This is a genomic window from Allobosea sp. CRIB-10, from assembly GCF_900112185.1.
Taxonomy (GTDB): Bacteria; Pseudomonadota; Alphaproteobacteria; order Rhizobiales; family Beijerinckiaceae; genus Allobosea.
Genome location: NZ_FOKP01000006.1, coordinates 1 through 55,218, shown reverse-complemented (window position 1 = coordinate 55,218; position 55,218 = coordinate 1). Strand labels below are relative to the sequence as shown.

Below are 55,218 nucleotides of genomic sequence, written 5' to 3'. Positions count from 1 at the left end.
ACCGTGCCGAGGGCGATGATCGAACTGTTCAGGAAGAACTCGACGAAGCGGCGCTCGACCCAGATCTCGTAATGGAAGCGGAAGGTCGGCTCGAAGAACAGCTTTGGCGGGATCGCAAAGGCATCGGCCGGCTGCTTGATCGAGATCAGCACCGCCCAGATGATCGGCGTCAGGCTGAACAGCGCAAACAGCGACAGAAGGAAGACGACCAGCGGCTGGCCGAGCAGGCGACGCATCAGAACGCTCCCCGCTCGCGCCGATACATCAGCGAGATGATCATCAGCGTCAGCCCGGTGACGATCAGCATGGTCAGCACGCCCAGCGTCGAGGCGCGGCCGAGGTCGAGCTGCTTGAAGGCCATGGCGTAGGTGTACATCGTCAGCGTTTCGGTCGCGGTGCCGGGGCCGCCGCCGGTCAGCACATAGATGCTGTCGAAGGTGCGGAAGGAATCCATCAGCCGGATCGCCAGCACGAACAGAATCTGCGGCCGTAGGCACGGCAGGATGATGTGCCAGACCAGGCGCGGGCCCGAGGCGCCGTCGATCTTGCCGGCTTCGAGCAGCGCCTCGTCCATGCCCTGCAGCCCGGCATAGAGGATCAGCATGACGAAGGGCGTGAACTGCCAGACATCGGCGACGATGATCGTGACGAAGGCCCAGACCGGCGAGCCCAGCCAGTCCGGCGGGAAGATGTCGAAGGAGGCGATGACGGCGTCGGCCAACCCCCAGCGCGCCGCGAATATCCAGCGCAGGAACAGCGCGGCGACCACCGGCGTGATCAGGTAAGGCACGAAGATCAGGGTCGAGAAGAGGCGCGCGCCGCGTGTCAGCTTGTAGAGCCCGAGCGCGAGCAGGAGGCCGAGCACGAACTCGACCGCGAGCGATGAGGCGACAAGGATCAGTGTCGTCCTGAGCGAAGCCCAGACACGGTCCTGGCCGAGCAAGGCGAGATAGTTCTCGGCGCCGACGAAACGGGGCTGAGACTGGCCGATATGGTAGTCGAAAAAGCTGAGATAGACGGCGTAGAGCACCGGGTAGAGCTGTATGCCGAGCACGACGAGCGCGCTCGGCACGACGAACAGCCAAAGCGATATTTCGCGGGGATAGGCCCGCGCCGAGGACGACGCCATAAATCTCTGCCTTGTTGGAGCGGCCCGGTTCAGGCCTGGACCGTTCCGGGAGCGAGTTCGCTCACTTGTAGACGCCGCGGCGCGTCAGGAAGTCCTCGGCCTCCTTGGCACCGGTGTGGAGCGCCTCCTTGACCGGCATCTCGCCGGTGACCGCCTGCAGGATGCGCCGCGTCACCGTCTCGCTGACTTCCTTGAACTCGGCGAATTTCGGGAAGATCGCGCCCTTGTCGAGCGCCGGCACCAGCACGTTGTAGTAGCGGAAGCGCTGGCGCAGCTCCGGATCCTCCAGCACCGAGACACGCGTCGGGCAGGCGAGGCTCGCGCCCTCGCGCTGGTTCGCTGGCGACAGCGTCGCAGCGAGCAGGCGAAACAGCGTGTCCTTGTTGCGCGACGAGAACTTGGAGATGGCGAAGCTGTCGGCGACGACGACCTGGCCGCCGCGCGGCGGCGGCGCCCAATTGATCTTGCCGATCACCTTGGACTGGTCCTGGCGATCCATGGCGGCGGTGCGCGTCAGCCACTGCATGCCCATGGCCGCGGCGCCCTGCTGAAACAGGATGGTCGACTCGTCATTGCCGTTGGCGGTGTAGCCGCGCGGTGCGAAATGCGTCAGCGACTTCATCGTCTCGATCGCGGCGATGCCCTTTGCGCTGTTGAAGACCGGCTTCTTGCTGGCGTCGAACCAGCCGTCGCCGAGCGCATTCAGGTACCAGTGGCCCTCATTCAGGACGCCGTCGCCCTTGAGCGTCATCACCGTGCCGGCGACGGAAGGCGAGTTCAACGCGCCGGCAGCAGCGATGTATTCCTCGAACGAGGTTGGCGGCTTCAGGCCCTTGGCCTCGAACAGATCCTGCCGATAGGCCATGAGCTGGGTGTTGGTCAGCACCGGGAGGCCATAGACCTTGCCGCCGAACGAGGCCGAGCTCATCGCCATCTTGGCGAAGTCGTCGAGCTTGTACTCGTCCTTGTGCTTGGCGATGTACTCGTCGAGCGGCTCGAGCCAGCCGTTCTGGGCGAAGTTGGCGATCGTCAGGTCGTTGCCGAGCATGATGTCGATCGAGTCGGCGCCGGACGACAGCGTGATCGTCTGCAGCTCCTTCAGCGGCGCATTGGGCATCAGGTCGGCGGTGACCTTCACGTTCGGCAGCGCGCCCTGGAGCTTCTTCACGTAGAATTCCAGCGCCGGATAGCGCTCGCCGACGAAGCGGACATTCATCTCCTGCGCCTGCGCGCCGAAGCCATAGGCGCTCGCCGCCATCGTGCCGGCCGCGCCCAGAACCGTCCGGCGGGACAAGCCTGTCTTGGATCCGCCCTGCTGCGTCATGGTCTGCTCCCGCTGTGTCCGGGTGGTCTTTCGTTGCCGCCCGATTTATTCCAATGAAGTGATTTAATCAGAGAGCACTTCGGCTGGCAAGCGCCCGGGTGTAGGCAGGAGCGATGACTCAGAGGCGGAAATGAAGCTGTTCGGCGCCAACATGGATCATGCCCGCCGGTTCAACCGGCGGGTCGTGCTGGAGACGGTGCGGTTGCAGGCGCCGCTCTCGCGCGCCGAGATCACCCGTGCCACCGGCCTGGCGCCACAGACGATCTCCAACATCATCGGCGAGCTCACCGAGGCGGGCCTGGTGCGCAGCGTCAGCCGGCGCAGCGGCGCCCGAGGCCAGCCGGCCGTCGATCTCGACATCAACCCCGATGGCGGCTTCACCTTCGGCGTGTCCTTCGGCCACGGCGTCCTGCTGGTCATCCTCACCGATGTCGCCGGAACGGTGCGCGATCGCGTCGAGCTCGATCTTGCGTCCGATGCGCCCCACGCGGTGCTCGACCAGATCGCGGCGACGATCGCGACGATGCTCGAGCGCCAGCAGGTGGCGCGCCAGCGCGTCTGGGGCGTCGGCCTCGTCATCCCCGCTTTGTTCCAGGACGACCGGCTCGTGGTGCTCGGCGAGGTCGCGCTGCCCGGCTGGAGGGATTTCCCGCTGCGCCAGTCGCTGCAGGACAAGCTTGGCCTGCCGGTGCTGCTCGAGAACGACGCCACGGCGGCGGCGATCGGCGAGCGGCTCTACGGCGCCGGCCGTACGCTCACCGACTTCGCCTATGTCTATATCGGCGCCGGCATCGGCGGCGGGCTCTTCCTGCGCGGCCAGCCCTATCGCGGCGGCTACGGCAAGTCGGGCGAGATCGGCCATCTCGTCGTCGACACCAACGGGCGGCCTTGCCCATGCGGCAATCGCGGCTGCCTCGAACGCTACGCCTCGGTCTCGCTCGCGCTGAAGGCGCTCGGCGACGTGAAGCCGGCGACCGTTCGGCACGGCGATCTCGACCGCATCGCCGCGGCGCTCGAAGACGGCGACCCGCGCCTGCTCGCCTGGCTGGACGAAGCCGCTTCCAGCCTGCGCCAGGCCGTGGTGATGATCGAGAACATGCTCGATCCGCAGACGGTGATCCTTGGCGGCGTGCTGCCCCGGCCGGTCCTGGAAGCGCTCGTCGCCCGGATCGAGCCGCTGCCACGCAGCGTCAGCCTCGACAAGGCGGCCGACACGCCGCGCCTGATCGTCGCCGAGATGGGGCCGGATACACCAGCTCTCGGCGCTGCGACATTGCCGGTTTTCGACGGCATGACGCCGGAGCTGTCGCTTCTGTTCAAGCAAGATGTCGTGGAACGGATCTGACGAACCGCCGCCATGGCGCCTTCCGTGACCTCCTCGGTCCTTTTGGACTCTGCCCTATCCGCCCCCCGGCTCTGCCGACCCTCCCTGCCTTCGCTCTTTGCCCCCTACTTTCGCTCGTTCTGGCGGCATTCCAGGGCAGGTTGCCGGCAAACCGGTTGTTGCCCGACAGTCGCCTGACCAACCTCGCGGCACTTGCTCGTCCGATGCCCAGGAGCGCCGCGCACAGCTGGCTGGTGCTGATCGTTTCAGGCGCCTGTCTCGGCGCCCTCTTCGCCATCGCCTGGTGGGAGAGCGGCGGGCCGGCGCGCGCGACGGGCGGCCGCCGGCCTAGTGGTGGGGAGCGTTCGCCTATGCCCTGACGCTCACGATCCACAACACCTCGTGGAGCTTCTACGGCTCGGTCGGCCGAGCCGCCACGAGAAGGGGGGATTTCCTGCCGATGTATATCGGTCCCACGCTTCTGCTCGTCTTCGGCCACCCGTTCTCGCCAGGTGATCGCCATCGCCAAGGCGCAGAACGTCTCGTCGATCTCGGAGTTCATCGCCGCGGGCTATGGCAAGAGCCAGGCCGTCGCCACGCTCTTGGCACTCGCCGCCCTGGTCGGTGTCCTGCCCGATATCGCGCTGCAGCTGACGGCCGTCGGCGCCAGCTTCGACATCCTGACCACCACCCATCCGGATCATCCCGGGACGGCAGATGCCATCTGGCGGGACAGCGCATTTGCGGTGGCAGCGGCCATGGCGGTCTTCAGCATCGTCTTCGGCGTTCGCCACATCAATGCCGGCGAGCACCATCGCGGCCTGATGCTCGCCATCGCCTGCGAGAGCCTGGTCAAGCTCGCGGCCTTCGTCGGCGGCCTGTCGGCGGCGACGGGCATGATCATCGTCGCGGCGGTGTCGCTGAGCACGATGCTCTGCAACGACGTCGCCATGCCGCTCCTGCTCCGCATGGGCTCACTGGCGCCCTGGACTTCCAGCGGCGACGTCTCGCGGGTCCTGTTGCGCATCCGGCGCGGCGCCGTGATCGGCGTCCTTCTGCTCGCCTACCTGATGCATCGCGTCGTCGACCGCGACTATTCGCTCACCCGGATCGGCCTTGGCTCCTTCGTCGAAACACCCTCATCCCAGGCATTGCGCCGAGACCGGGGGACGGAGTGGAGCATCGGCTCTGCGGCTCGGCCAAAAGCCCGTCCCGGCGAGGAAGCCGCTGCGGCAGCGCGAAGCGGCGCATGCAGGACGGCTGCGGCTCATGGCCGGCGTCGCCTTGGGAAAGATGTCGGGACGCGATCACCTGCCTCGCAGCGCCGTGCCCGCGCGCGGCGCTGGTAATCAGTACGTACAACTGAAGGGATCGCCTATCCAAAGGTGTGAGGACGGCGTCTTCCTCGCGGCGATGGGCTCTCCCGATCCTTATGTCCGCCAGCTCGACGGCATGGGCGGCGGCGTCTCGTCCCTGTCGAAGGTCTGCGTCGTCGGCCCGGCCAGCGTGCCCGGCGCCGATATCGACTACACCTTCGCCCAGGTCTCGGTGGTGGACCGGACGGTCGACTACGCCGGCAATTGCGGGAAGATATCGCCGGCGATGGGCCGTTCGCGATCGACGAGGGACTGGTTCCGAAGCCTCCCGATGGCGAGACGATCGTCCGCATCCACAACACCAATACCGGCAAGATCATCGCGGCGCATGTCCAGATGCGCGATGGCGAGGCGGAGGTCGACGGCGATCTCGAGCTCGATGGCGTCGCGGGGCGCGGAGCACCGATCCGCCTCGACTTCCTGGAGCCGGGCGGCGCCAAGACCGGCCGCCTCCTGCCGACCGCAAAGGCGATCGACCTGATCCAAGTGCCCGGCCTCGGTGTCGTCGAGGCCAGCATCGTCGATGCCGCCAACCCGTTTGCCTTCGTGCTGGCGGACGCGCTGGGTGCAAGCGGAATCGCGCTGCCCAGGGCAATCGCCGTCGCCGCTCGCACGCCCGGCACCGTCGCCAACCGCATCGTGGGGGATGGCGGCGGAGCCGCGATCCGGATCGGCCATCCCTCCGGCACGATCACGGTCGATGCCGATGTCGTGGTCGAGGCCGGCCAGGCTCACGCACGCAGCGCCTGCGTCTATGGTTCGGCACGCCGCCTGTTCGCCGGCGAGGTCTACGTCAGTCAGTCGACATAGCGAAGGGTCAGATCGCCATCGACGCGGACGGGCTGAAAACAACGTCCGCGACCATCGCCCCGTGGCGCTGGTGTCGCTCGTTCAGCGCTCGGAAAAGCGCCTTGCTGACTCCTCTTGACCCGCGCCGGACAAAGGCGTGTCGCGCGTTCCGCGCAACGTCCCGGCCGATTGCCGCACCATTTCCGCGATCTCCAGCAGTTGCTTTGCCAACGGGCTGGTCTTGCGCCAGACCATGCCGATCGTACGGGAAGGCTCCGGCGTCCTGAAATGCGAGATCGCGACCGAGGCCGAGCGCGTCTCGACCGCCACGGCCATTTCAGGGATCAAGGTGACCCCGAGGCCCGCATCGACCATCTGCACCAGCGTCGACAACGAGCTGGCATCGAGCAGGTCTCGCGATTGCACCGTGCGCGGCTGCGTGTTGCAGAACGACAGCGCCTGCTCGCGGAAGCAATGTCCTTCCTCCAGCAGCAGCAGCCGCATCTCGCGCAGGGCGTCGCGATCGGGAGCCGGCTTGCCCTCGTCCACACGCGGCCGCACGAGGACGAAACGCTCGGTGAACAACGCGATTTCCGTCAGCGACGGCTCGGACACCGGCAGGGCGACGATCGCCATGTCGAGCCGTCCCTCGTGCAGCTCTTGGACCAGCTTCGGCGTCAGCGTCTCCCGCACATTGAGGTCGAGCCCGCCATGCTGGCGCGTAAGGTCGCCGATCAGTCCGGGCAGTAGGTAAGGTGCCACCGTCGGTATCACGCCGATGCGCAGCCGCGTGACCAGTCCGTCGCGCGAGGCATAGGCATAGCCTTCCAGCTCGTCGAGCGAGCGCAGCACATCTCTGGCGCGCGCCGCGATCTCCTCGCCGAAGCGCGTCAGCCGGACCTGGCGCCGGTCGCGCTCGAACAGCCTGCCGCCGAGCTCCTCCTCCAGCGCCTTGATCTGTTGCGACAAAGCCGGTTGCGAGATCGCGCAGGTTTCGGCCGCGCGGCCGAAATGGCCGTGCCGTGCCAGCGCCTCGAAATAGCGAAGCTGCTTGAAAGTCAGGTTTGTCATAATTGCAGCTTATCGTCACGATCGGAAAATCGGAATTAAAATAATGAAACGGCCCTGCTAAGACCCTCGCAGCAGCCAGCCCAGCTCGGAGACAGACATGAACGCGAAGACTGAGGACAGCACGGGCAAATGCCCCGTTGCCCATGGCGGCGGCGGCCGGCAGAATCACGACTGGTGGCCGAATCGGCTACCCGTCGAGCTGCTGAGCCAGCATTCGGCCAAGTCCAATCCGCTGGATCAGGCCTTCGACTATCGCGAAGCCTTCGCCAAGCTCGACTACGCCGCGCTGAAGAACGACCTGCGCAAGCTGATGACCGACTCGCAGGATTGGTGGCCCGCGGACTTCGGCCATTACGGCCCGCTGTTCATCCGCATGGCCTGGCATAGCGCCGGCACCTATCGCCTCGCCGACGGGCGTGGCGGCGGCGGCCGCGGCCAGCAGCGCTTCGCGCCGCTCAACAGCTGGCCGGACAATGTCAGCCTCGACAAGGCGCGCCGCCTGCTCTGGCCGATCAAGCAGAAATACGGCCAGGCGATCTCCTGGGCCGACCTGATGATCCTGACCGGCAATGTCGCGCTGGAGACGATGGGCTTCCGCACCTTCGGCTTCGCCGCCGGCCGCGCCGACACCTGGGAGCCGGACCAGGACGTGTACTGGGGCCGCGAGACCACCTGGCTGGGCGGCGACCTGCGCTACGCCGATGGTTCGGAAGGCGTCGAGAAGCCTGCCGGCGAGGCCGTCCTCGTCGCCGATGACGACGCCGACGGCAAAGTGCATTCGCGCAATCTGGAAAGCCCGCTCGCCGCGACGCAGATGGGCCTGATCTACGTCAATCCCGAAGGGCCCGACGGCAATCCCGACCCGCTGCTCGCCGCCAGGGACATCCGCGACACCTTCGCCCGCATGGCGATGGACGACGAGGAGACCGTCGCGCTGATCGCCGGCGGCCATACCTTCGGCAAGACCCACGGCGCCGGCCCGACCGACAATGTCGGCGTTGATCCCGAGGCCGACGGCCTCGAAGCGCAGGGCCTCGGCTGGCACAACGGCTTCGGCTCCGGCAGGGGCAGCGACACCATCACCAGCGGCCTCGAGGTCACCTGGACCCAGACGCCGGCGCAGTGGAGCAACTTCTTCTTCGAGAACCTCTTCGGTTTCGAATGGGAGCTGGAGAAGTCTCCGGCCGGTGCCCATCAATGGGTCGCCAAGAATGCCGAGGCGATCATACCGGACGCGCACGACCGCTCGAAGAAGCGCAAGCCGACCATGCTGACGACCGACATCTCGCTGCGGGTCGACCCGGCCTATGAGAAGATCTCGCGCCGCTTCCTCGAGAATCCGCAGGCCTTCGCCGAGGCCTTCGCCCGCGCCTGGTTCAAGCTGACCCATCGCGATCTCGGCCCCCGCTCGCGCTATCTCGGTCCGGAAGTGCCGAAGGAAGAGCTGATCTGGCAGGACGTCGTGCCGGCGGCCGACCATCCGCTGGTCAACGCCGCCGACGTCGCGGCGCTCAAGGAGAAGATCAGGGCCTCAGACCTCTCCGTCTCCGAGCTGGTCGGCACCGCCTGGGCCTCGGCCGCGACCTTCCGTGGCGGCGATAAGCGCGGCGGCGCCAATGGCGCCCGCGTTCGCCTTAGCCCCCAGAAGGACTGGGAGGTCAACCGGCCGGCCCAGCTCGCCAGGGTGATCGAGGTGCTCGACGGCATCCGCCGCCAGTTCAACAAGGAGGCCGATGGCGACCAGAAGGTCTCGCTGGCCGACCTGATCGTGCTGGCCGGCAATGTCGGCGTCGAGCAGGCGGCGAAGGCCGCCGGTCACGACGTCGAGGTGCCTTTCACCGCGGGCCGTACCGACGCGAAGCAGGAGCAGACCGACGTCCATTCCTTCGCGGTGATGGAGCCGGCGCTGGACGGTTTCCGCAACTACCAAAAGCCGGGCGCCAAAGTGCCCGCCGAGGTGGCGCTGATCGACCGCGCCCAGCTGCTGACGCTGACCGCGCCGGAGCTGACCGTGCTGATCGGTGGCTTGCGCGCCATCGACATCAATGCTGACGGCTCCAAGCACGGCATCCTGACCAACCGGCCGGGCGCGCTGACGAACGACTTCTTCGTCAACCTGCTCGACATGGGCACGCAGTGGAAGGCGATCTCGGAGGCCAAGGACGTGTTCGAGGGCACCGACCGCAAGACCGGCGCCGCCAAGTGGACCGGCACCCGCGTCGACCTCGTCTTCGGCTCGAACTCGATCCTGCGCGCCCTCGCCGAGGTCTATGCCAGCACCGACGCCAAGGAAAAGTTCGTCAAGGACTTCGTCGCGGCCTGGACCAAGGTGATGAACCTCGACCGCTTCGACGTCGCCTGACGCGGAGGAAACGGGCAGCCCGGCGTGATCGCCACGCCGGGCGCAAAAGGGTGGCCGCGCCCGCAAAGGGCGCGGCACATTCCTCAATGTAAGTGGAGAAGAGATTCAAGAGCAGAATTCATAAGATCTCTCGAAACGGCAGATCGACCGAGATGCCTGTCAGTATCGCTAAGCTCGATCTTCATCGCCGAATACAGCGCAGTCGCCTGCTATAGCGAGCAAGCCATAGCTTCAAAATTCGTTCATGTTTCCTGTGGTCAGCTCTACGAAGGGCGACACCAAGGAGAGAAACCATGAACCGACGTTCATTCATCGTCGCACTGTGTGGTGGACTCGCCGCGAGCGCCGCGGGTGTGAGTCTGGCGAGCGCGCCGGTCGCCGCCGCCTCGCTTGCACCGGAGAACGCGGCCCGGCTCGACGCGGCTCCCGCCGAGTTCAGCCAGTACTGGCGCCGTCCGCGCCGTCGCCGGACGGTCTGCTCGGTCCGACGCAACCGCTACGGCCGTCGCGTGCGCGTTTGCCGGACCGTCTATTACTGACGACATCGCCCCGGCCATAAGGGCCGGGGCGCTCCCCCGTCTGACCCAACCGCACCAGGGTAGGATCTATGTCGCGGCGGCGACATCCGCCCTATCATGACCATGGGTCATGATAGGAGCCGCGAGCATGAACCATATTGCAGGGATTGCCGCCTTCGCCGGATTTGCGATCATCGCACTGCCGGCGCAGGCGACCGAATGGATCGGGCGCTGGGGCGCGCCGGGCTGCAGCGCCGACGACACGGTGATCGGCCTCGGCTCCAAGGAGCTTGACTTCTCGACATTCGAGGCGAGTTGCCGAACGCTGCGCGCTGAGCGCCGGCGGGATGTCTACGAAATCGCCGGGGAATGTCATGGCGAAGGCCGGCCGATGCGGGTCGTCTTCACCGTCCGTGTCGATGGCGACACGCTCTCCTTCATCCGCCAGCGCGGCTTCGATTTCAGCCCAAAGCGTTTCCGTCGCTGCCGCTGACACCACCTCGCGGCCCGGCCTGCGCATCGTCATCCTGCAGCACACGCCAGGCTGCGCCGTCGAGATCGGCGTATTGGCCGCTGCGCATGCACCAGAAGAAGGCACCGAGCCCGGCAAGGCCGAGGCCGAGCGCCAGCGGGAAGAGGATCACGATGATGTTCATGATTGCGCCTCCCCCGCTGCACGGGCGCGCAGGGCGTTGAGCGTCACCACCAGCGAGGAGCCGGACATGGCGACGGCGGCGACCAAGGGCGTCGCCAGCCCGGCGATGGCGATCGGCACCGCGACCGCATTGTAGAGCACGGCGAACCAGAGGTTCTGCAGCATCAGCCGACGCGCCCTGCGGGCGATCGTCAGCGCCGCAGCCACCGGCGCCAGGCTCTCGCCGAGGAAGACGATGTCGGCTGCCGCCTGCGCCAGATGCGTGGCGCTGACCGGCGAGAGCGAGACATGCGCGCCCGCCAGCGCCGGCGCGTCGTTGAGCCCGTCGCCGACCATCAGCACCTTATGGCCATCAGCCGCCATCTTTTCGAGCAAAGCGAGCTTGTCGCCCGGCAGCAGGCCGGCATGCAGCTCGGTCACGCCGAGCTCGGCAGCGATCGGCGCCACCGCCTCGAAGCGGTCGCCGGAGAGGATCGCGACCGGAAGCCCGGCCTTGCGCAGAGCCGCGATCGTCTCGCGCGCCTGCGGGCGCAGCGCCTGCCCGAGCGCCAGCACGGTGCGGAAGGAGCCATGGCGATAGGCGATCAGCGAGGCGCCGGGATGCAGCGCCGCGACCATGGCCGCCTCGGACTGCGCGCCGCAGAAGGCGACGCTGCCGAGACGGCATTCATTCTCGCCCTTTCCCACGCAAAGACCTTGCCCTTTCTCCTCGTGCACATTCTCCGCCGCACGCGAAACGCCGAGCGCGCGTGCGAGTGCCTGCGCCAACGGATGCCCGCTCGCCGCCGCGAGCGCGCCGATCTCGGCTCGCCGCTCGGCCGGCAGGGCCTCGGGATTGAGGATCTCCGGCTCCGGCAGGGTCAACGTCCCGGTCTTGTCGAAGACGGCGATATCGGCCTCGGCCAGGCGCTCCAGCGCATCGCCCTGCTTCAGCATGATCTTGCGCCTGAACAGGGCGGAGGCCGCGACGACCTGCACGGCGGGGATGGCAAGGCCGAGCGCACAGGGGCAGGTGATGATCAGCACGGTGACGGCGATCATCAGCGCTTCCGGCCAGGACAGGCCGAAGGCCAGCCAGCCGAGGAAGGTCGAGGCCGCCAGCGTGTGCACCACCGGGGCATAGAGCCGCGCGGCGCGGTCGGAGAGGCGGACATAGCGCGAGCGGTTGCCGACCGCCTGGTCCATCAGCCGGTCGATCTCGTCGAGCAGAGTGCCCTGCCCGGCCGCCTTGACCCGCACGGTCAGAGTGCCGGTGAGGTTCAGCGTGCCGGCATGGACGCGCTCGCCCTGCCCGATGGCGACCGGTGCGGTCTCGCCGGTGACGAGGCTCTGGTCGAGCTCGGAGCGACCGGTCTCGACAATGCCGTCGACGCAGACGCGCTCGCCCGGCCGCACCAGCACGACATCGCCGGGCGCGATCGCGGCGATCGGCATCACCGTGGTGCTGCCGTCGGCGGCGAGCCTCGTCGCAGTCTCGGCTTTCAGCGCAGCGAGATTGCCGGCGAGATCGCGGGTGCGCCGGCGCATCAGCTGGTCGAGATAGCGCCCGATCAGCAGGAAGAAGAGCAGCATGACCACGCCGTCGAAATAGGCGTGGCGGCCATGGTTCCAGGTCTCGGCGACCGACATGACCAGCGCGAGGACGACGCCGATGGTGATCGGCACGTCCATGTTGACGGCTCCGGCCTTGAGCGCCCGAAGCGCGCTCTCGAAGAAGGGCCGGCCGGCATAGGCCGCGGTCGGCAGCGCGATCAGGGCGGAGAGCCAGTGGAAGAAGTCGCGCGTCGTCGGGTCGATATCACCCGCATTGCCGGACCAGACCGCGACCGAGAGCAGCATGATGTTCATCGAGGCGAAGCCGGCGACGCCGAGCGCGCGTAGGAGATAGCGCTCCTCGCTCGCGGCTCCCTCCTCCTCCCGCTCCGGCGCGAAGGGATAGGCCTTGAAGCCGAGCGCGGCGAGCTTCTCGAGCACCGCTTCGGGCCGCAGCATTGCCTCGCGCCATTCGACCGAGACGCGCTTCAGCGCCAGGTTGACGCGGGCGCCGAGAATAGCCGGCTCGCGGGCGAGCCCGCCCTCGATCGCCTGCATGCAGCCGGCGCAGCGTATTCCGTCGACCGCCAGCTCCATGCTCGCAATGCCATCGTCGCGATGGCGCACGAAGACCGAGAGATCCTGCGCCGCCATCTCAGCGCTCCAAGGTGACGCGGCTGCGCGAGACGAAGACGACCTCCTCGCCGCGCCTGGCCTGCAGTTCGAGGATCCAGGAGCCGGCTTCGATCGTCTTGAAACCGGCTTCGTAGCGCCCCGGCCGGCTTTCGCTCAGCGCAAGATCATGGTCGCGCGCGGAGGTCGCAGGGTGGCGCAGGCGTGCGCTGGCGGCGAGGCCAACGAGCGGCCCGCCGCTGCGATCGGCCAGGGTGACGGTGAGCGTTGCGCCCTCGCTTTGCCGGGCCAGCGTCGTGGAGGCGGACCAGCCGCGCGCATCGCGCTCGTGCTGGCGGGCGATCTCTTCGTTGAAGCGCTGGCTCGCCTCATAGGCGCTGCGGGTCTCGACGCCCGGCATGGTCCGCAGCGCCATCGTCAGGATAGTCGCATTGACCGAGACGATAACGCCGAAGAACAGGATCAGCATGGCGGCGACCATGCCGCCGGTCAGCTGGAAAGGTTGGCGCGGAGCAGCCGGAGCCGGATTCTCATAGGGCATGATGATGACTCCGCAGCAGCTCATCGATGGGTCTCCGGCGCCATGAAATGGTCGTCGGCTCGCACCGTCTCGCCGGCAAAGAGATCGGAAGCGGTGATGGTGATCACCTGCGAGGCCACGAGCGGCACGCCGACCGGGACGGTGACGAGCACGCGCACCTCGCGCGAGGAATCGGGATCGACGGTGACGACTGGCCGAAGATCGGCACTCGGCGGGGCTCCGATCGCCTCGATCCTGATGCCGGGCAGGCCGGAGACGGTCAGGGCGAAGGGCCGATGCTCCGGACGCTTGTTGAGCAGGCGCACCGCATAGGCGTTGCGGATCGACCCGTCGCTCAGGGTGACGAACAGCGGGGAGCGCTCGTGCAGTACGGAGATGCCGGCGGTGCTGCGGGTCGCGAGCTGCCAGAGCATGGCGCCGCCGACGACGGCGATCAGCGCCGCATAGACGAGTGTGCGCAGGCGCACCGGCCGGTAGATCGTAGAATGCCCGGCGAGCCGGCGCTGGACATTGCCGTCCGTGTCATAGGCGATCAGCCGCGTCGGTCGGCCGATCTTGGTCATCACCGTATCGCAGGCGTCGATGCACAGGCCGCACTGGATGCAATCGACCTGGGCGCCGTCGCGAATGTCGATCCCGGTCGGGCAGACCGCGACGCATTGGAAGCAGTCGATACAGTCGCCCGCCGGCGCGCCCTGCGCCTTGAGCTTCGCTGCCTGTTTCACCGAGACCCGCGGCTCGCCGCGATCATAGCGATAGGTGACGTTGAGCGCTTCGTCGTCGGTCAGGGCCGCCTGGATGCGCGGCCACGGGCACATATACTTGCAGACCTGCTCGCGCATGATCCCGGCGAGCGTGTAAGTGGTGAAGGTCAGGATCGCGATCCAGACATAGGCCGAGAGCGGGGCGGTGAAGGTCGCAAGCTCGCGCACCAGGGTCGGCGCATCGGCGAAGTAGAGCACCCAGGCGCCGCCGGTCCACCAGGCGATGATCAGCCAGACCGCATGCTTGGCGGTCTTGCGCCAGAGCGTGTCGAAGCTCCAGGGCTCGGCGTCGCGGCGCATGCGCTCGCGCCGGTCGCCCTCGAAGAAGCGCTCGACCGCAAGGAAGAGATCGGTCCACACCGTCTGCGGGCAGAGGTAGCCGCACCAGACCCGGCCGGCGACCGCATTCATCAGGAAGAGGACGAAGGCAGCCAGGATCAATAGGCCGGTGAAGTAGTAGACCTCCTGCGGCCAGATCTCGATGAAGAAGAAGTAGAAGCGGTTGTTGGCGATGTCGGCCAGCACCGCCTGATCGGGCAGATAGGGGCCGCGATCCCAGCGCAGGAAGGGCAGGAGGTAGTAGATGCCCAGGCACAGGAGGAGGATCAGCCACTTCGCGCGCCGGAACGGCCCCGACACGCTTTGCGGATAGACCTTCCGCGACGCCGCGAAGAGCGGGATGTCGTCCTGGTCGGTCTCGGCGGTGCTCACGCTACTGCCCTCCCCCGAGGGAGTGGACGTAGACGGTCAGCGCCTTGATCGTGGTCTCGTCGAGACGTCCGGCCCAGGCCGGCATCACCCCGTTTCGGCTGTTGGCGATGGTCTCGGTCAGCGAGGCCATGTCCATGCCATAGAGGCTGATCGCGTCGGTGAGGTTGGGCGCACCCAGCTCCTGATTGCCCTTGCCCGCAGCGCCATGGCAGGCGGCGCAGTTGTCGGCGAAGACCTTGCGCCCGAGCGGCAGATCCGCCTTCGGCTCGGTCGGCAAGCCAGCGAGCTCGCGGACATGGCTGGCGACGGCTGCGATCTCCTCGCGCTTCAGCACGCCATCGCGCCCGAAGGCCGGCATCTGGCTGACGCGGGTGTCGTTGTCGCCGGCAACGCGAATGCCATGGCGGATCGTCTGCTGGATCGCTGCGGGCGAGCCGCCCCAGAGCCAGTCGTCGTCGTTGAGATTGGGATAGCCCTTGGCTCCGGCGCCGCCGACGCCATGGCACGCCGCGCAATTGTCGCCGAAGGCGGCCTTGCCCTGCGCCATCGCGATCTGGAACAGGGTCGGATCGGCCTTGATCTGCGCAGGCGTGGCGTCGGCCATGCCGGCGGCCTGCGCCGCACGCTGCGCCTTGAGCCTGGCCATGTCCGCGCTGATGTCGGTGCGACTGGCGTAGCCGATCACGCCTTTGGTCGCGTCGGTCAGCAGCGGCCAGGCCGGATAGACGATCCAGTAGCCGATGGACCAGACGATGGTGGCGTAGAAGATGCCGAGCCACCAGCGCGGCAGCGGCGTGTTCAGCTCGCGGATGCCATCCCATTCATGCCCGGTCGTGCTGTAGCCGGTGGCGGCATCGACATTGGGATCGTCGTGCTTCTGGTCCATCGGTCAGTCCTCGCGCAGCGGGTTGAGCGCGGCTTCTTCGAAACGGGCGCGGTTCTTCGGCCAGAAGGCGTAGACACAGACCCCGAGGAAGACGGCGACGAAGTAGAGGAGCCCGGCGGATTGGGCGAAGCCGGCGAGCCAGTGATAGGTGGTTTGCATAGGTTGGCTCAGCGGATGTTGGCTTTGTCGTCGTAGAGCTTGAAGTCGACCATCGTGCCGAGCGCCTGCAGATAGGCGATCAGGGCGTCGGCTTCGGTGATGCGCTGCGGATTGCCGTCGAAATCGCGCGACTGCGCCTTGGCATAGCGCTTCTCAAGATCGGCCTGGCCGGGGTGATCCGGCGTCGCCTGCGCCTTCAGATCGGCCTGCGCCTGCGCGATCATCTCGTCGCTATAGGGCACGCCGCCGGCGCGGTTGGCGCGCAATTCGTCGGCGATGTCGCCGAACGCCAGCTCGGTCTTCTCCAGGAAGGGATAGCCCGGCATGATCGACTGCGGCACGATCGCGCGCGGCTCGGCCAGATGCGCCCGCTGCCATTCGTCGGAGTACTTGCCGCCGACGCGGGCGAGATCCGGCCCGGTCCGCTTCGAGCCCCATTGGAACGGCTTGTCGTACATGCTCTCGGCCGCGAGCGAATAATGCCCGTAGCGCTCGACCTCGTCGCGCAGCGGCCGGATCATCTGGCTGTGGCAGTTGTAGCAGCCCTCGCGCACATAGATGCCGCGGCCGGCGAGCTCGAGCGGCGTATAGGGCCGCATGCCCTGCACCGTCTCGATCGTGTTCCGGAGGTAGAAGAGCGGCGCGATCTCGACCAGGCCGCCGATGGAGATCACCAGCAGGACGCCGATGACCAGGATGATCGAATTGGTCTCGAAGATCTTGTGCTTGGCCCAGAGCGAACGCCGCGGAGCCTTGTGTTCGATGCTCGTCATGACGGTCCTCAGGCGGTAGCGAACTGGCCGGACGGCAGCGCCGGGGCTTCCGGCATCTCGGAGGCGGCCTCCGAGCGCACGGTCATCCAAAGATTGAAGGCCATGATCAGCGCGCCGAGCAGGAAGAGCGCGCCGCCAAGCGCCCGGATCACGTAGAACGGGTGCATCGCCGCGACGGTCTCGATGAACGAGTATTCGAGGAAGCCGAGCGAGGTGTAGGCCCGCCACATCAGGCCCTGCAGGATGCCCGAGACCCACATCGCCGTGATGTAGAAGACGATGCCGAGCGTCGAGACCCAGAAATGCCAGCTCACCAGCGTGAGCGAGTAGAGCCCCTTGCGGTTCCACAGCCAGGGCACGAGGCAGTAGATCGCACCGAAGGAGATGTAGGCGACCCAGCCGAGCGCACCGGAATGGACGTGGCCGATGGTCCAGTCGGTATAGTGCGAGAGCCCGTTCACCGCCTTGATCGACATCAGCGGCCCCTCGAAGGTCGACATGCCGTAGAAGGCGAGCGAGACGACCATCATCCGCAGCACGGGATCGGTGCGCAGGCGGTCCCAGGCCCCCGACAGCGTCATGATGCCGTTGATCATGCCGCCCCAGGAGGGCATCCACAGCATGATCGAGAAGGTCATGCCGAGCGTCTGCGCCCAGTCGGGCAGCGCGGTGTAGTGGAGATGGTGCGGGCCGGCCCAGATGTAGATGAAGATCAGGGCCCAGAAGTGGATGATCGAGAGCCGGTAGCTGTAGATCGGCCGCTCGGCCCGCTTGGGCACGAAATAGTACATGATCGCGAGGAAGCCGGCGGTCAGGAAGAAGCCGACCGCGTTGTGGCCGTACCACCACTGGAACATCGCATCCTGCACGCCCGACCACAGGCCGTATGACTTAGGCGACAGGATCGATACCGGCACGGCGACATTGTTGCCGATGTGCAGGACCGCGATGGTCACGATGAAGCCGAGATAGAACCAGTTCGCCACATAGATGTGCGGCTCCTTGCGCTTCCTGAGCGTGGCCAGGAAGACCAGGAGATAAGCGACCCAGACGAAGGTCAGCCAGAGATCGGCGTACCATTCCGGCTCGGCGTATTCCTTGCTCTGGGTGATGCCGAGCAGGTAGCCGGTGCCGGCGATGACGATGAACAGGTTGTAGCCGAGCACCACGAACCAGGGCGAGAGATCGCCGGCGAGCCGCGCCCGGCAGGTGCGCTGCACGACATAGAACGAGGTGCCGATCAGGACGTTGCCGCCGAAGGCGAAGATCACCGCCGAGGTGTGCAGCGGACGCAGCCGGCCGAAATTGGTCCAGGGCAGGTCGAAATTCAGCCCGGGGAAGGCGAGCTGCAGCGCGATGATCAGCCCGACGGCGAAGCCGGCGATGCCCCAGACCATCGCCGCGACGGTCGCGAACTTGACCGGCCCCATATTGTAGTTGGGCTTGCCATCGATCTCCTGCGGCGGAGCCGCCGGAGAGCCGTCGAAGCAGCGATTGCCGATCACGATGATGCTGGCCACAGCCGCAGCCGCGCCGAGCAGGGCGTGGAAGGCGTAGCCGGAGTTCTCGGTCAGCGCGCCGATCAGGATCAGCGGCAGCACGCAGGCTCCCGCGATCAGCATCCCGATCATCTCGCCGACCGTCATTGCCCGGACAGGGCTCGTCGTCGCCGTCACCGCTGACTCCTGCTTCGTAGCAGGCGCTGGGATGCGCCCTCAGCAGGAGGCTTAGCGGCCGGTCCGACGGGAGGCTTTGATCCAGGTCAAGGGCAGGAACGGGACGGACTGCGGCCGGGCGGCGCAGCTCAAGCCGCGACCGCGTGCATCCGTTCGGGGTTCATCACGCGTACGCCGCCGGGCACGATCAGGATCGTCTTGTCCTTGGCGAGGCGGGTGAAGGTGCGGCTGACCGTCTCGATCGTCAGGCCGAGGAAATCGGCGATGTCCTGCCGCGTCATCGGCAGCTGTACCGTCACCGAGGGCTTGCCGAGCCTGGCCCAGCGCTGCTGCATGCCGAGCAGGAAGCAGATCAGCTTCTCCTCGGCGGTGCGGCGGCCAAGCAGCATCATCTGTTCATGGGCGAGCGTCAGCTCATGCGTCGCGAACTCGTGCAGGCGCTTGAGCAGATGCGGCTTGGCGTCCACCAGCGCCGTATAGGCCGCGCGCGAGAAGGCGCAGACCGCGACGTCGCCGATCGCATCGGCCGAGAAACCATAGGCGTCGCGCATGGCGAGCCCGAGGAAATCGCCCGGCAGCGCGAAGCCGACGACCTGGCGGCGCCCGTCGGACAGGAGCTTGTAGAGACGCACGACACCGGCAGTGACGTTGTAGACGCAATGCGCCTCGGAGCCTTGCGTGAACAGCGTGTCACCGGAGGCAAAATGCGTCGGCATCGCCAGTTGCTCCAGCAAGGCGAGCTCGTCGTCGGTCAGGGAGGCGCAGACGCTGACGAGACGGACCATGCAGGTGCGGCATCCGCTCTCGCCATGGGCGGCGGCGCTGCACGCCGAGGGCTGACAGTTCACGATCGCACCTTCCTGCTCATGCGCGGAGCTTACCGCATGCGCGAAAGCCGACAAAGCGCGCGCGCCGCCGCAGGGCTTCGGATTTGATCCAGATCAATGCGGCAACAGGCCCTGCGCAACGAGGTTGCTGCCTGGAAACTCGGGAGAGCCGCACGTGATGGGCGATGACATCTTCGAAGTCGCGCGCATCCTGCCTGATAGCGCCGACACGGTCTACGGGCTCGTCACCCTGCTGCATCCAGAGCTCACGCCGGATGGCTGGGCCGCCTTTGTGCGTGACCATTCGCAGGACGGGGCGCAGCCATCCGGCGTCTTCGCCCTGCGTGACGCGCGCGGCATGCCGCATGCCCTGTTCGGCTTTCGCATCGCGCGCAGGATCACAGGCGGCACGACACTGGAGATCTCCGAGATCGCGATGATGCGGCTGCCGGGAACCTGCCTCGTCGAGGCATTGCTGCGCTTCGCCAATCAACTCGCCGCGCAGCTCGACCTGCCGCGCATCGCGATCTCGCTGGAGCGCTCGGCCGCCTGGCCGCAGGATCACGACGCCCTGCAGCGCTGCGGCTTCCAGATCGATCGCGTGATGGTCCTCGGCCGCGCCCGGCTCGAGCCGGCGGCATGATCTGCGGGCGGCCGCGTCAGAGCCGCCATCGATTGGTCGCCCACCATGCAGCCGCCGCGAGGGCGACCATGCCGAGCGCGACAAGAAGCGCCTCGCCTATCGGGCCGGCTCCTTCCGTGCGTCCATGAAAGTCGCGAACCATGCGCCGTCGACGGCCTCCGTGGAGCTCTCGCGCTGTTCCGCCGTGATCCGGCACAGCAGCTCGATCTCTTCAAAGGAGAGATCGAAGAACGGCAGCAGCATCGGGTTGCCGACGATCGAACGATCGCTCTCGGCCGCAGCTTCGCCGCCCATGAACATCTCCCCCTTATGGCCACGCTCGACTCAAGTCCTCCGCGAGGCCGGCCGAGGCAACAGCAATCATGTCCCCTCCGCCACACCCAAATGGGGGCATGGCAGATATTATTGTTCCTCATGGTACTGATTTCGGCGAATTCGCATAGACCTTTCGGCACCGGCGCATCTTGAACCGCGCCGATCCCAGCGCCAGATGGCGCGGACGCCGGCCGTGCGGCGTGCCGTACCAGCCTGGAACTCGCATGCCTGCTTCTCTCGAACTCGGCCTCGACACCTTCGGCGACGTCACCGCCGGCCCGGACGGGGCCCTGCTCTCACATGCGCAGGTGATCCGCGACCTCGTCGAACAGGCGGTGCTTGCCGACGAGATCGGCATCGACTTCTTCGGCATCGGCGAGCATCACCGCGGCGACTTCGCGGTCTCCTCGCCCGAGACCGTGCTTGCCGGCATCGCCACCCGCACCAGCCGCATCCGCCTCGGCTCTGCCGTCACCGTGCTGAGCTCGGACGATCCGATCCGCGTCTTCCAGCGCTTCTCGACGGTCGATGCGCTCTCGAATGGCCGTGCCGAAGTCATCCTCGGCCGCGGCTCCTTCACCGAATCCTTCCCGCTCTTCGGTTTCGACCTCAGACAATACGAGGTGCTGTTCGAGGAGAAGCTCGACCTCTTCGTCGAGCTGATCCGCAAGAAGAGCGTGACCTGGGAAGGCAGCCTTCGCCCGCCGCTTCGCGACCAGCAAGTCTTCCCGCCGATCGAGAAGGGGGAGCTGACGACCTGGATCGGTGTCGGCGGCAGCCCGGAATCGGTGGTGCGAGCCGCGCGCTACGACCTGCCATTGATGCTCGCCATCATCGGCGGCCCGGCCCAGCGCTTTGCGCCCTATGTCCAGCTTTACCGCGACGCTATGGGACGGCTCGGCCATGCCGAGCGGCCGATCGGCGTGCATTCGCCGGGCTATGTCGCGGCGAGCGATGCGCAGGCAGCCGAGGAATTCTTCCCGGCTTACAAGGAGATGCGCGACCGAATCGGCGCCGAGCGCGGCTGGGGTCCGCTATCACGCGAGGAGTTCGAGCGGGAGGTTTCGGGCGGCGCGCTCTATCTCGGCTCGCCGCAAACCGTCGCGCGCAAGATCGTCGCGACGGTCAAGGCGCTCGGCCTCCAACGCTTCCAGCTCAAGATCAGCGCCGGCCCGTTGACGCAGGACAAGCTGCTGCGCTGCATCGAGCTCTATGGCCGCGAGGTCATCCCGATGGTACGCGAGCTGTTGGCGACCTGAAGCAGCCAGCAGCTCCTGTCACTTCCAGTCCGGTCGCCATTTGGCGAAGTCGGCCTTGGTCTCGGCATTGGCCGGGTAGAGGCCGAAGATGCCGCGCCCTTCCCGCACCCTCATCTCCACGAAATCCTCATAGGCGGTCTGCTCATAGGCTTCGGCCGCGACCTCGTTGGCGAGATGGGCCGGAATCACGCAGACGCCCTCGCCATCGCCAACGACGATGTCGCCGGGATAGACCGGCACGTCGCCGCAGCCGATCGGCGCGTTGATGTCGAGCGCGTGGTGGCGGATCAGATTGGTCGGCGCGCTCGGCCGGCTGTGATAGGCGGCAAAACCCAGCGCCGCTATCTCGGGACTGTCGCGGAAGCCGCCATCCGTGACGATGCCGGCGGCGCCGCGCTGCATCAGGCGCGTCACCAGGATGCCGCCGGCGGACGCCGCGCGCGCATCCTTGCGGCTGTCAATCACCATGACATGGCCGGGCGGACAGGTCTCGACCGCGACGCGCTGCGGATGCTGGGTGCCCTCGAACACGCTGAGATGGTCGAGATCCTCGCGCGCCGGGATATAGCGCAAGGTGAAGGCCTCGCCGACCATACGCGGCGCGTTGGCCGAGAGCGGGCGCACATCCTGGATGAACTGGTTGCGCAGGCCGCGCTTGAACAGCGCCGTGGTCAGGGTCGCGGTCGAGACGCGCTTCAGCTTCTCGCGATTCTCGGGGGTGAGCGCAGTAGCGGTCATGTCAAAGTCATCCTCTCGCGGCCGATAGTTGGCGCGCCATTCCAGAACCCGTCATCCCGGGCTTGACCCGGGATGACGGCGTACTTGTCACACAGCTCGGCATATCATTCGATCTTCACATTGGCCTTCTGCGCCACCTCGGCCCAGCGCTTGGTCTCGCTGGCGATATGGGCGGTGAATTCGGCCTGGCTCGAGCCGACCGGATCGACGCCGAGCTTCTTGAGCTGCTCGACCACCGCCGGCTCGCGCATGATCGCCTGCGTCTCGGTCGAGAGCCTGGCGACGATCTCCGGGGGCACCTTCGCCGGCGCGAAGAAGCCGTGCCAGGAGCTGGCGTCGTAGCCGGGAATGAACTCGGACAGCGCCGGCAGATCCGGCGCGACCGCGAGCCGTTTCGGCGTCGCCGTCGCCAGCGCCCGGATCTTGCCGGCTTCGACATGCGGCCAGGCGATCGTGATGTTGTCGAAGGTCAGCTGGATCTGGCCGGAGAGCAGGTCCTGCGTCACCTGCCCGCTTGAGCGGTAGGGCACATGGACCATGTCGGTGCCGGTCGAGACCTTGAACAGCTCGGCCGCCATATGGGTCGAGGTGCCGGCGCCCGAGGAACCAAAGGAGTATTTGCCGGGGTTCTTCTTCAAGAGCTCGATCAGCTCCGGCACGGTCTTGGCCGGCAGGTCGAGATTGACCATCAGCAGGTTCGGCACGCTCGCTACCTGCGATATCGGCGCGAAGTCCTTGATGTGGTCATAAGGCATCTTGGTGTAGACGCCGGGATTGATGGCATGGCTGGAGACCGTGCCCATGGTCAGCATGTAACCGTCGGGATCGGCCTTCGCGACCGCAGCGGCGCCGGTGTTGCCACCAGCTCCCACCCGGTTCTCGACGATGAACTTGCCGCCGAGGCGCGCGCTCAGCCGGTCGGCCAAGATGCGGCCGAGCAGGTCGGTGGTGCCACCGGCGGCAAAGGGCACCACGATGGTCGCCACCCTGCTTCCCGGATAGCCGCTCTGCGCCCAGGCAGGCGTCAAAGCAGGTGCCGCTAGCATGGCGCCGGCTCCGCCGAGCAGGCTGCGGCGCGTGATCGATGTCATCCAATCCTCCCTCATCACGACCATCCGGCCGTTGCCGTTCCGGCGTCTTGCGGCCATCTTGTCCTCTTCATAACATGCAATTTCAGATTTGAAATCTGAAATTTCAGACTTGATGTCGCTTGCGCTTTATGATGTCTGGTGAGGCAATGGCAACGGGCCAGCTCGGACATCGAATCGTCCCGCGGCCCGCCAGGGGAATGGAATGTCACACGCGCTCGCCATCGAACCGGTCTCGCCGCATTTGCTGCGCTCCCTGCGCGAGCATGTGCACGAGCGCCTGCGCCGGGCGATCGTCGCGGGCAGTTTCCGCGAGGGCGAGCGGCTGAACGAGCGCCAGCTCGCCGACATGCTGGGAGTCTCGACTACGCCGGTGAAGGACGCGATCCGCATGCTGGAGAGCGAGGGGCTGGTCCGGACCGAGGCGCGCCGCGGCGTCTTCGTCGAGTTCTCGGCGCGTCAGGCGCTGGAAATGGCGCTCGGCCGTGCCGCGCTCGAAAGCGTCATGACGCACATCGCCGCCAACCGGATCAGCACCGGCGAAATCGCCGACATGGCCCGCCTGATCGACGAGATGGCGCAGGCGACCGAGCACGGTGACCTCGAAGACCTCGTCAATCTGAACGAGGCCTATCACGGCATGATCCACCGCATTTCCGGCTGCGGCTATCTGGAACGCCGGCTCGACGGCCAGCGCATGTACGACCACGCCCAGCGCATCGCCCTGCTGGGCGAGCCCAGCGAGCGCGCCCGCGGCTTCGAGGAGCATCGCGGCATCTTCGAGGCGTTGCGCGCGCATGAGCCGGCCAGGGCCGAGCAGCGCATGCGCAGCCATATCGTGCGCTCCGCCAAGAGCCATGTGCGCCAGGTCTTCGGCGCCGACGCGGAAGGATTGGATTACGATGAGTGACAGGGTTCGCAGCGCGCTGCGTGGCATTTCCGGCGTTCACGTCACCGCCTGGAAGGGCGATGGCGAGGCCGACTGGGCACTGACCGGCACGATCGTCGCGCGTATCGCGCAGGCAGGCATCCACAACATCGTCTCGGCCGGCAATACCGGCGAGTTCTACCCGATGACCACGGACGAGGTGGTGCGCAGCCATGCCGTCGCCGCCGAAGCCGCTGCCGGCAAGGCGCTGGTCACCGCCGGCATCGGCCGGTCGCTGCGGGAAGCCGTCGCCACCGGCAAGCTCGCCGCCAGGGCCGGCTGCGATGCGGTGATGGTGCATCACCCGCTCGATCCCTTCGCCGCCCCGCAAAGCCAGGCCGACTACATCCTCGCCATCGCCGAGGCGCTGGATATCCCGCTTGTCGCCTATATCCGTTCGGACGCGATCGGCGTGAAGGACCTCGCCCGCGTCGCGACGCATCCCAATGTCGCAGGCGTCAAGTTCGCCTCGTCGAACATGATGCTGCTCGCCGAATGCGTCCGCGCCACGCAAGGTTCGAGCGCCAACTGGATTTGCGGCCTCGCCGAAGGCTGGGCCGCGCCCTTCCATGCGCTCGGCGCCCGCGGCTTCACCTCGGGCCTGGTCAATGTCGCGCCCGAGCGCTCGCTGGCGATCTGGCAGGCGCTGGAAGCCACCGACTACGACCGCGCCCGCAGCCTGGTCGACGAGATCGCCGGCTTCGAGACGCTGCGGACCAAATACGGCAACGGCGCGAATGTGACGGTGGTCAAGGAGGCGCTTGGCCTGCTCGGCACCAATGTCGGCCCGGTCCGCCTGCCCGGCCTGCCCGAGTTGAGCGAGGCCGAGCGCGCCGAACTGCGCAGGATCGTCGGAAGCTGGGGCAGCCAGCGCGCAGCGGCGGAGTAACCTCTGTCATTCCGGGGCATCGCGCAGCGATGAACCCGGAACCCACGACCGGGTGAGCCCCTCATTGAGCGGAAGTCGTTTCACCCAGTCGTGGGTTCCGGGTTCGACCCTGCGGGCCGCCCTGGAATGACAAGCCGTTGAATTGACAAAGAACACACCGAGGAAACGCCGATGTCCCATCCCCGCAAGACGCCCGACACGCTGCGCTCGAAGCGCTGGTTCGGCGCCAGCGACCTGCGCTCCTTCGGGCATCGCTCGCGGGCGCTGCAGATGGGCCTCAACCATGACGAGTTCATGGGCAAGCCGGTGATCGGCATCCTCAACACCTGGTCCGAGATCAACCCCTGCCACACCCATCTGCGCGACCGCGCCGAGGCGGTGAAGCGCGCGGTCTGGGCCGCCGGCGGCTTCCCGGTCGAGATCCCCGTGATGTCGGCCTCCGAGCAGTACCAGAAGCCGACGACCATGCTCTACCGCAACTTCCTGGCGATGGAGGCGGAGGAATCGATCCGCTCGCACCCGCTCGACGGCGCCGTGCTGCTGGGCGGCTGCGACAAGTCCACCCCGGCGCTGATCATGGGCGCCTGCAGCGCCGGCCTGCCCTTCATCTTCGTGCCGGCCGGGCCGATGCTCCGCGGCAACTGGGCCGGCAAGACGCTCGGCTCCGGCGCCGATGTCTGGAAGTACTGGGCCGAGAAGGAGGCCGGCAACATCTCCGACGCCGACTGGCGCGACATGGAGAGCGGCATCGCCCGCTCGCACGGCACCTGCATGGTGATGGGCACCGCCGCCACGATGATGAGCCATGCCGAGGTATTGGGGCTCACCTTGCCGGGTGCCTCCGCCATTCCTGCCGCCGACGCCGCCCATCCGCGCATGGCAGCCGCCGCCGGCAAGCGCATCGTCGAGATGGTCTGGGAAGACCTGACGCCCGACCGCATCCTCACCCGCGAGAGCTTCGAGAACGCGCTGACCGTCCATATGGCGGTCGCCGGCTCGACCAACGCCATCATCCATCTCGTCGCCATGGCCGGCCGTGCCGGAGTGCCGCTGACGCCCGATGATTTCGACGCCTTCTCGCGCAAGGTCCCGGTGATCGCCAACCTGCGTCCTTCCGGCGATTTCCTGATGGAGGATTTCTTCTATGCCGGTGGCCTCCCTGCTCTGCTGAAGCAGCTCGAAAGCAAGCTCCACACCGGCGCGATGACCGTGACCGGCAAGCCGATCTCCGAGACGATCGCGCTCGCCAAGGTCTATGACGACAACGTCATCCGCCCGCTCGACCGACCGGTCTCGACCGCCAACGGCCTTGCCGTGCTGAAGGGCAACCTCGCGCCGGGCGGCTGCGTCATCAAGCCTTCCGCCGCCGAGGAGCGCCTGCTCAAGCATTCCGGCCCGGCACTGGTGTTTGAGGACTATGATGCGATGATGAGGGCCGTGAACGACGAGAATCTCGACGTCACCGCCGACCACGTCATGGTGCTGAAGAACTGCGGGCCCGTGGGCGGCCCCGGCATGCCGGAATGGGGCATGCTGCCGATCCCGAAGAAGCTCTTGAAGCAGGGCGTGCGCGACATGCTGCGCCTCTCCGACGCCCGCATGTCCGGCACCAGCTACGGCGCCTGCGTCCTCCACATCGCGCCCGAGGCTTACATCAAAGGCCCGCTCGCCGCGGTGAAGACCGGCGACATCATCAGCGTCGACGTCGAGGCACGCAGCATCTCGGTGAACCTGTCGGACGCCGAGATCGCCGAGCGCCTGAAGAGCTGGACGCCGCCGGACCGCGACTACCCGCGCGGCTGGGGCAAGATGTCGGCGGCCCATATCCAGCAGGCCGACAAGGGCTGCGATTTCGATTACCTCGCCGGCGCGGCCAAGGTTGCGGAACCGGAGATCCATTGATCGGCCCGCCCTGGCTTCACCTTGCCGCCTCGGGCCTCTAGGCTCGTTCGGCGGCAATGATGGGGCGAGCGATGGCAGGTTCAGGACCGGAACGCTTCGATCCGGCGATCGCCTATGACATGCCGACCAATTCGCAGATCGAGCAGGAACGCTGGGTGTTCGCCATGTGTAATGGCCGGCGCGACGGCCGTTTCGCCGAGATCGGCGCCTTCGACGGCGTGCTGCACAGCAACAGCTATTTCCTCGAAAGCGAGCATGGCTGGAAGGGTGTCTGCGTCGAGCCGAACCCCTCCCTGTTCGCACGCTTGACCGAAAGCCGCAGCGCGATCTGCCTGGAGCGGGCGGTCTATCGCGAGACTGGCCAGATCCTGTCCTTCATCCCCTCCCAGGAAATCGGGACACTGGCGGAATTCGCGGGCAATGACCGCTATGCCGACGACCGTGCTCGCGCCGTCGCGACGCATGGACTGATCCAGGTCGAAACGATCAGCTTCGCCGCGATCGCAGCGATGGGAGACTTCGCCGAAACCGGCTTCGACTATGTCTCGCTCGACACCGAAGGATCGGAACTGGAGATTCTGCGCACGATCGACTTCGCTCGGCATCGGATCGCGCTCTTCACCATCGAGCACAATTTCGTCGAACCCCGGCGCGAAGAGATGCGGATTCTGCTGGCCGGGGCCGGCTATGACCGCATCAATGTCGGCTTCGACGACTGGTATTGGCACCCCACCTTCCTGATCGAGCGGAACCGCGGCATCGCCGTCGACGATGGCGCGATCAACCGACATTTCAAGAGCATTTTCAAAGACTAAAGCCGAACACAGCGGAAGATCCGCCGCCGCTTGTCCGCTCATGGCGAGACTGCGTCACGAAGGCCTCGGCGGATGTTGACGCAGTTTGGCAACTCTGGAAGAAGCTCGGTCGAGACTTGGGCCGCTGGCCGATGCTGCCCCGATTTCAGGATGCACTGTGACGTCGCCAGCAGCCCAGCAATTCATTGAACGCGTCAACGACCGCTCGCTCGTCGTCGGCATTATCGGCCTCGGCTATGTCGGCATTCCGCTCGCGCTCGCGACCCTCCGGCAGGGTTTTCGCGTCGTCGGCTTCGACATCGACGCCAGCCGGGTCGACGACATCAATGCTGGTCGCAGTGCGATCAAGCACATTCCGATGGAGCCGATCGCGCAGGCCGTCGCCGCCGACCGTTTTGTGGCGACCGCGGATTTCGATCGTCTGGGCGAGCCGGACGCATTGCTGATCGCCGTGCCGACGCCGCTGACCAGGCATCGCGAGCCGGATCTGTCCTATGTCGTCAGGACGACGGAGGCGATCGGCCGGCGCCTGCGCCGCGGCCAGCTCGTCGTGCTGGAATCGACGACCTATCCCGGGACAACCGACGAGGTCATGCGGCCGATCCTGGAGCAGGCGAGCGGGCTGAAATGCGGCGAGGACTTCTTCCTCGCCTTCTCGCCCGAGCGCGAGGACCCGGGCAATCCGGACTTCGGCACCTCCACCATTCCGAAAGTCGTCGGCGGAGACGGCTCCGATGCGCTGGCAATGGCGATGGCGCTCTATGGCGCGCTCGTCGTCAAGACCGTGCCGGTCTCCTCGACCGCGACGGCGGAAGCCGTCAAGCTGACGGAGAACATCTTCCGTTCCGTCAACATTGCCCTCGTCAACGAGCTCAAGACGGTCTACTCGGCCATGGGCATCGATATCTGGGAGGTAATCGAGGCGGCGAAGACCAAGCCTTTCGGCTTCATGCCCTTCTACCCCGGCCCCGGGCTCGGCGGCCACTGCGTCCCGATCGATCCGTTCTACCTGACCTGGAAGGCGCGCGAATACGACGTCGCCACGCGCTTCATCGAGCTTGCCGGCGAGATAAACACTCGCATGCCCTATCTGGTCGTCGACCGCCTCGCGACCCTGCTCGACCTCCACGGCCGCAAGAATTTGAGCGACGCCTCGATCCTGATCCTCGGCCTAGCCTACAAGAAGAATGTCGAGGACACCCGCGAGAGCCCTTCGCTCAAGCTGATCGAGCTGATCGAGAAGCGCGGCGCCCGCACCGCCTTCCACGACCCGCATGTCCCGGTGCTTCCGCCGACCCGCGAGCACGCGATGCTCGCAGGCCGCAGAAGCGTGCCGGTCGATCCCGCCTCGCTCGCGGCCTTCGACGCCGTCCTGATCGCGACCGACCACGACGACGTCGATTATGCGGCGATCGTCGCCGGCTCGAAGCTGGTCGTCGACACCCGCAATGTCTGCGCGCGCGCCGGAATCAAGGCGGAGAACGTCTTCAAGGCCTGATGGGACCTGGCCCGCGAGGGCCGCTCAAAGCTCAGCGTTGAAGGCGATGTCGCTGAAAACGGCATAGGCGCGGCCGAGCGCCGAGGCCCGGATCGATGCCACCGCGCAGATGTTGGAGCTCGACGAGACCGAGCGCTCGCCGCCGAAGATGTTGACCTCGCCCGTGACCGAATAGCTCGCCGTCGGTACGGCCCGCATCGCGGTCGGGAAAGCGAGGATCTGCTGCGAGTACGCGCCGCTCGCCTGATAGCAGTCGATGATCCATGGAAGACCGGGCCGCCAATAGTAGCGCTCGCAGAGCTGCCGCTCCTGCGTCTGGCTGCGCGCCAGCCAGGCGCTGGGCACCGCGCCGGTTTCGAGCTTGATCGCGCGGAAGGTCACCGCCCCCGTCGCCGGTGCGAGTTGCACCGTCAGGTTGCCGGTGTCGCCGGCGGCCGGCGTCAAGACGACGAAGCGGCGGCCGCTTCCCGCGGTGATCGTTCCGGAGACGCTGCCGACCGTCACAGCGAGGCTGCCGCCGCTGAGATTCTCGACCGACACGCAGAGCGGCGTCGAGGCGAACGACGTCACGCCCCAGAGCGCCGGCTCGACGGTCTGCCTGACCGCGCCGGAGGTCAGCGTCAGGTCGAAGCCGTTGCGACTGAGATTGGCGCCACTGGTATGCGCCTGCCAGCGGTCATAGCCGAACACTCCGGCGGCCAAGGCGCCGCCGGCAAAGCCGCGCTGGTTGATCTGCCAGTCGCCATTGACGAGCAGGTTCGGCCGCGGCGTCTCCTGCGCCCAGCTGCTGGCCGGGAGCGAAACGAGGCCGCTCGTCCGGTCGATGACCAGCGCTTCCGCCCAGTTCGAGCCGTCAGGGCTGACCTTGATCCGCAACTGGTCGTCGCCGGCAAGCCCGATCTCGGCCCGACCGGACCAGTTGTCCTGGAAGAGCAGGCTCGCCGTGTGCGCAGCGCTCGCCTTGTTGAGCTTGAGCCGGTGGTCGGTGCCGGCGTGATTGAACAGGGTCGCATCGGCGGAGATTGCAAGCCGATTCGTGGTATCGGCCGTCGCATTCACTCCCCAGAGTGGCGCGCCCGCGCCTTCCGGCTGAGACCGCCGCCATTGCGTGCCGGTCCAGACATGGTGCTCGGCCTCGTCGCTCACCCACGCCTGCCAGCCGGCGCGCGGTGCGAGAAAACTCCAGGCGCCATCCTCGAAGATGGCGAGAGCGTCCTGATGGCCGGCAAAGACACCGGAACCGCCGGCCGGCACGATATAGGCGGCAGTCTCGCCAGGCGAAGCCGGCGGGACGGTCTGCGTGCGGCTCGAGACGACGAGATGCACCAGCGCATCGAGCCGCATCAGCGCATCGTTGTGGGTGACGTGTTTCTGCGCCTGCCCGGCGGCGAGCAGGGGCAGGCCAAGACGCGGCGTATCGCTCATGGAACCTCGCTGGATCGGCGCGGCACGCGGGAGGCGCGCCATGCCGGCCGATTATGCGGGCTTCGCAAGCAGCGGGGATTGATTGTGGCTCTATCCCCGCACCGGGGCGACCGGCCTCAGCTCAGCATCCGCGTATCGCCGCAGACCGAGATCTCCTGCCCGGAGATCGTCTTGGCGAAGGGCGAAGCCAGGAAGACGATCTGTTTGGCGATGTCCTTGGGATCGACGAACTGCTTGATCGAGACGCCGGCGAAGAGCCGGTTGGTCATCTCGTCATGCGAAACGTTGAGCGAGCGCGCCTTGTTGGCGATCACGCTCTGGATGCGCGGCCCGTCGACGAGGCCGGGGCAGATCGCATTCGCCCGGATGCCGAACTCGCCGAGCTCGGCCGAGAGCGCCTTGGTGAAGCCGATCACACCCCATTTCGCCGCGGCATAGGGCGAGCGCAGCGGAAAGCCGTGCTTGCCGGCCTGGCTGGAAAGATTGACGATCGAGGCGTTTTTCGACTGCTTGAGGTGCTCGACGGCGAGCCGGGTGCAGTTGAACTGGCCGGTGAGGTCGATGGCGACGCAGGAATCCCAGGCCTCCGGCGCGATCTCATCGACGCGGCCTGTCGGCCCGGCTATGCCGGCATTGTTGACCAGGCAGTCGAGGCCGCCGAGCGCCGCCAGGGCTTCTTCGAACAGCCGCGCAACCGCCTTGCGGTCGGAGACGTCGCAGACCGAGCGCGTGATCGTAGGATCGCTCTCAGCCATCTCGGCGAGCGCCTTCTCATCGACATCGCAGATATGGACCTTGGCGCCCTCCGCCGCAAAGGCGCGCGCAGTCGCCCGGCCGATGCCATTGGCGCCCGCCGTCACCAGCACGCGCAGTCCCTTGATCGTCAGATCCATCGTTTCCGTCCCTTTTCCTTCGCTCTGAAGCCGACCGGCTATTCCGCCAGCCGCGCCGTCCGTTCGATGTGCTCGGCCGCGGCGCTGATGTCCTCGACCAGCGCCTGCCGCGCCGCGGCCGGATCGCGTCGCCGCAGCGCGGCCAGCAATTGCGCATGCGCCACGACCGCACTGCCGCCATCGAGCCGCTTCGGCTCGTGCCGCATGTCGAGATTGAGGATCGGCCCGGCCTTGAGCCAGAGTCGGGAGATCATCTCGATCAGCGAGGGCATGCCCGCAGCTTCGTATAGCGCGAAATGCAGGTCGCGATTGGCGCCGACCGCAGCGGCGGGGTCCGGCGGGTCCTTGGCCGCGGCCAGGAACGCCGCCTCATGCCGGGCGACCACTGCGATCTGCGCCTCGGTGATCACCTTCGTCGCCTCCTCGGCCGCGAAGCCCTCGACCACCAGCCTGATCCGGGTGAGTTCGCGGAACTGCGCCAAAGTCAGCACCGGCACCCGCACCGCCCGCCCCGGCAGCACTTCCAGCGCCTTGTCGGCGGCAAGCCGGCTCACCGCCTCGCGCACCGGCATCATCGAGACGCCGAGCGCCTCGGCGACGCGGCGCAGCGAGAGCTTCTCGCCAGGCGCCAGCCGCCCGGCTATCAGCAGCGCCCGAAGCTCGCCGGTGACCCGTTCGCCCAGCGTCTCGTGCTGGAGCGAGCCGACCTCGTCGAGCGCCGAGACCTCTCCCACCTTCCCCGCTCCGGGGGCGGCAAGCCGCGATTGCGGCGCAACAGAGGGCTGGACTCGGGCAACCATGTCTGCCAACCTAACTGTGATCACAGATCACGACAAGCGGTTCAGCACCGCAGAGTGAAGAAGACGATCCACGCAATCCGACGCCGAAGCGCGCGGGAGAGTTCTGGGAGGAACGCAAATGTCAGAGCAGTCAAGGATCAAGGGCCTCTCGCGTCGTCAGACGCTCGTCGGGCTCGGCGCGACGGCCACCGGCCTCGTCGCCAGCCCGGCGGTCATTCTCGCACAGACGTCGGAGGCGATCCGCTTCGGGCACCTGACGCCGCGCACCGGCTTTCTCGGCCCGCTCGGCGAATACGGCGTCATGGCCGCCGACCTCGCGGCCGAGGAGATCAACGCCGCCGGCGGCATCAACGGCCGCAAGCTCGAATTGCTGAAGGAAGATTCGGTCAACCCGCAGACCGCTTCGACCAAGGCCGAGCGCATGATCGAGCGCGATAAGGTCGCCTGTATCATCGGTGAGATCTCGTCGGCTTCCTGCCTGACGATCTCGCAGGTCGCGGCCCGCAACAAGACGCTCTTCCTCAACACCGGCGGCAATTCCGACGCGCTGCGCGGCGAGAGCTGCAACCGCTATATGTTCCATGTCGAGCATCAGAACTCGATGTATGTGAAGAGCGCCGGCCGCTCGCTGCTGGCGCAGGGGCTGGTCAAGGGCAAGAAGTGGTTCTCGCTCACCGCCGACTACGCCTTCGGACATGACCTCAGCAAGGTCGCCAAGCGCTTCATGGAAGCCAATGGCGGCCAGTTCGCCGCCGACAAGCTGGTGCCGACCGACGCGACCGACTTCTCGGCGCTGCTGCTGGAGATCCGGGCGGCCAAGCCCGACCTCGTCATCTCGAACCTCGCCGGCAACCAGATCACCAATTTCCTCAAGCAGTATTCCGAATTCGGCCTGACCTTCCCGGTCGCCGGCTTCGGCTTCGACACCGCCCTCGCCTGGGCCGCCGGCAAGGATAATTTCGGCGGCATCTGGCCCTGCGTCTGGCATCACCTGATCGATACGCCCTCGACCAAGGCCTTCGTCGCCGCCTTCACCAAGAAATACGGCAAGCCGCCGGAGAACCAGGCCTGGGGCGACTATGTCGGCGTCAAGGTCATGGCCCAGTCGATGAACGAGCTGAAGTCGACCGACACCGCCAAGATCCTCGAACATCTGGAGAAGGGCGCGAAATTCGACGTGATGAAGCCGCGCCAGGGCTATTTCCGCGCATCCGACCACCAATTGATCAGCGAGATGTACACGATCACCGCCTTGCCGGCGGCGCAGGTCAAGAACCAGTGGGACCTCTTCACCTCCTCGGCCCCGGTGCCCGGCCCGAACGAGGACATGGAGGTGATCGCCACCCAGGGCGACGAAGCTGTCTGCAAGATGAGCTGAGGGGTCGGAGCCAGAACCGCGACAGGCCCTCTCTCCCGGAACGGGGGAGAGATGGAGAGGGGGCCGGCGCTACGATCGACCAGCGTCGGCTCTGCCCCCTCCCAACCCTCCCCCGTTCCGGGAGAGGGCTCCCGCGCCCTTCAATCCATGCCCTTCAGGCTCCTGACAAAGGCCATTCCTTGCTCACCCTCTTCATCCAGCAGGTGCTGAACGGGCTGCTCGACGGGGTCTATTACCTCCTGATCGCGCTCGGCCTGTCGCTGATCTTCTCGCTCGGCGGCATCGTCAACCTGGCGCATGGCGCCTTCTATGCGATCGGCGCCTATCTCACGATCGTGCTCGCGCCCCATATCGGCTTCGGCGGCGCCATCATCGCATCGCCGGTGCTCGTCGCGCTGATCGGCATCGTCATCGAGCGCGGGCTCTTCCAGCGTTTCTACAGATCCGACCCGATTCTCTCGCTGCTGCTGACCTTCGGCCTCGCCATGGTCGCCGAGCAGAGCCTGCGCATGATCTTCGGCGCGCCGCCGCTCTCCTTCTCGATCCCGCCGGCGCTGCGCGGCCAGCTCTTCATCGGCGACTTCATCTATTCGCGCTACCGGGCCCTGCTGATCCTGATCGCCGCCGCCTGCGTGCTCGGCCTCTGGTTCCTCCTGCAGCGCACCGCCTTCGGTCGCGTCGTGCGCGCCGGCGTGCAGAACCCCGACATGGTCGGCGCGCTCGGCATCTCCCTGCAGCCATACATGATGACTGTCGCCGGCATCGGCATCGGCCTTGCCGGCCTTGCCGGCGTGCTGCTCGCGCCGATCTATTCGATCCATCCGGCCATGGGCCAGGAGATCATCACCCCGGCCTTCGTCGTCGTCGTCATCGGTGGGCTCGGCTCCTTCTGGGGCGTCGTCGTCGCCGCGCTGATGGTCGGCCTGGTCAAGGGCATCACCATCGGCCTCGGCCTGACGCAATGGTCGACCGCGGTGATCTACCTGATGATGCTGCTGGTCCTGCTCTTCCGTCCGCGCGGCCTGTTCGGCGAGCGCATCCAGCGCTTCGAGTGAGGCCGACATGACCAGCTCCCAGCGCGATTACCTCCCGCTCGCCATCGCCGCCATCGGCCTCAGCCTGCTGCCTTCGCTGATGCATGCGGTCGGGCTCGGCACCACCTCGGCCACCGAGGTCGTGGTCTTCGCCATCGCCTGCATGGCGCTCAACGTCCTCGTCGGCACGACGGGCCTCGTCTCCTTCGGCCATGGCGCCTGGTTCGGAATCGCCGCCTATGCCGCCGGCCTGATCCAGCGCAACTGGCTGCCCGGCCAGTTCGCCTTGCCGATCCTGCTGGCGGTCGCGCTCGTCGCGTTGATCGCGTTTGCCTTCGGCGCGCTGATCCTGCGCCGCCGCGGCGTCTATTTCTCGCTGCTGACGCTGGCGCTCGCTGCCATGGTCTATTCGATCGCCTTCCGCTGGACCTCCGTCACCGGTGGCGAGGACGGTCTCGGCGGCATCAGGCGCCCGCTCTTCGCCGGCATCGATTTCGAGACCGCCTTGCCCTTCTACATGCTGGTCGCGACGATCGGCTTCGCCGTGGTCTACGGCCTCTGGCGTTTCCATCGCTCTCCGGTCGGCACCGTGCTCGTCGCGATCCGCGAGAACGAGCAGCGCGCCCGCTTCCTCGGCTATGCGACGAACCGCTACAAGCTCGTCGCCTTCACCGTTTCGGCCGCGCTGACCGGCCTTGCCGGCACGCTCCTCCTCTTCAACAACCGCATGACCTCGGCCGAGCCGATCTCGGTCGCCTTCTCCGGCGAGTTGCTGGCGATGGTAGTGATCGGCGGCATGCGCTCCTTCCTGGGACCGGCGCTGGGCGCGCTCTTTTTCGTGGTCTTCCGCGACCTGCTCTCCAGCGTCACCGAGAACTGGCTGTTCTGGTTCGGCCTGCTCTTCGTCGCTTTCATCGTCTTCTCTCCCGACGGTCTCGTCGGCGTCGGCCAGCGCCTGCTGAAGCCCTTCCGCAAGCAGGCGGCCGAGGACGCCGCTATGTCGGCCCGCAAGGCCGGCGCGGTCGAGCTTCCCGCCTTCATGAAGCCGGCCGATGCCGGCGACGGCACCATCCTGACCGCGACCGGCCTCGCCAAGAGCTTCGGCGGCATCAAGGCGGTCGAGAACGTCGATATCGCCATGCGCGACCGCAAGCTGCATGCGCTGATCGGCCCGAACGGCGCCGGCAAGACCACTGCCTTCAACCTGATCTCCGGCATGTTCGAGCCCGATCGCGGGCAGGTCCGCCTGCGCGATCGTGACATCGCCGGCCTTTCGCCCGAGGCGATCACGCGGGCCGGCATCGGCCGCGCCTTCCAGATCACCAACCTGTTTCCGACCCTTTCGGTCGCCGAGAACGTCCGCCTTGCCGTGCAGGCAAGGGCACCGCAACGCTTCGGCTTCTGGCGTTCGGCCGGCGCACTTGGGCAGGTCAATAACGAGACTCGCCAGGTCGTCTCGACCATGGGCCTCTCCGGCATCGAGCAGGCCGAGGCCGGCTCGCTCAGCTATGGCGGCCAGCGCCTGCTCGACATGTCGCTCGCCCTCGCCACCAGCCCGCGCGTGCTCCTGCTCGACGAGCCGCTCGCCGGCCTCGCCGCGGCCGAGCGCGAGCGCGTCGGCAACCTGATCAAGTCGATCTCGACCGATCTGCCGGTTCTGCTGGTCGAGCACGACATCGACCGCGTTTTCGCCATCGCCGACCACGTCACCGTCATGAACGAGGGCTCGGTGCTGGTCGACGGCACGGTCGAGGACGCCCGCTCCTCGCCGAAGGTGCAGGAGGTCTATATCGGTTCAGGCGCTCATGCGCTGGCCGAGAAGCCGCGCGAAAGCGCCGCCGGCTCCAAGGTCCTGCTCGGCCTCAATGAGGTCGATACCTTCTACGGTAAGAGCCACATCCTGCGGCAGGTCAGCTTCGGCGTGCACGAGAACGAGATCGTCGCCTTGCTCGGCCGAAACGGCGCCGGCAAATCGACCCTGCTCAAGACCGTCACCGGCATCGCCCCGCCTGCCTCCGGCACGATCAGCCTGGCCGGCAGCGACATCGCCCGCCTGCCGCCTGCGCAGATCGCCCGTGCCGGCATCGCATATGTGCCGCAGGGGCGCGGCCTCTTCGCCGGCATGAGCGTCAAGGACAATATGGAGCTCGGCCGCCTGCGCCGCCGCACCGGCAACGGCACCCATTGGGAGGACGAGAAGATCTTCGCCTTCTTCCCGCGCATCAAGGAGCGCTGGCAGTCGCCGGCCGACTATCTCTCCGGCGGCGAGCAGCAGATGGTTGCGGTGGCGCGCGCCCTCTCCGGCGACACCAGGGTGCTGCTGCTCGACGAGCCTTTCGAGGGCCTGGCGCCGGCCGTGGTCGAGGAATTGTTCGAGGCCTTCGACAAGCTGCGCAAGGAGATCGCCATCGTCATCGTAGACCATCATCTCGACCTGGCGCTGGCCCTCTCCGACCGCACCGTCGTGCTCGAGCGCGGCCAGGTCACCCATATCGGCCCATCCCGCGCCCTCAGCCAGGATCTTGCGCTGCGGCGGCAGGTGCTGTGGCTGTGATGGGTGATCCAAGAGACAACAGAGGCGCGGGGAACCCTCTCCTGGAAGGAGAGGGCAGGGTGAGGTGTTGGCGGTTCGACCAGTTCCGCGAGCGCTCACCGCGCGGCCATGTTCAAGCTAACGATTCCTCTCCTGCACACCTCACCCCTGCCCCTCTCCTTCCACGAGAGGGGTTCCCCGCGCCCCGCCACACCAGCCGAGACACTGCCTTATGACCAAGATCGCCATCGTCGGCTCGGGCCTGATCGGCCGAGCCTGGGCCACCGTCTTCGCCAGCCATGGCTTCGAGGTCGCGCTGCACGATGTATTGCCGGAAGCGGCCAAGGCCGCCCGCGTCCATATCGGCAAGAACCTCAAGGAGCTCGCCGGCCACGGCCTCGTCGATGATCCCGCGGGCTCGCTCGCCCGCATCCGCGTCGCCAAGGACCTCGCCGACGCCTTGAAGGGCGTCGCGCTGGTGCAGGAGAACGGGCCGGAGACGGTCGAGGCCAAGCGCGAGCTCTTCGCGCAGATGGATGCGCTCGCGCCGGCCTCGGCGATCCTGGCCTCCTCGACCTCCTTCATCATGGCCTCGACCTTCTCGGAAGAGCTGAAGGGTCGCGCCCGTTGCCTCGTCGCCCATCCGGTCAATCCGCCGCATCTGGTGCCGATCGTCGAGCTGGCGCCGGCGCCCTGGACCGATCCCAAGATCGTCGCCAAGGCCAAGCGCCTCTACGAGCAGGCCGGGCAAGTCGCGATCATGCTGCGCAAGGAAAAGCCCGGCTTCGTGCTCAACCGGCTGCAGGCGGTGCTGCTGGCCGAGGCCTTCCGCCTCGTCGGCGAGGGCGTCGCCAGCGCCGAGGATGTCGACAAGACCATCCGCGATGGGCTCGGCCTGCGTTGGTCGTTCATGGGTCCGTTCGAGACGATCGAGCTCAATGCGCCAGGCGGGATACCCGATTACTGCGCACGCTATTCCGAGTCGCTCGACCGCATGGTCAAATCCTCGGAAGGCCTCGGCAATCCGTTCAAGCCGGAGACGGTCGCCGAAGTGATGCGCGAATGGCGTGGCGCCCAGGAAGCCAGCCGTGTCAAGCGCCTCAGCGACTGGCGCGACAGCCGCCTCGCCGCCCTGCAGGCGCACAAGCGCGCAGCGAAGCGCAAGCCGGCGTGAGTTTCAGGACTAGGGATCAGCGAAGGACTTAACCGCATGGCCAAGAACCGCAAAGTCATCATCACCTGCGCCGTCACCGGCGCGATCCACACACCCTCGATGTCGCCCTATCTACCGGTGACGCCCGACGAGATCATCGACGCTGCGGTCGGCGCGGCTGAGGCCGGCGCGGCGCTGGTCCATGTCCATGCCCGCAATCCCAAGACCGGCCAGCCCGACCAGTCGCCGGAGGCCTTCGAGCCCTTCCTCAAGGTGATCAAGCAGCGCTCGAACTGCGTCATCAACATCACCACCGGCGGCGCCCCGACCATGCTGGTCGAGGAGCGCCTCAAGCCCTGCGCCCATTTCAAGCCCGAGGTCGCCTCGCTCAACATGGGCTCCATGAATTTCGGGCTCTACCCGATGCTGAACCGCTTCAAGGAGTTCAAGCACGACTGGGAACGCCCGTATCTCGAGGGCTCGAATGACCGCGTCTTCAAGAACACCTTCAAGGACATCGAGAACATCCTGACGACCTGCGCGGAGAACGGCACCCGCTTCGAGATCGAGTGCTACGACATCGGCCATCTCTACACGCTGGCCCATTTCGTCGATCGCGGGCTGGTGAAGCCGCCCTTCTTCGTCCAGTCGGTCTTCGGCCTGCTCGGTGGCATCGGCCCGCATCCCGAGGACGTCGCCCATATGAAGCGCACGGCCGACCGGCTCTTCGGCGACGACTATCACTGGTCGGTGCTCGGCGCCGGCCGCCACCAGCTGCCGATCGCAGCGATGGCGGTCGCGATGGGCGGAAACCTGCGCGTCGGCCTGGAAGACTCGCTCTGGCTCGGCCCCGGCCAGCTCGCCAAGTCGAACGCCGACCAGGTCCGCGCCGCGCGCAAGATCATCGAGGGCCTCGGCCTGAAGATCGCGACGCCCGACGATGCCCGCGAGCAGCTGCAGCTCAAGGGCGCCGACAAGGTCGCGTTCTAGAGCCCTTCCCAGCCCTATTGAACGACGGGCCGCTCCCTTCCGAAGGCTGGAGGGGAAGCGCCCGGCCTTCGCCAAGAACGATCAGCGGACTCGGTTCGGCGTCGTGACCAACCAGCTCAGCTCTGGACGCGCCAGCTGCCGAAGTGATAGCCCATCGCGTGATGACCGATGACCACCGTATCACAGCGCATGATCACGAGCTGCAACAGCAGCGCCTTCATCCCGGCCTGAGGCGTGCAGCCTCGGCAGGTCCGGACTGTGATCGCGCGTGATCGATCAGGCCTTCGATATCGCCATCATCGGTGGCGGCGCCAGCGGCACCTTGCTGGCGCTCCACCTGATGCGCCAGGGTTCGGATCGGCTGCGTATCGCCCTGATTGAGCGTGGCTCCGCTTTCGGCCAGGGCGTCGCCTATGCCGACGGTTTTGCAGGCCATCTGCTCAACACCCGCATCGGTGACATGAGCGCCTGGCCGGACGACCCCGGGCACTTCGTTCGCTGGCTGCCGGACGGCACCCACGACTTTATCGAGCGACGACATTATGGCCGCTACCTTGCTGCAGAACTGCAGCAGGCCGTCATGGCCAGCGAGGGCAGGCTCGTGCTCCTCCGTGGCGAGGTGACGACGCTGGCGTCGAATGGAAAAGCGATGACGCTGCAGCTGGCCGATTCGACCAGCCTGACTGCCCATCGCGTGGTTCTTGCAACCGGTCACCGTCCGCCGTCCTCGACTCGAGGCGCCTATCAAGGCGATCCGTGGCGCGACGCCGCCATTGCCGGGTTGCCGCCATCGGCCGACTTGCTCCTGATCGGGACCGGGCTGACGATGATCGATGTCGTCGTCGCGCTGGCCAATCGCGGCCATCGCGGCCGAATCCTCGCCATGTCCCGACGCGGCCTGCTGCCGCGCGCGCATCCGCCTCATCATCCGAGGACGGAGCCGTTCGCACTGCCAGCCGCTTTGTTGGAAGGCGAGCTTTCGAGCCGACTCTCAGCCTTCCGTCGGCTCGTCCGCGACGGCACGCACTGGAATACGGTGATGTTGGCGCTGCGGCCGCACAATGCGGAGATGTGGCACGGGCTGAGCGAGGCCCAGCAACGGCGCTTTCTGCGCCACCTGCGTCCGTGGTGGGACACCCATCGCCACCGGACCGCGCCGGAAACCGGCACCGTCATCGAAAAATGTCTCGCAGCAGGCGGTCTCACCGTCATCAAGGGCCGCCTTGCAGCGCTTGCGCCGACCGCTGACCATGTCGAGGCCACGATCGTGACCAAGGCCGCGCCGTCCGGCTCGCTCATGCGCTTCGACCGAGCAATCGATTGTCGGGGACCGCGCAACGACATCGCCCCTGATGCAGGCCTGTTAGCGGCACTGGCGGGAAGCGGATTGGCGCGCCCGGACCGGTTTGGCCTCGCGCTCGACGTTGACGAGGATGGGCGCGTGCTCGACAAACAAGGCGGCCCTTCGCAGCAGCTTTTTGCGCTCGGTCCGCTCACACGAGGGCTGCACTGGGAAGTGACGGCAATCCCCGATATCCGCAAGCGAGCCGAGAGGCTGGCCCGACTGCTGGCTTGCGAACTTCGCTCAGCTTAGCGCATTTTCGAGCGAAGTGGATACCGGTTCGCGTGAAGAAAATGCGATAAAACAAGGGTCTAGAGCATTTCCGTGATTCGGAGAAACACGGAATTGCTTTAGATCCTGCCGGAAGCCGCAGACATTGGCTCTCCGAAAGCCGGCGCGCTAACTTTGCAGCCAATCTCATTCAGCCGGGCCGGCCGCGCAGTCCATGCAGACTTTCACCTTCATCCTGATCCTGGTCATAGCCGTGGTGGCTTCGCAGCCGCTGACCCGGCTGTTCAGGATCGTCCCGCTGCCGATCATCCAGATCGGCCTCGGCGCAGCGCTTGCCTGGCCGACAGCCGGCTTCCATCCCAGGATCGATCCGGAGCTCTTCCTCCTGCTCTTCATCGCGCCGCTGCTCTTCGCCGATGCCTGGGAGGCGCCGAAGCGCGAATATCGCAAGCTGCTGCGGCCGATCCTGTCGCTCGCCGTCGGGCTGGTGTTCTTCACCACATTGTTCGGTGGCCTTGCCCTGCACTGGCTGGTGCCGTCCATGCCGTTGCCAGTCGCCTTCGCGCTCGCTGCCGTGCTCTCGCCGACCGATGCGGTCGCCGTATCCGCCATCGTCGACAAGGAGACCGTGCCGAAGAACCTGATGCACATTCTCGAAGGGGAATCGCTGCTCAACGACGCGTCGGGCCTTGTGATCTTCCGCTTCGCCACCGCGGCTGCCCTGACCGGCAGCTTCTCGCTCTGGCAGGCCTCGCTGGCTTTCCTACTCGCCGTCGCCGGCGGCATCGCCGCAGGCCTGCTCGCGGTCGTCGTCGTCTCCTGGGTGCTGAAGCTGCTGGCGAAATTCGACCGGATCGCGCCGGAAGCGCAGGTGCTGGTCATCATGTTCCTGCCCTTCGCAGCCTTCCTCGCGGCGGAGGCCGTCCATGCCTCAGGCGTGCTCGCCGCCGTCGTCGCCGGACTCAGCGTCGGGCGCACGCGCACGGCCAACCAGCTCAGCGTTTCCGCCTATATGCTCGCCCATTCCTTCTGGACGATGCTGGCCTTCCTCCTGAACGGCACGCTCTTCGTCCTGCTCGGTCTGCAACTGCCGGCGATCATCCGCACCGTTCCGCCGGCGCTCATCGACACTCATTGGCTTTGGCAGCCGCTCGGCATCATCGTCGCGCTGACACTCTGCCTGATCCTGCTGCGCTTTGTCTGGATAACCGTCGCCATCGCGCTGAGCCGCGTCGTCAGCCGGCTCCTTCGCCTGGAGCAGTTTCACACCACGCTGCGCACCCGGCTGGCCGGTTCGGTCGCCGGCGTGCGCGGCGCGGTGACGCTCGCCGGCGTGCTGTCGTTCCCGGTGCTGGGGCTCGACGGCTCGCCCTTTCCCGGCCGCGATGCCGCAATTTTCCTGGCCGCTGGCGTGATCCTGCTCTGGCTGGCGATCGCCAGCCTCGGCCTGCCGCCGATCGTGAACGGACTGGCCGTGAGCCATGGCGCTATCCACGCCACGGAGATGAGGCGCGCCCGGATCGCTGCCACCGAGGCGGCGATCGCCCGACTGGAAGGCGTCGCCCATCGGGGCGGCACCGACGGCGCCGCGACCGTCGACCAGGCGGTGGCGGAAGGCCTGATCGCGACCTACCGGCGGCGCCTTGCTCTGCTCGACGACGGCCAGACGCCGCGCGAAGAGGCAGTCGCGTTACAGCGGTCCGAAAGCACCTTGCGGCAAACCGCGCTGGCGGCGGAGCGCGAGGCGCTGCGCGGCCTGCTCAGGAGCGGCGAGATCGACGATACGACCTTCAACGCGCTGGCGCACGAACTCGTCCTGCACGACGTGCTCGCCGAGACGAAGGCCGGATCGCACTGACAGCCGGGTTATGCCCGGGTCGCGAGGATGAACAAACGCGGGAAGCGCAGCAGCACCTTGCCGTCCGGCTCGACCGGATAGGCCGCGGCGATCTTCTCGCGATAGAGGGCGAGGAACGCCTCGCGCTCCCCGGCCGGCAGCGGGTCGATATAGGGTTTCAGGCCCGTGCTCTTGAACCATTCGACGATCGCGTCATGGCCGGCGAGCGCATGGACATAGGTCGTCTGCCAGATGTCGACCTGGCAGCCGGCTTCCATCAGCCAGCGCCGGTAATCCGAGAACGAGCCGATCACAGCTTTCGAGCCCCGCGCATTGGCGAGGCGCCCGGCCCACGGCCCCTCGGCCGCCGCCTCGTCCATCGAGACATGCGAGGGCTCGCTGAGGTTGTTCGGCATCTGCACGGCGAGCACCCCGCCCGGCGCCAATGACCGCGCCAGGCGCGCGAACAAAGCGGGATGATCGGGAATCCATTGCAGCGCCGCATTGGCGAAGATCAGGTCGTAGCGGCCATCCGCCGACCAGCTTCCCAGGTCGGCCAAAGTGAAGGAGAGCTGCGGCAGGCGCTTGCGGGCCTTCTCCAGCATATCCGGCGACGAATCGAGCCCTTCCACGGCCGCGCCCGGAAAGCGGGCGGCGACCAGCTCGGTGCTGTTGCCCGGCCCGCAGCCGAGATCGATGCAGCGTTGCGGGTCGTTGAGGCGCACGCGCTGGATCAGGTCGAGCGGCGGCCGCGTCCGCTCGTCCTCGAAGCGCAGATACTGGTTCGCATCCCAGTCGACCTTACCCGTCATCGCGCCTGCTCCGCTTCTGCAATCGGAGCGACGGCGTACGCCTCTACAGCGAGCGCATCAAGCCGCCATCGACGCGCAGGTTCTGGCCGGTGATGTAGCCGGCGCCGTCCGAGGCGAGGAAGGCGATCGTCGCGGCGATCTCCTCGCTGGTACCGTAGCGCTGCATCGGCACCCCGGCGCGGCGTTCATCGGTCTGCGGCAGCGAGTCGATCCAGCCGGGCAGGACATTGTTCATCCGCACGTTCTGCGCCGCATACTGGTCGGCGAAAAGCTTGGTGTAGGCGGCGAGCCCGGCGCGGAACACCGCCGAGGTCGGGAAATTGGCGGCAGGCTCGAAGGCCCAGGCGGTCGAGATGTTGATGATCGCACCCGACTTCTGCGCCGCCATCACCGGCGCGACCAGCCGCGTCGGCCGGATCACGTTCATCAGATAGACGTCGAGCCCGGCATGCCATTGCTCGTCGGTGATCTCGGTGATCGGCGCGCGCGGGCCGTGCCCGGCGCTGTTGACCAGCACGTCGATGCGGCCGAAGCGCTCCAGGGTCGTATCGACCAGGCGCTTCAGGTCGTCGTTCGACTGGTTCGAGCCGGTGACGCCGAAGCCGCCGAGCTCCTTGGCCAGGGCCTCGCCCTTGCCGGAGGAGGACAGGATCGCGAGCTTGAAGCCATCCTGCGCCAGCCGCTTCGCCGCGGCCGCGCCCATGCCGCTGCCGCCAGCGGTAACAACCGCGACTTTTTCTCCTGCCATGGGACGCTCCATCTTCTTGCCAAGGTACGCATGCACTGCAAGCAGCGACGCTCATTCTCGCCTTTCTCGCATTCTCAGCATAGACTCGCCAGCGAGTTGGCCAGCGTCATATCGATAGAAAAACTACTGCATGACAGAACAGCAGCAGCGCCTGCCTTCGCTCAATGCGCTACGCGCCTTCGAAGCGGCGGCGCGGCATCTCAATTTCCGTGCTGCCGCCGATGAGCTCGGCGTCACCCAAGGCGCCGTCGCCCAGCATGTCCGCGGCCTCGAAAGCGAGCTGCGGCTGAAATTGTTCGAGCGCCAGCCGCGCCTGCTCGCGCTGACCAGTGCCGGGCGCAGCTATGCGACCCATGTCGCCCGCGCCTTCGCCCTGCTGGCCGAGGCGACCGATAATCTACGCCCTCAACCGCTGCGACTGACGATCAGTGCGACGCCGAGTATCGCGGCGAAATGGCTTGTGCCGCGCCTGCCCGAGTTTACCGGCGCACATCCGCAGCTCGAACTCAGCATCCTCGCCAGCGACGCGCTGGCAAACTTCCAGTCCGATGGCGTCGACATCGCGATCCGCCAGGGTCGCCCGCCCTTCGGCCCCGGCCTGACTGCGGACCTCCTGTTCGAGCACGACATCGTCGCAATCTGCCAGCCGGCCAGGTGCCCTGACGAGGACTCACTGGCGAGCCTGCCGCTGCTGCGCGATGGGCACGATCTCTGGCCGGAATTCTTTGAGCGTGCGCTCGGGCGATCCATGCCGCTGGCGATCCGCAGCACGCGCTTCAACCAAACTGCGCTGGCGATCGACGCGGCGATCGCCGGCCAAGGCGTCGCACTCGCCAGCCGCTTCCTGGCCGAGCCCGACCTCGCCGCCGGACGCCTCGCCCTGGCGACGACGGCGAGCATGCGCGGCGGCCTCGATTTCTACGTGGTCAGCGCCCGCAGGCCGCGACATGCCGAGCAGACCGCGCTGGTCCGGGCCTGGCTGCTCGCCCAGCGCGGCTAGACGGGCGATCAGCCGGCGGCAAAATTCTCCTTGAGCCAGTCCTGCCATCTCGGCTCGCTCTCGGCCGCGCGCCTGTCGGCATCCTCGCCATAGAAGAACAGGCAGACGCTGAGATTGACCTTGTCGCCTATCCCGTAGCTGCCGATCAGCGCGACGCCGTCATCTGAGCGCAGCAGGACATGGCGCTGCTTGCGGTTCTGCTCGGTCTGCTCGACCGTTCCGGCGAAGGCTTGCGGCTCCAAAGGCAATTCGCGCCGCTCGCCGACATTGGCGCCGGACAAGCCGAGCGTCTCGGTCAACCGCTTCCAGACGGAAAGATGCTCGCCTTCTGTCGCTTGCATCGCCTGGAAGCAGGCCCCCTTCTTCCCGGCGAAATGGGTGAGATAGAGCCGCAGCACCGCGAAGAAGCCGTGCCAGCCGCGCTCGAACCCCTCCATCTGATCGTCCCAGTCGTCGCTGGAGGCGAATAGGGAATGCACCATTCTGACCAGGCACTGGTCGCCGGAGCGGCTGGTGATCGTGATCTCGGTCGCGATCGGCGGGGCCTTCTCGCCCCATTCGTACTCGGTGTAGCCGAAGCGGTGCGGCGGCTCCCAGAGGTTGATCTCGCCGGTCGAGTTCACCTCCGGCCCGAAGCTGAAGCTGAGCTTGCCGCCGACTCGCCCCTCGATGGTCGTGCGCGTGAACCAAGTGGAATAGCCCGGCCCGGTCGCCATCGCCTGCCAGACCTGCTCGGGCGTGCCGGGAACCAGCACTTCCATCTCGACCCAACGCTTGCCGGTTCCATCCTTCTTGATCGGCATGTTTCTGATCCTTTCAGGAATGGGTCGCCTCGGGCGCCGGGTAGGCGCAGACCACGAGGCGATGCGAGCGTCCGCCAGGGACGCTCTCGTCGTGATAGCGGGCGGCGAGCCCGGCTACGGCCTCGCTCAGCTCGCGGGTGAAGGCGGCGCGCTCGGCCGCCGAGCGGAAGCGGATGACGCTGTCGAGCGACAATGTCGCCAGCCGCTTCTCCTGCCGGCGCGCCTCATTCCAGAGCGTACCGACCTCGCGCACGACCCTGGCCGCGAGCGCGATCAGATAGCTCGCCGAGAGCCGGTCGCGGTTGCGCTCGGGATCGGCGCCGAGCGAGCCCAGCGCTGCCGGCGAGACGACGAAGGAGGCGGCGCTCGCCACCAGCAAGCGCTCGGTCAGCCCGCCCCAGTGCCGCTCGCCCGCCGGCGCAACCAGCTGGTGCTCCTCGAGCGCCCGCAAATGGTAGTTGACCTTCTGCCGGGTCAGCCCGACGCGACTTGCAAGAGCCGCCGCCGAGGCAGGCTCGGAGAGTTCGGCCAGAATCCGCCGCTTCACCGGGTCGAGCGCCACAGCGGCGCGGGCGGGATCGTCGATGACGTCGAGGTCGAGCATGCCTCAGGCTCGCATTGACAAAATTTTTTGTCAATGCGCTCGAACCATCGCTTCGCCGTCAGCAAGAAACCGGTTGCAACATACCAACTGAATGGTATGTATGGATCATGCCAAGGCCGACCAAGCAGTCTCCCGAACGCGGCAATGCCCGCACCCGCCTGCTTGAAGCAGCGCGGGACGTCATCCGCACCAAGGGCTTCGCCGGCACCAGCGTCGACGATCTCTGCCGCGCCGCCGATGTCACCAAGGGCGCCTTCTTCCACCATTTCGCGAGCAAGGAGGCGCTCGGCGTCGCCGCGGCCGAATTCTGGACGCAGGAAGTCACGCCCTTCTTTGCCGCCGCGCCCTATCACCAGCCTGCTGATGCCCTCGATCGCGTGCTCGCCTATGTCGCCTTCCGCAAGGCGATGATCGCCGGCGACCTCTACGAGTTCACCTGCCTGGTCGGGACGCTGGCGCAGGAGGTCCATGCCAGCGCGCCCGAGATCCGCGACGCCTGCGGCCGCAGCATCTTCGGCCATGCCGTGACGCTGGAAGCGGACATCGCGCAGGCCCGTCGCGACCACGGCATCACCACGACCGGCTGGACCGCGCAGAGCCTGGCCCGGCACACCCAGGCCGTGCTGCAGGGCGGTTTCGTTCTCGCCAAGGCCGGCAACGATCCGGACCTGGCGCGCGAAAGCCTCGACCATCTCGACCGCTACATCCGCCATCTCTTCCACGTCGCAGAGGAGTGCGCCGCATGAGCCAGTCCATGATGATCGGTTGCGCTTGCGGGCATACCCGGCTGAGAGTGCAGGGCGCCCCGATCCTCGTCTCCGAATGCCTATGTGACAGCTGCCGGGCCGCCGCCGCGCGGCTCGCCAGGCTGCCTGATGGCAGCGACATCCTCACCGCCTATGGTGCGACGCCTTCAGCCGAATACCGCAAGGACCGCGTCGAGATCGTCGCGGGCGGCGAGAGCCTGCGCGAGTTCCGGCTGAAGCCCGATGCCGGCTCGCGCCGGATCGTCGCGACCTGCTGCAACACGCCGGTCTTCCTGGAGATGAAGGGCGCGCACTGGCTCAGCCTCTATCTCCATCTCTGGCCCGAGGGAGCCCGGCCGAAGCCGGAATTGCGGACCATGACCGGCGACCTGCCCGGCGCCTCGGCCCTGCCGGCCGACATCCCGAACCTGAAGACCCACACGGTCTCGTTCTACCTGAAGCTGCTCGGCGCCTGGATCGCCATGGGCTTTCGCAACCCGAAGATCACCACAGCGGGGACGATCGATGCCTGAGGACAAGATCGAGATCGAGAACGTCAACAAGCCCGGCAAGTCCGAGCGGGTCGACCGCGCCAAATATCAGGCGATGCGCAAGGCTTTGCTCGCGGCATTGCCGGAGGAAGCGCCCGGACTAACCGTCCCGGACGCCAAGGAAGCGCTGCTGCCGCTCCTGCCGGACAACCTCTTCCCGCAAGGCGCCACGGCCGGCTGGTGGCTGAAGGCCGTCCAGCTCGACCTCGAAGCAAAGGGCGTGATCAGGCGCGCCCCGCGCAAGCCGGTGCATCTCTACCGGCTCGCGGCGAGCTGACCTCAAGCTGTCTCGGCGAACGCCGTCGCCAGCGCCGCAACAGCTTCGTCGAGCTCGGCCGTCTCATGCGCGGCACTGACCTGCAAGCGTAGGCGCGCCTCGCCCTGCGCCACGATCGGAAAGGCGACCGCCGGGGCGAAGACGCCGGCCCGGGTCAGCCGCGTGGTCATCGCCCACGCCCGCTCCTCGCCGCCGACCTTCACGGCCGTGATGGCACTGTCGCTGTCATGGCAGGCGAGCGCATAGAAGCGCAGCGCCTCGCGGAGATGCGCGACATTGCGCCAGAGCCGCTCGCGCGGGCCAGGATCGTCGCGACAGATCTTCAGCGCCGTCAGCGCCGTCGCGGCATTCGCCGTGGTCATCCCCATGGTGAAGATCCAGCTGCGCGACTTGCCCTTCAGCGTCTCGATCAGCGCGCGCGGCCCCGCGACGAAGCCGCCGCTGGCGCCGCCCAGCGCCTTCGACAGCGAGCCGGTCAGCAGCATGTCCGGAGCGCCATTGGAAAGCCCGCAGAGCGGCGCGGTGCCGCTGCCGCCCGGCCCGACCACACCGGTCGCATGCGCCTCGTCGATCATCAGCAGCGCTTCGAACTCACGCGCCAGCGCCTGGATCTCCGGCAGCGGCGCCGCGCCGCCCTCCATGCTGAAGATGCCGTCGGTGACGATCAGCCGACGCTTCGCCCGCCTTGTCCCCTCTAGCGCCTGGCGCAGGCCGGCGACGTTGCGGTTCTCATAGGTCTCGACCTCGGCACGGCTGAGCCGGCAGCCATCGATGATGCTGGCGTGGTTCAGCCGGTCGGAGATGATGACGTCGCCGGCGCCGACCAGGGTCGTCAGCACCCCGCCATTGGCGCTGCCGCCGGAGGAGAACAGCGCCACCGCCTCGACGCCGAGATAGGAGGCGAGGTTCTCCGCCAGCGCCTCGTGCAAAGGCGTGGTCGCGAAGACCGGGTAGATCCCGGTGCCGCTGCCATAGAGCCGAAGCGCCTCGTTGGTCGCCGCCAGCACGCGCTCATCGGTCGAGAGGCCGAGATAATCGTTGGCGCCGAGCATGATCGTATCGACGCCGTCGAGCAGGATGCGCCCGCCGCAGCGGCGCTCGATCACCCGGCGAGAGGGAGCATGCGCGTTCATGGCACGGCCTTCGGCAACGCGCCGGCAACGAGGTTCTGCCAGTAGCGCAGGACATGCGGAACGATCGCATCATTGAACACGTAACGGTCGCCATGCAGCCCCTCGCCCGGGCCGACCTCGCCGGCACCGATCCAGGCATAGCAACCGCCTGCGGCGCGGATCATGAAGGCGAAGTCCTCGCAGCCCAGACTCGGCTTGAACTCGGCCATGACGTTCTCCGGCCCGACCGCCGCAGAAGCTGCGCGCGCAGCCAAGGCCGCCGCCTCGGCAGTGTTGATCACCGGCGGATAGCCGCGCTTGTAGTCGAGCGCCGCAGTGACGCCATGCGAGGCGGCGACACCATCAGCGATCTCGCCGATCAGCCGCTCGCAAAGATCGGACAATGCCGGATCGAAGAAGCGGCAGGTGCCCTGCAGCCAGACCTCTTTCGGCACGATATTGCCGACATTGCCGCCATGGACCTGCGTCAGGCTGACGACGATCGGCGTCTGCGGGTCGACGGCGCGCGAGACGATGCGCTGCACGCTCTGGATGAAGGCGCCGGCGGCCAGGATCGGGTCGTCGCCGAGATGCGGCATGGCGACATGGGCGCCGAGGCCGGAGAAGCGCAGCTCGAAATTGTCGACCGCGGCCATCTGCGCCCCGGCGCGGGCCGCGATCGTGCCGAAGGGTACGCCCGGCCAGTTGTGCACGGCATAGACCGCCTCGACCGGGAAGCGCTCGAACAGCCTGGCCTCGATCATCTTCATGCTGCCGCCCTCGTTCTCCTCGGCCGGCTGGAAAATGAAATGCACGGTGCCGTCGAAATCCGGGGTCTCGCTGAGGAGCTTGGCCGCCCCGAGCAGCATGGCGCTGTGGCCGTCATGGCCGCAGGCATGCATCACGCCCTCGGTCTTCGAGGCATAGGGCAGGCCGGTGCGCTCGATCACCGGCAGCGCGTCGAGCTCGGCGCGCAGGCCGATGGCGCGCTTGCCGGAGCCCGAGCGCAAAGTCCCGATGACGCCGGTGCCGCCGATGCCTTCCTGCACTTCCAGGCCGAAGGAGCGCAGCTTGTCGGCGACGAACCGGGCGGTCTCGATTTCCTGGAAGCCGAGCTCGGGATTGGCGTGGATGTGATGGCGCCAGGCGACGACCTCTGGCGTCAGCCTGGCGATCGGGTCATTGTGCAGCATGGTTCTCTCCTGTCCGTGTTCCAGGATTAGGAGAGCGAGCCGGGCAGCGTCTTGAACCAGATTGACCGATGAACGAGCCGCAGCAGGAGAGTCAGGCGTTCTGGCGCCACGCCGCCTTCCGCGAGCTCGGCCTGCTCGCGGCGCGCTTCCGCGAGCATCGCTATGACCGCCACACCCATGACGGCTACGTCATCGCATTGATCACCGAGGGCTGCGAGCGCGTGCGCGTCGGCAAGCAGGAGGTGCTGGCGCCGGCCGGCTCGGTGCTCGTCGTCAATCCCGAGGAATGGCATGACGGTGAGGCCGGCGCCGAGCAGGGCTGGGCCTACCGCACCTTCTACCCCTCTGTGACGCTGCTCTCAGAAGTCGCGGCCGAGCTCGGACAGGCGCAGCCACCACTGTTCCCGCTAGCCCTGCTCGACGATCCCGAGCTCTCCCGGCTGCTCGCCGCGGCCCATGCGGAATCGACCTCTTCGGATGCGACCCGCGCCGAAGCTTCGCTGCTCACCGCGCTGCGCCGCCTGATCCTCCGGCATGGCGATGCCGACCGGCCGGCCGAACCGCTCGATCGCTCAGGCGCGCAGCGCCGCTTCTTGCTCTATGAAGAGGTGATCGAGGACAACCTCGCCGAGCAGCTCGACTTGCCGGCTCTCGCCGCAGCCGCCGGCGTCACGCGCTTCCAGGTCATCCGCGACTTCAAGAAGCTGACCGGCTCGACCCCGGCCATCTTCATCCGCGACCGCCGCCTGCGCCGCGCCAACCGGCTGATCCAGGAGGGCGTCAGTCTGGCGGACGCCGCCTTCGCCGCCGGCTTTTCCGACCAGAGCCATCTCTCGCGCAGCTTCCGCGCCGTGCACGGCATCACGCCCGGCATGTTCCGCCGGGCGGGCTGAGGCGTCTGATCTCTCAGAACTTGTAGGCGAGGCTGGCGCGCACCGCATGGGCCGAGGGTTCGTGCTCGACGGTCCGGCCGAGATAGGCGCCGGCGCCGGCATGGTCGAAGCGGCCATAATCGGTGTAGCGATAGTCGACACCGAGGATGAGATTGTCGGTCAGGGCGTAATCGACGCCGCCGCCGACCGTCCAGCCGGTCCTTGAGGAATTGATCGTCTCGGTCAGGCCCGCCAGCGGGCTGACATAGGCATATTCGAGCTTGGTGAAGGCCACGCCGCCGGTGGCATAGATCATGATCCGGTCGAGGCTGTAGCCGAGGCGGGCCCGCACCGAACCCTGCCAGTCGTGCCGCACGCGAACCGTGCCGCCGAGATCGCCCTTTCCTTCGGCGGCATTCATGCCCTCGATGTCGCCCTCGACGCCGACCACGATCGCGCCGAGCTGATAGTTGAAGCCGAGGCGGGCGCCGCCGATGAAGGAGGACGGGCTGTAGTCGAAGGAGCGGCCGAGCGGCGCGCGGCCGGCGCTTGCGAATTCGCTGGCCCGGTCGGAGCTCCAGGAATAGCCGACCTGGCCACCGACATAGAGGCCGCTCCAGTTGTAGAAGGTCGGCAGTTCCGGCGCCGGCGGCAGGACGCCCCTGCCGCGCAGATCGGCTGCCAGCGAGGCTGCGGCACTCAGCAGGGCGGTCGCGGCGACGGCGGCTTTCAGCAGGGTCTTCATCAAGATCTCGGCTCGGACGACGGCTGCGACCAGAGAGAATCCGGCCGACGCCGCGATGGCGATGGGAGCTCGATTATGAAATTGTTAAGGTTAACGAACTTCTAAGCGACCTCGCCGCCAGCATCCTGCCGGAACGAAAACCGCCGCCGCGACGTTGGCAGCGCGACGGAGCCGTTTAAGATCGGCGACCTTCGACCGGAGCGTTCATGGCCTATTTCAAGCGACTGACAGGCGCAGCCGGACTCGCAGCCGTCGTCGCCGGCTATGTCCACGGCCTGGTCTCGCGGCGGGTCGGCGAGCCCATCCGCCAGGCACGGCGCGGTCGCGGTGCCAGGAGCCCCATCACCCTGCCCTGGCGCGGCTGGAAGGATGTCCTGCTGCGCTTCGGCGCCCGTGTGCAGGAGGCGCGGGTGCTTTCGCTCGCCGGCGCCGTCGCCTTCTTCACCCTGCTCTCGCTGGTCCCGGCGCTGTCGCTGCTCGTGACGCTCTACGGCATGCTGACCGACCCGGCGACGATCGTCGGACAGCTTGACGACGTCACCACCGTCTTTCCGCTGGCGGCGCGCGAACTGATCCGCGAGCAGGCGGTCAGGTTGGCGAGCCAGGGCACCGCCAGTCTCTCCCTGACCTTTCTGGTCAGCGTCCTCGTCGCGGTCTGGAGCGCCAATGCCGCGATGAAGGCCATCTTCGACGCCCTCAACATCATCTACGGCGTGCGCGAGCGCCGCGGCTTCATCCGCCTGAACCTTGTCTCGCTCGGTACGACGCTGAGCGCCCTTATCGTGCTCATCCTGGCGCTCGTCTTGATCGCGAGCCTGCCGGTGGTCACCGCGCTCTTCCCCTTCGGTCATGAGCTGGAGGTGCTGATCCGCTGGCTGCGCTGGCCCGCCTTCTTCCTCGTCGGCATCACCGCGATCGGCTGCCTCTACTGGATCGGCCCGAGCCGCAAGCCGCCGCGGTTCGCCTGGGTGCTGCCGGGCGCCGTCGCCGCGGCGCTGTTCTGGGTCGCTACCTCCGTCGGTTTCTCCTGGTATGTCAGCACGCTCGGCCGCTACACCGCCACCTATGGCTCGCTCGCAACCATCGTTGTGTTCATGACCTGGCTCTGGCTCTCGGCGACGATCGTGCTGTCCGGGGCCGAGCTCAATGCCGAGCTCGAGCATCAGAGCCGCCATGGCTCGGCGCCCGCGCCGGTGACGCCGCTCAGCCGCAGCACGCCAGGCGGACGCTGAATCTCCGCTGGAGCATGATGCCACAGCCGCACCCGCTTGACCTTCGCTACAGCCGCGGCATCTCCTCCTCGGCACGCTAGGGCCCCTGCCCGGCCAGCCGCACGGATAGGCCCATGATCACCGCGACCCGCATCCACCTTACCATCGCCATGCTGATGGGGCTGTCAGGCGTGACCCTTCTTGCCGCCGGCACGCATTCCGGCGCGTCCGACAACGTCCAGATCGCCGGGCAGATGCTGCTTTTCCATGCCCCTGCCGTGATCGCAGCCTGCGCGGCGAGGCGCGCCGAATTGCTGGCGGACTGGCCGGCGCGACTGGCCATCTCGCTCCTGATCCTCGGCGTCGCGCTGTTTTCGGCCGACCTCGCGATGCGCGGCTTCCATGGTGAGCGGCTCTTCCTCGGCGCTGCTCCCGCCGGCGGCTTCATGATGCTCGGCGGCTGGCTCGGCCTCGTCCTCGCCGCCTTGTTCGCCAAGCGGGCCTGATTGGCGTGGAAACGCTTCCGCCGCATCCACACTTCCGCTAGAACGCGGCGCGGCGCGGCTGCCTCCCTGCGCCTTCGCGGAGCCTGCCGATGAACGCCCCCCATAACCTCACGCCCTCGCAAGCCGCCGAGCTGCTCGTCCAGGCGCTGCCGCACATGCAGCGCTACGACCAGGAGGTGATCGTCATCAAGTATGGCGGCAACGCCATGGGCGACGCCGCCACGGCCGAGGATTTCGCCGAAGACGTGGTGCTGCTCGAGCAATCCGGCCTGAAGCCGGTGGTCTGTCATGGCGGCGGCCCGCAGATCGCCCGCATGCTTGAGAAGCTCGGCATCAAGTCCGAGTTCAAGCAGGGCCTGCGCGTCACCGACGCCGCCACCGTCGACGTCGTCGAGATGGTCCTGGCCGGCTCGGTCAACAAGGAGATCGTCGGCTACATCTCGCGCGAGGGCGGCAAGGCGATCGGCCTCTGCGGCAAGGACGGCAACATGGTGACCGCCCGGAAGGCGACGCGCACCATCGTCGATCCCGATTCGAAGATCGAGCAGGTGCTCGACCTCGGCTTCGTCGGCGAGCCCGAGACGGTCGACACCACCGTGCTCAAGGCGATCCTCAAGGAAGAACTGATCCCGGTGCTGGCGCCGGTCTGCGCCGCCGCCGACGGCCAGACCTACAATGTCAACGCCGACACCTTCGCCGGCGCGATCGCGGGTGCGCTGGGCGCCAAGCGCTTATTGCTTCTCACCGACGTGCCGGGCGTGCTCGACAAGGACAAGAAGCTGATACCCGAGCTGACCATCGAGCAGTGCCGGCGCCTGATTGCCGACGGCACCATCTCCGGCGGCATGATCCCGAAGATCGAGACCTGCATCTACGCGCTGGAAAAGGGCGTCGAGGCCGTGGTCATTCTCGACGGCAAGGTCCCACACGCCGCGCTGATCGAGCTCTTCACCGATACGGGTTCGGGCACGATCATCCGGAAGTAAGGCGACGCGTTTGAAAGTCGGGCGCGGGGAACCCTTCTCCCGCATCGAAGTCGGGTCTACCCGACTTCGACACTCTGAGTACCGATCTCGGACAGGCCCGAGATCGGTGGAGAAGGGCAGGGATGAGGGCCCGCCCTCACCGATAAAAAGTCGCAGCGGTATCGTCTCGCCCTAACAATCAGCGGCGGTCCCTAACCCCTGCCCCTCTCCCATCCGGATTTCTCTGCGAAAGGGTTCTGGCTTTGAGGTTTGATTGCTGATTCAGTTGGCCTGATCGGAGCGGGATGATCGGCATGTCGGATCAGATGTC

54 protein-coding genes (1 of these 54 only partly in view) are annotated in these 55,218 nt (G+C 67.0%); 28 read left to right on the top strand and 26 right to left on the bottom strand.

All coding sequences use genetic code 11. The features are described 5' to 3' along the window. The 3 genes from BMZ69_RS10260 to BMZ69_RS10250 all read right to left on the bottom strand — a co-directional run. A protein-coding gene (locus tag BMZ69_RS10260; RefSeq protein WP_092156539.1) for a carbohydrate ABC transporter permease crosses the window boundary here: on the bottom strand, positions 1-236 show its 5' end (the start). It extends 586 nt beyond the left edge of the window; 236 of the gene's 822 nt are visible here — the first part of the coding sequence; its start codon is at positions 234-236; the stop codon falls past the left edge of the window. Beyond that, a complete protein-coding gene (locus BMZ69_RS10255; RefSeq protein WP_092156538.1) occupies positions 236-1,129 on the bottom strand; it encodes a carbohydrate ABC transporter permease in 894 nt (297 codons plus the stop codon). Before BMZ69_RS10255 ends, BMZ69_RS10260 begins: the two co-directional genes overlap by 1 nt. 61 nt (positions 1,130-1,190) lie before the next feature. After that, complete coding sequence (locus BMZ69_RS10250) at positions 1,191-2,453, bottom strand: extracellular solute-binding protein (RefSeq protein ID WP_092156537.1); 1,263 nt, start codon at positions 2,451-2,453, stop codon at positions 1,191-1,193. Between the two features lie 130 nt (positions 2,454-2,583). On the opposite strand from BMZ69_RS10250, the gene BMZ69_RS10245 reads away from it, so the two are divergent. The 3 genes from BMZ69_RS10245 to BMZ69_RS10235 all read left to right on the top strand — a co-directional run bounded on the left by BMZ69_RS10245 (position 2,584) and on the right by BMZ69_RS10235 (position 5,963). Further along, the gene (locus BMZ69_RS10245; protein WP_092156536.1) at positions 2,584-3,798 is read left to right on the top strand and encodes an ROK family transcriptional regulator; all 1,215 of its coding nucleotides are present in this window, start codon (positions 2,584-2,586) and stop codon (positions 3,796-3,798) included. Between the two features lie 491 nt (positions 3,799-4,289). Next, positions 4,290-5,126 carry a hypothetical protein gene (locus BMZ69_RS10240; protein ID WP_092156535.1) on the top strand — a complete coding sequence of 279 codons (837 nt, stop codon included), beginning with the start codon at positions 4,290-4,292 and terminating at the stop codon, positions 5,124-5,126. Positions 5,127-5,357: 231 nt separating this feature from the next. Further along, complete coding sequence (locus BMZ69_RS10235) at positions 5,358-5,963, top strand: PrpF domain-containing protein (RefSeq protein ID WP_210188010.1); 606 nt, start codon at positions 5,358-5,360, stop codon at positions 5,961-5,963. A gap of 81 nt (positions 5,964-6,044) precedes the next feature. Here BMZ69_RS10235 and BMZ69_RS10230 read toward each other — a convergent pair whose 3' ends face one another. After that, positions 6,045-7,013, bottom strand: a complete 969-nt coding sequence (locus tag BMZ69_RS10230; RefSeq protein ID WP_092156534.1) for a hydrogen peroxide-inducible genes activator — start codon at positions 7,011-7,013, stop codon at positions 6,045-6,047. 97 nt (positions 7,014-7,110) lie between these two features. Here BMZ69_RS10230 and katG point away from each other — a divergent pair, with 97 nt between their 5' ends. From katG to BMZ69_RS10220, 3 genes are all read left to right on the top strand, one after another. Next, positions 7,111-9,375, top strand: a complete 2,265-nt coding sequence (gene katG, locus BMZ69_RS10225; RefSeq protein WP_092156533.1) for a catalase/peroxidase HPI — start codon at positions 7,111-7,113, stop codon at positions 9,373-9,375. A gap of 293 nt (positions 9,376-9,668) precedes the next feature. Continuing rightward, on the top strand, positions 9,669-9,914 hold the full coding sequence (locus tag BMZ69_RS31065) for a hypothetical protein (protein ID WP_139219023.1): 246 nt from the start codon (positions 9,669-9,671) through the stop codon (positions 9,912-9,914). Positions 9,915-10,041: 127 nt separating this feature from the next. After that, the gene (locus tag BMZ69_RS10220; RefSeq protein WP_092156532.1) at positions 10,042-10,386 is read left to right on the top strand and encodes a hypothetical protein; all 345 of its coding nucleotides are present in this window, start codon (positions 10,042-10,044) and stop codon (positions 10,384-10,386) included. Here BMZ69_RS10220 and ccoS read toward each other — a convergent pair. The 9 genes from ccoS to BMZ69_RS10175 form a co-directional block, all read right to left on the bottom strand. Then, entirely contained in the window at positions 10,355-10,549 is a 195-nt protein-coding gene (gene ccoS / locus BMZ69_RS10215; RefSeq protein WP_092156531.1) for a cbb3-type cytochrome oxidase assembly protein CcoS, read from the bottom strand. The two genes, BMZ69_RS10220 and ccoS, sit on opposite strands and share 32 nt — an antisense overlap. Further along, the gene (locus tag BMZ69_RS10210) at positions 10,546-12,735 is read right to left on the bottom strand and encodes a heavy metal translocating P-type ATPase (RefSeq protein WP_092156530.1); all 2,190 of its coding nucleotides are present in this window, start codon (positions 12,733-12,735) and stop codon (positions 10,546-10,548) included. Before BMZ69_RS10210 ends, ccoS begins: the two co-directional genes overlap by 4 nt. Before the next feature lies 1 nt (position 12,736). Then, positions 12,737-13,279 (bottom strand): FixH family protein, encoded by a 543-nt coding sequence (locus tag BMZ69_RS10205; RefSeq protein WP_092156529.1) that lies wholly within the window; start codon positions 13,277-13,279, stop codon positions 12,737-12,739. Next, positions 13,276-14,730 (bottom strand): cytochrome c oxidase accessory protein CcoG, encoded by a 1,455-nt coding sequence (gene ccoG / locus BMZ69_RS10200; protein ID WP_092156528.1) that lies wholly within the window; start codon positions 14,728-14,730, stop codon positions 13,276-13,278. Before ccoG ends, BMZ69_RS10205 begins: the two co-directional genes overlap by 4 nt. A gap of 1 nt (position 14,731) precedes the next feature. Beyond that, positions 14,732-15,616: a cytochrome-c oxidase, cbb3-type subunit III gene (gene ccoP / locus BMZ69_RS10195; RefSeq protein WP_092156527.1), complete on the bottom strand. Its 885-nt coding sequence runs from the start codon at positions 15,614-15,616 to the stop codon at positions 14,732-14,734. 3 nt (positions 15,617-15,619) lie between these two features. Then, positions 15,620-15,775 (bottom strand): cbb3-type cytochrome c oxidase subunit 3, encoded by a 156-nt coding sequence (locus BMZ69_RS10190; RefSeq protein WP_091837401.1) that lies wholly within the window; start codon positions 15,773-15,775, stop codon positions 15,620-15,622. A gap of 8 nt (positions 15,776-15,783) precedes the next feature. Further along, entirely contained in the window at positions 15,784-16,548 is a 765-nt protein-coding gene (gene ccoO, locus BMZ69_RS10185) for a cytochrome-c oxidase, cbb3-type subunit II (RefSeq protein WP_092156526.1), read from the bottom strand. A gap of 8 nt (positions 16,549-16,556) precedes the next feature. Next, positions 16,557-18,170, bottom strand: a complete 1,614-nt coding sequence (gene ccoN / locus BMZ69_RS10180; RefSeq protein WP_244543317.1) for a cytochrome-c oxidase, cbb3-type subunit I — start codon at positions 18,168-18,170, stop codon at positions 16,557-16,559. Positions 18,171-18,352: 182 nt separating this feature from the next. Continuing rightward, the gene (locus BMZ69_RS10175) at positions 18,353-19,009 is read right to left on the bottom strand and encodes a helix-turn-helix domain-containing protein (protein ID WP_092156524.1); all 657 of its coding nucleotides are present in this window, start codon (positions 19,007-19,009) and stop codon (positions 18,353-18,355) included. Between the two features lie 220 nt (positions 19,010-19,229). On the opposite strand from BMZ69_RS10175, the gene BMZ69_RS10170 reads away from it, so the two are divergent. After that, entirely contained in the window at positions 19,230-19,694 is a 465-nt protein-coding gene (locus BMZ69_RS10170; protein WP_092156523.1) for a hypothetical protein, read from the top strand. Between the two features lie 96 nt (positions 19,695-19,790). Here the strand turns inward: BMZ69_RS10170 and BMZ69_RS10165 are convergent, their stop codons facing one another. Continuing rightward, positions 19,791-19,988 carry a hypothetical protein gene (locus tag BMZ69_RS10165; RefSeq protein WP_139219022.1) on the bottom strand — a complete coding sequence of 66 codons (198 nt, stop codon included), beginning with the start codon at positions 19,986-19,988 and terminating at the stop codon, positions 19,791-19,793. A 245-nt stretch (positions 19,989-20,233) separates the two neighbouring features. Here BMZ69_RS10165 and BMZ69_RS10160 point away from each other — a divergent pair, with 245 nt between their 5' ends. Further along, positions 20,234-21,268: an LLM class flavin-dependent oxidoreductase gene (locus BMZ69_RS10160; protein ID WP_092156519.1), complete on the top strand. Its 1,035-nt coding sequence runs from the start codon at positions 20,234-20,236 to the stop codon at positions 21,266-21,268. Between the two features lie 18 nt (positions 21,269-21,286). Here BMZ69_RS10160 and BMZ69_RS10155 read toward each other — a convergent pair whose 3' ends face one another. Beyond that, on the bottom strand, positions 21,287-22,006 hold the full coding sequence (locus tag BMZ69_RS10155) for a ribonuclease activity regulator RraA (RefSeq protein WP_092156517.1): 720 nt from the start codon (positions 22,004-22,006) through the stop codon (positions 21,287-21,289). A gap of 104 nt (positions 22,007-22,110) precedes the next feature. Continuing rightward, positions 22,111-23,097 carry a Bug family tripartite tricarboxylate transporter substrate binding protein gene (locus tag BMZ69_RS10150; protein WP_092156696.1) on the bottom strand — a complete coding sequence of 329 codons (987 nt, stop codon included), beginning with the start codon at positions 23,095-23,097 and terminating at the stop codon, positions 22,111-22,113. 202 nt (positions 23,098-23,299) lie between these two features. Here BMZ69_RS10150 and BMZ69_RS10145 point away from each other — a divergent pair, with 202 nt between their 5' ends. The 5 genes from BMZ69_RS10145 (at position 23,300) to BMZ69_RS10125 (ending at position 29,126) form a co-directional block, all read left to right on the top strand. Then, positions 23,300-24,004, top strand: a complete 705-nt coding sequence (locus BMZ69_RS10145; protein ID WP_092156515.1) for a GntR family transcriptional regulator — start codon at positions 23,300-23,302, stop codon at positions 24,002-24,004. Then, positions 23,997-24,911: a dihydrodipicolinate synthase family protein gene (locus BMZ69_RS10140; protein WP_092156513.1), complete on the top strand. Its 915-nt coding sequence runs from the start codon at positions 23,997-23,999 to the stop codon at positions 24,909-24,911. The genes BMZ69_RS10145 and BMZ69_RS10140 overlap by 8 nt, the downstream gene beginning before the upstream one ends. Before the next feature lie 171 nt (positions 24,912-25,082). Next, a complete protein-coding gene (araD, locus tag BMZ69_RS10135; RefSeq protein WP_092156511.1) occupies positions 25,083-26,813 on the top strand; it encodes an L-arabinonate dehydratase in 1,731 nt (576 codons plus the stop codon). A 71-nt stretch (positions 26,814-26,884) separates the two neighbouring features. Further along, on the top strand, positions 26,885-27,628 hold the full coding sequence (locus tag BMZ69_RS10130; protein ID WP_175506748.1) for an FkbM family methyltransferase: 744 nt from the start codon (positions 26,885-26,887) through the stop codon (positions 27,626-27,628). A gap of 157 nt (positions 27,629-27,785) precedes the next feature. Then, positions 27,786-29,126, top strand: a complete 1,341-nt coding sequence (locus BMZ69_RS10125) for a nucleotide sugar dehydrogenase (RefSeq protein ID WP_280142080.1) — start codon at positions 27,786-27,788, stop codon at positions 29,124-29,126. A gap of 24 nt (positions 29,127-29,150) precedes the next feature. Here BMZ69_RS10125 and BMZ69_RS10120 read toward each other — a convergent pair whose 3' ends face one another. From BMZ69_RS10120 to BMZ69_RS10110, 3 genes are all read right to left on the bottom strand, one after another. Then, positions 29,151-30,551, bottom strand: a complete 1,401-nt coding sequence (locus tag BMZ69_RS10120) for a DUF2793 domain-containing protein (protein WP_175506747.1) — start codon at positions 30,549-30,551, stop codon at positions 29,151-29,153. Positions 30,552-30,667: 116 nt separating this feature from the next. Then, complete coding sequence (locus BMZ69_RS10115) at positions 30,668-31,444, bottom strand: SDR family oxidoreductase (RefSeq protein WP_092156507.1); 777 nt, start codon at positions 31,442-31,444, stop codon at positions 30,668-30,670. A 38-nt stretch (positions 31,445-31,482) separates the two neighbouring features. Then, positions 31,483-32,178 (bottom strand): GntR family transcriptional regulator, encoded by a 696-nt coding sequence (locus BMZ69_RS10110; RefSeq protein WP_092156505.1) that lies wholly within the window; start codon positions 32,176-32,178, stop codon positions 31,483-31,485. A 184-nt stretch (positions 32,179-32,362) separates the two neighbouring features. Here BMZ69_RS10110 and BMZ69_RS10105 point away from each other — a divergent pair, with 184 nt between their 5' ends. The 7 genes from BMZ69_RS10105 to BMZ69_RS10075 all read left to right on the top strand — a co-directional run bounded on the left by BMZ69_RS10105 (position 32,363) and on the right by BMZ69_RS10075 (position 42,763). Further along, on the top strand, positions 32,363-33,622 hold the full coding sequence (locus tag BMZ69_RS10105) for an ABC transporter substrate-binding protein (RefSeq protein ID WP_092156504.1): 1,260 nt from the start codon (positions 32,363-32,365) through the stop codon (positions 33,620-33,622). Between the two features lie 179 nt (positions 33,623-33,801). Further along, positions 33,802-34,677 carry a branched-chain amino acid ABC transporter permease gene (locus tag BMZ69_RS10100; RefSeq protein ID WP_092156502.1) on the top strand — a complete coding sequence of 292 codons (876 nt, stop codon included), beginning with the start codon at positions 33,802-33,804 and terminating at the stop codon, positions 34,675-34,677. 7 nt (positions 34,678-34,684) lie between these two features. Next, entirely contained in the window at positions 34,685-37,210 is a 2,526-nt protein-coding gene (locus tag BMZ69_RS10095; RefSeq protein ID WP_092156500.1) for a branched-chain amino acid ABC transporter ATP-binding protein/permease, read from the top strand. 211 nt (positions 37,211-37,421) lie between these two features. Further along, complete coding sequence (locus BMZ69_RS10090; RefSeq protein ID WP_092156499.1) at positions 37,422-38,363, top strand: 3-hydroxyacyl-CoA dehydrogenase; 942 nt, start codon at positions 37,422-37,424, stop codon at positions 38,361-38,363. Positions 38,364-38,399: 36 nt separating this feature from the next. After that, the gene (locus BMZ69_RS10085; protein ID WP_092156498.1) at positions 38,400-39,332 is read left to right on the top strand and encodes a 3,5-dioxohexanoate:acetyl-CoA acetone transferase; all 933 of its coding nucleotides are present in this window, start codon (positions 38,400-38,402) and stop codon (positions 39,330-39,332) included. A gap of 268 nt (positions 39,333-39,600) precedes the next feature. Further along, positions 39,601-40,926, top strand: a complete 1,326-nt coding sequence (locus BMZ69_RS10080; protein ID WP_092156496.1) for an FAD/NAD(P)-binding protein — start codon at positions 39,601-39,603, stop codon at positions 40,924-40,926. 193 nt (positions 40,927-41,119) lie between these two features. After that, positions 41,120-42,763 (top strand): Na+/H+ antiporter, encoded by a 1,644-nt coding sequence (locus BMZ69_RS10075; protein ID WP_092156495.1) that lies wholly within the window; start codon positions 41,120-41,122, stop codon positions 42,761-42,763. A gap of 8 nt (positions 42,764-42,771) precedes the next feature. On the opposite strand, the gene tam is transcribed toward BMZ69_RS10075, so the two are convergent. Both tam and BMZ69_RS10065 read right to left on the bottom strand, forming a co-directional pair. After that, on the bottom strand, positions 42,772-43,554 hold the full coding sequence (tam, locus tag BMZ69_RS10070) for a trans-aconitate 2-methyltransferase (protein WP_092156494.1): 783 nt from the start codon (positions 43,552-43,554) through the stop codon (positions 42,772-42,774). A gap of 43 nt (positions 43,555-43,597) precedes the next feature. Continuing rightward, the gene (locus BMZ69_RS10065) at positions 43,598-44,302 is read right to left on the bottom strand and encodes an SDR family oxidoreductase (protein ID WP_092156493.1); all 705 of its coding nucleotides are present in this window, start codon (positions 44,300-44,302) and stop codon (positions 43,598-43,600) included. Positions 44,303-44,432: 130 nt separating this feature from the next. Between BMZ69_RS10065 and BMZ69_RS10060 the strand changes: the two genes are divergently transcribed. Continuing rightward, a complete protein-coding gene (locus BMZ69_RS10060; RefSeq protein ID WP_092156491.1) occupies positions 44,433-45,302 on the top strand; it encodes a LysR substrate-binding domain-containing protein in 870 nt (289 codons plus the stop codon). 8 nt (positions 45,303-45,310) lie between these two features. Here BMZ69_RS10060 and BMZ69_RS10055 read toward each other — a convergent pair whose 3' ends face one another. Together BMZ69_RS10055 and BMZ69_RS10050 are read right to left on the bottom strand one after the other, a co-directional pair. After that, complete coding sequence (locus BMZ69_RS10055) at positions 45,311-46,105, bottom strand: SRPBCC family protein (protein ID WP_092156489.1); 795 nt, start codon at positions 46,103-46,105, stop codon at positions 45,311-45,313. A 13-nt stretch (positions 46,106-46,118) separates the two neighbouring features. After that, positions 46,119-46,709: an ArsR/SmtB family transcription factor gene (locus tag BMZ69_RS10050; RefSeq protein ID WP_092156487.1), complete on the bottom strand. Its 591-nt coding sequence runs from the start codon at positions 46,707-46,709 to the stop codon at positions 46,119-46,121. Between the two features lie 107 nt (positions 46,710-46,816). On the opposite strand from BMZ69_RS10050, the gene BMZ69_RS10045 reads away from it, so the two are divergent. Genes BMZ69_RS10045 through BMZ69_RS10035 form a run of 3 tightly spaced genes read left to right on the top strand, consistent with a single transcriptional unit; the run spans position 46,817 to position 48,283 of the window. Next, on the top strand, positions 46,817-47,455 hold the full coding sequence (locus tag BMZ69_RS10045; protein ID WP_092156485.1) for a TetR/AcrR family transcriptional regulator: 639 nt from the start codon (positions 46,817-46,819) through the stop codon (positions 47,453-47,455). Next, a complete protein-coding gene (locus BMZ69_RS10040) occupies positions 47,452-47,988 on the top strand; it encodes a GFA family protein (RefSeq protein ID WP_092156484.1) in 537 nt (178 codons plus the stop codon). The genes BMZ69_RS10045 and BMZ69_RS10040 overlap by 4 nt, the downstream gene beginning before the upstream one ends. Then, a complete protein-coding gene (locus BMZ69_RS10035) occupies positions 47,981-48,283 on the top strand; it encodes a DUF6958 family protein (protein WP_092156482.1) in 303 nt (100 codons plus the stop codon). Before BMZ69_RS10040 ends, BMZ69_RS10035 begins: the two co-directional genes overlap by 8 nt. Before the next feature lie 2 nt (positions 48,284-48,285). Here BMZ69_RS10035 and BMZ69_RS10030 read toward each other — a convergent pair whose 3' ends face one another. Both BMZ69_RS10030 and BMZ69_RS10025 read right to left on the bottom strand, forming a co-directional pair. Then, positions 48,286-49,416: an aminotransferase class I/II-fold pyridoxal phosphate-dependent enzyme gene (locus BMZ69_RS10030; RefSeq protein ID WP_092156481.1), complete on the bottom strand. Its 1,131-nt coding sequence runs from the start codon at positions 49,414-49,416 to the stop codon at positions 48,286-48,288. Next, the gene (locus BMZ69_RS10025; protein ID WP_092156479.1) at positions 49,413-50,588 is read right to left on the bottom strand and encodes an amidohydrolase; all 1,176 of its coding nucleotides are present in this window, start codon (positions 50,586-50,588) and stop codon (positions 49,413-49,415) included. The genes BMZ69_RS10030 and BMZ69_RS10025 overlap by 4 nt, the downstream gene beginning before the upstream one ends. A gap of 68 nt (positions 50,589-50,656) precedes the next feature. Here BMZ69_RS10025 and BMZ69_RS10020 point away from each other — a divergent pair, with 68 nt between their 5' ends. Further along, positions 50,657-51,481: an AraC family transcriptional regulator gene (locus BMZ69_RS10020; protein WP_092156478.1), complete on the top strand. Its 825-nt coding sequence runs from the start codon at positions 50,657-50,659 to the stop codon at positions 51,479-51,481. Between the two features lie 13 nt (positions 51,482-51,494). On the opposite strand, the gene BMZ69_RS10015 is transcribed toward BMZ69_RS10020, so the two are convergent. Further along, the gene (locus BMZ69_RS10015) at positions 51,495-52,205 is read right to left on the bottom strand and encodes an outer membrane protein (RefSeq protein ID WP_092156476.1); all 711 of its coding nucleotides are present in this window, start codon (positions 52,203-52,205) and stop codon (positions 51,495-51,497) included. 206 nt (positions 52,206-52,411) lie between these two features. Here BMZ69_RS10015 and BMZ69_RS10010 point away from each other — a divergent pair, with 206 nt between their 5' ends. The 3 genes from BMZ69_RS10010 (at position 52,412) to argB (ending at position 54,908) form a co-directional block, all read left to right on the top strand. Next, positions 52,412-53,437 (top strand): YihY/virulence factor BrkB family protein, encoded by a 1,026-nt coding sequence (locus tag BMZ69_RS10010; protein ID WP_092156474.1) that lies wholly within the window; start codon positions 52,412-52,414, stop codon positions 53,435-53,437. A 113-nt stretch (positions 53,438-53,550) separates the two neighbouring features. Next, on the top strand, positions 53,551-53,922 hold the full coding sequence (locus BMZ69_RS10005; RefSeq protein WP_092156473.1) for a DUF423 domain-containing protein: 372 nt from the start codon (positions 53,551-53,553) through the stop codon (positions 53,920-53,922). 89 nt (positions 53,923-54,011) lie between these two features. After that, positions 54,012-54,908, top strand: coding sequence for an acetylglutamate kinase (gene argB, locus BMZ69_RS10000; protein WP_092156472.1), 897 nt, complete (start codon positions 54,012-54,014; stop codon positions 54,906-54,908). Positions 54,909-55,218 lie beyond the last annotated feature (310 nt).

Coding starts and splice junctions, on each gene's coding strand:
- ccoO (WP_092156526.1), bottom strand. CDS start 16,548: ATGACGAGCATCGAACACAAGGCTCCGCGGCGTTCGCTCTGGGCCAAG.
- BMZ69_RS10245 (WP_092156536.1), top strand. CDS start 2,584: ATGAAGCTGTTCGGCGCCAACATGGATCATGCCCGCCGGTTCAACCGG.
- ccoN (WP_244543317.1), bottom strand. CDS start 18,170: ATGCTGATCGCGGGAGCCTGCGTGCTGCCGCTGATCCTGATCGGCGCG.
- BMZ69_RS10150 (WP_092156696.1), bottom strand. CDS start 23,097: ATGACATCGATCACGCGCCGCAGCCTGCTCGGCGGAGCCGGCGCCATG.
- araD (WP_092156511.1), top strand. CDS start 25,083: ATGTCCCATCCCCGCAAGACGCCCGACACGCTGCGCTCGAAGCGCTGG.
- ccoS (WP_092156531.1), bottom strand. CDS start 10,549: ATGAACATCATCGTGATCCTCTTCCCGCTGGCGCTCGGCCTCGGCCTT.
- BMZ69_RS10170 (WP_092156523.1), top strand. CDS start 19,230: ATGGGCGATGACATCTTCGAAGTCGCGCGCATCCTGCCTGATAGCGCC.
- BMZ69_RS10050 (WP_092156487.1), bottom strand. CDS start 46,709: ATGCTCGACCTCGACGTCATCGACGATCCCGCCCGCGCCGCTGTGGCG.
- BMZ69_RS31065 (WP_139219023.1), top strand. CDS start 9,669: ATGAACCGACGTTCATTCATCGTCGCACTGTGTGGTGGACTCGCCGCG.
- BMZ69_RS10005 (WP_092156473.1), top strand. CDS start 53,551: ATGATCACCGCGACCCGCATCCACCTTACCATCGCCATGCTGATGGGG.
- BMZ69_RS10145 (WP_092156515.1), top strand. CDS start 23,300: ATGTCACACGCGCTCGCCATCGAACCGGTCTCGCCGCATTTGCTGCGC.
- BMZ69_RS10165 (WP_139219022.1), bottom strand. CDS start 19,988: ATGGGCGGCGAAGCTGCGGCCGAGAGCGATCGTTCGATCGTCGGCAAC.
- BMZ69_RS10220 (WP_092156532.1), top strand. CDS start 10,042: ATGAACCATATTGCAGGGATTGCCGCCTTCGCCGGATTTGCGATCATC.
- ccoP (WP_092156527.1), bottom strand. CDS start 15,616: ATGGACCAGAAGCACGACGATCCCAATGTCGATGCCGCCACCGGCTAC.
- BMZ69_RS10075 (WP_092156495.1), top strand. CDS start 41,120: ATGCAGACTTTCACCTTCATCCTGATCCTGGTCATAGCCGTGGTGGCT.
- BMZ69_RS10205 (WP_092156529.1), bottom strand. CDS start 13,279: ATGAGCTGCTGCGGAGTCATCATCATGCCCTATGAGAATCCGGCTCCG.
- BMZ69_RS10060 (WP_092156491.1), top strand. CDS start 44,433: ATGACAGAACAGCAGCAGCGCCTGCCTTCGCTCAATGCGCTACGCGCC.
- BMZ69_RS10055 (WP_092156489.1), bottom strand. CDS start 46,105: ATGCCGATCAAGAAGGATGGAACCGGCAAGCGTTGGGTCGAGATGGAA.
- BMZ69_RS10090 (WP_092156499.1), top strand. CDS start 37,422: ATGACCAAGATCGCCATCGTCGGCTCGGGCCTGATCGGCCGAGCCTGG.
- argB (WP_092156472.1), top strand. CDS start 54,012: ATGAACGCCCCCCATAACCTCACGCCCTCGCAAGCCGCCGAGCTGCTC.
- BMZ69_RS10130 (WP_175506748.1), top strand. CDS start 26,885: ATGGCAGGTTCAGGACCGGAACGCTTCGATCCGGCGATCGCCTATGAC.
- BMZ69_RS10035 (WP_092156482.1), top strand. CDS start 47,981: ATGCCTGAGGACAAGATCGAGATCGAGAACGTCAACAAGCCCGGCAAG.
- katG (WP_092156533.1), top strand. CDS start 7,111: ATGAACGCGAAGACTGAGGACAGCACGGGCAAATGCCCCGTTGCCCAT.
- BMZ69_RS10040 (WP_092156484.1), top strand. CDS start 47,452: ATGAGCCAGTCCATGATGATCGGTTGCGCTTGCGGGCATACCCGGCTG.
- BMZ69_RS10255 (WP_092156538.1), bottom strand. CDS start 1,129: ATGGCGTCGTCCTCGGCGCGGGCCTATCCCCGCGAAATATCGCTTTGG.
- BMZ69_RS10175 (WP_092156524.1), bottom strand. CDS start 19,009: ATGGTCCGTCTCGTCAGCGTCTGCGCCTCCCTGACCGACGACGAGCTC.
- BMZ69_RS10020 (WP_092156478.1), top strand. CDS start 50,657: ATGAACGAGCCGCAGCAGGAGAGTCAGGCGTTCTGGCGCCACGCCGCC.
- BMZ69_RS10120 (WP_175506747.1), bottom strand. CDS start 30,551: ATGAGCGATACGCCGCGTCTTGGCCTGCCCCTGCTCGCCGCCGGGCAG.
- BMZ69_RS10045 (WP_092156485.1), top strand. CDS start 46,817: ATGCCAAGGCCGACCAAGCAGTCTCCCGAACGCGGCAATGCCCGCACC.
- BMZ69_RS10025 (WP_092156479.1), bottom strand. CDS start 50,588: ATGCTGCACAATGACCCGATCGCCAGGCTGACGCCAGAGGTCGTCGCC.
- BMZ69_RS10250 (WP_092156537.1), bottom strand. CDS start 2,453: ATGACGCAGCAGGGCGGATCCAAGACAGGCTTGTCCCGCCGGACGGTT.
- BMZ69_RS10015 (WP_092156476.1), bottom strand. CDS start 52,205: ATGAAGACCCTGCTGAAAGCCGCCGTCGCCGCGACCGCCCTGCTGAGT.
- BMZ69_RS10030 (WP_092156481.1), bottom strand. CDS start 49,416: ATGAACGCGCATGCTCCCTCTCGCCGGGTGATCGAGCGCCGCTGCGGC.
- BMZ69_RS10230 (WP_092156534.1), bottom strand. CDS start 7,013: ATGACAAACCTGACTTTCAAGCAGCTTCGCTATTTCGAGGCGCTGGCA.
- BMZ69_RS10105 (WP_092156504.1), top strand. CDS start 32,363: ATGTCAGAGCAGTCAAGGATCAAGGGCCTCTCGCGTCGTCAGACGCTC.
- BMZ69_RS10095 (WP_092156500.1), top strand. CDS start 34,685: ATGACCAGCTCCCAGCGCGATTACCTCCCGCTCGCCATCGCCGCCATC.
- BMZ69_RS10160 (WP_092156519.1), top strand. CDS start 20,234: ATGCCTGCTTCTCTCGAACTCGGCCTCGACACCTTCGGCGACGTCACC.
- BMZ69_RS10115 (WP_092156507.1), bottom strand. CDS start 31,444: ATGGATCTGACGATCAAGGGACTGCGCGTGCTGGTGACGGCGGGCGCC.
- BMZ69_RS10140 (WP_092156513.1), top strand. CDS start 23,997: ATGAGTGACAGGGTTCGCAGCGCGCTGCGTGGCATTTCCGGCGTTCAC.
- BMZ69_RS10085 (WP_092156498.1), top strand. CDS start 38,400: ATGGCCAAGAACCGCAAAGTCATCATCACCTGCGCCGTCACCGGCGCG.
- BMZ69_RS10155 (WP_092156517.1), bottom strand. CDS start 22,006: ATGACCGCTACTGCGCTCACCCCCGAGAATCGCGAGAAGCTGAAGCGC.
- BMZ69_RS10210 (WP_092156530.1), bottom strand. CDS start 12,735: ATGGCGGCGCAGGATCTCTCGGTCTTCGTGCGCCATCGCGACGATGGC.
- BMZ69_RS10190 (WP_091837401.1), bottom strand. CDS start 15,775: ATGCAAACCACCTATCACTGGCTCGCCGGCTTCGCCCAATCCGCCGGG.
- BMZ69_RS10010 (WP_092156474.1), top strand. CDS start 52,412: ATGGCCTATTTCAAGCGACTGACAGGCGCAGCCGGACTCGCAGCCGTC.
- tam (WP_092156494.1), bottom strand. CDS start 43,554: ATGACGGGTAAGGTCGACTGGGATGCGAACCAGTATCTGCGCTTCGAG.
- BMZ69_RS10065 (WP_092156493.1), bottom strand. CDS start 44,302: ATGGCAGGAGAAAAAGTCGCGGTTGTTACCGCTGGCGGCAGCGGCATG.